Raw genomic sequence first — 57,671 nt, 5'->3', positions numbered from 1 at the left:
GCGGATCAGCTGTGGGGCAAGAGGGCTGACGCGATCGTCAATCAGCCTTCACCCAACTCGCGCATCACGGCGTACAAGGCGGACTTCGCTTCAAACCCGACACCCGGGATATCCGGCAGTCCGACGTAGCTGTTTTCCACCTTGATCCCGTCCGCGAAACCGCCGAAGGGCTGAAACACGTCCGGGTACGACTCATTCCCGCCCAGGTGCAAACCGGCGGCGATGTTCAAGGACATCTGGTGACCACCGTGTGGCACCACGCGGCGTGAGGACCAACCCATGTCTTCCATTACTTTCAGGGTGCGCATGTATTCCACCAGTCCGTAGGACAGCGCGCAATCGAACTGCAGGAAGTCGCGGTCAGGGCGCATGCCGCCATGGCGCAGCAGGTTGCGGGCGTCCTGGTGGGAGAACAGGTTTTCACCGGTGGCCATGGGCAGTTCGTAGTGATTGGCGAGCTCGGCCTGAAGCGCGTAATCCAGCGGGTCCCCGACTTCTTCATACCAGAAGAGGTTGTACGGCTTGATGGCTTCGGCATACGCAATGCCGGTTTCCAGATCGAAACGGCCGTTGGCATCGACCGCCAGACGACGCCCGTCACCCACCACCTCCAGCACCGCCTCGATGCGGCGGATGTCTTCGTCCAGTGGCACCGCGCCAATCTTCATTTTTACGACGTCATAACCGCGATCCAGATAGCTCTGCATCTCTGCCTTGAGCTTGGTCTGGTCCTTGCCGGGGTAGTAATAGCCGCCTGCCGCATAGACCCAGACTTTGTCATCGGCCACGCCGTTACGGTAGCGGTCAGCCAGCAGGCGATAGAGCGGTTTGCCATCGATTTTGGCGACTGCGTCCCACACCGCCATGTCGATGGTACCGACGGCGACCGAGCGCTCACCGTGACCGCCCGGCTTTTCGTTGGTCATCAGGGCTTTCCAGATGGCGAACGGGTCCAGGTTATTGTTTTCGTGATCGACAAGGGTGTCGGGGTCCGCTTCGGTGATGCGTGCCAGAAAGCGATCACGCATCAGCGCGCCCTGGCCGTAGCGACCGTTGGAATTAAAGCCATAGCCAATAACCGGTTTGCCGTCACGAATCACGTCGGTGATCACTGCAACGACCGAGCAGGTCATCTTGGAAAAATCGATGTAGGCGTTGGCGATGGGCGAAGCGATGGAGACAGTTTTCTCACGAATGTCGACGATGCGCATGGCGGGTTACTCTTGTTGTTCGTGGTGTTGTTCGTGGCCCAACGTTAGGCTTTGCGGCGCGACCTGCCCAATGCTATTAATGCCGCACCCTATGCACAGGAGGCATGGCCCCTTGGAACTCGTCTGGCTTGAAGACCTTTCAGCGCTGGCGGAGTACGGCAGCTTCGTCCGTGCCGCTGAAGCACGGCACGTTACCCAGCCGGCCTTTAGCCGCAGGGTTCGCTCGCTGGAGAACTGGATGGGGGTGGAGTTGTTCGTGCGTACACCCCAGGGCGCAACGCTGACGGAAGCTGGCCGGCAGATTTTGCCCAGCGCCCAGGAGGCCGCCCGGCACCTGTACCGGATGCGCAACGAGGCCCAGGAAGTGGCCGGGATGGCAGCGCGGTCACTCAAATTCGCGGCGACGCATTCGCTGTCGTTCACCTTCTTCCCCAAGTGGCTGCGAAGCTCGGAAAATGGCGCGCTCATCGAAGCCGTGCAGCTGCATTCCGACAGCATGGCCGTCTGCGAGCAGATGCTGATCCACGGTCAGGTGCAGTTCATGCTCTGCCATCGCCACCCCGACGTCCCTCCGTTGCTGGCGCCTGATCAGTTCATCAGCAAAAAAGTGGGTGAGGACGTGCTGGTGCCCCTGGCGAGCACATCGACCCGATTCGGCACCGCGCCGGCGGCGTTGCCGTATCTGGCGTACACCCATGAATCCGGGCTGGGACGTATCGTCGCGCACCGACTGCGGGGCAAGGAAGATTACCTTCACCTCAAACCGCTCTTCAGTAGCCACCTTGCCGCGGTGCTCATGTCCATGGCGCTGGAAAGCAAAGGCGTGGCGTGGCTGCCGAAAAGCCTCACCGAACAGGAAGTGCTGGAGGGGCGGTTGGTCAGAGCGCTGGATGAAAGCTGGGATATTCCGCTGGAAATTCACCTGACCCGGCCGAAGGCGCAGTTGAGTCAGGCGGCGGAAGCGTTTTGGGGCGAGGCGGGGAGCGGTGGCGGGCTGGCGTTGGGTGGACGGGCGGGTTGATGCGATCTTCTTTCGAAACCCCTAACCAAGGCTCGAAAATGGTAGCCAGACCAGGAGTAGTACTCGAAAACGTTAATTCGATGGCGTGAAAGTATTCTTACATCTGAAGGCGCCATACCAGTTTATGGTTTAACGCTCAATCTCTTCGGCAGCGAATAGTGCTTGATGCGGCAAGGATAAGCATTACCGTCGCCTTTACAGGTGCCGTCCAGGTACCGGTAATCAAAGCGCACCACTTGCCCTTTCTTAGGCCAGCTTCGGCGTGGAAGTACCGCCTTATAGTCCGACGTTTCCGGCGTAAACATGAGAGTCGTCCCTTGCTCGGGACAGATAACCGTGGCCGTCTTTACGCTTACTTTCAGGATCTCGGCCTGCAACTTGGGAAATGGGTTTGTCACGACATCAGTAATGCGCAACTGCATCCTGCAGATTTGCCACGATGATGCCAGCGCGGGTTGGCACAACAGTGAAAGCATCACAGTAAACAGCACGCAGTAGGGTGCCCGATTTTTCATGGTTGGGATTGCTCTTCAATCAATGTGTCGGGCCATTCATTACAAACTATCCGGATCCCCAAAAAACATCTGAATCCGCGACCTTAACCATCTTTCCCCAGGGTCGTTATCCTGCGAGCCGCGCCAGGCCATGTGCAGCTCAAACGTGCGCGATTCAATCGGCAACTCTTCCGAGCGCACACCACCCGCAGCCGTCAGCACGGCAGCCGCGTAATCCGGCACGGTCGCCACAATGTCGGTCCCGGCAATCAGCGTCGCCAGTCCGTTGAATTGCGGAACCGCCAGCACGACGTGGCGTTTGCGGCCGATTTTTTCCAGGTGTTCGTCGATGAACCCGCCCAGGTCGCCGGCAAAGGACACCAGGGCGTGGGGGCGGGCGCAGAAGTCGTCCAGGGTGATCGGCCCCGGCATGGTGTCGGCGCGCAGCAGTTTGGGTTTGCTGCGGCGCAGCACTTTGCGCTTGGCATTGGCGGGGAGGTCGTCAGTGTAGCTGACGCCGATGGAGATTTCGCCGGAAGACAACAGCGCAGGCATCAGGATGTAGTTGGTGCGGCGCACGACCAGCACGATGCCGGGCGACTCCGAGCGCAGGCGCTTGAGCAGCGAGGGCAGCAGGGCGAACTCGACTTCATCGGACAGGCCGATGCGGAACACTGCCGTGCTGGTGGCCGGGTCGAAGTCGGCGGCGCGGCTGACGGCGGTGGAAATGGAGTCCAGGGCAGGGGACAACAGGCCAAAGATCTCGATGGCCCGCGCCGTGGGCTCCATGCTGCGCCCGGTGCGCACGAACAGCGGATCGTCGAACAGCCCGCGCAATCGCGACAGCGCCGCACTGATCGCCGGCTGACCGAGGAACAGCTTCTCGGCAGCGCGGGTGACGCTGCGTTCGTGCATCAGTGTTTCGAAAACGATGAGCAGATTGAGGTCGACGCGACGCAGGTCGTTGCGATTCATGACGGGGGTCTCGGGGGCATTGGTCGATACATTGGCGGCCCAGACGCGCGCCACGTGTTCAGCTCAGGCAGGGATATTACGGGTAAACACCGGTTGTCTGCATCGTTGAATTTTCCTGCATCCCTGTAAATGAGCTTCCCGTCCTGCCGCCGATAGGCGTCGATGAAACCTTGACGAGTAAAAACACACCAATGCCTACATACTGGCCCTTTGTAATCCGGGGCGACGCAGCCAGCGTGGAACAAGGGATTCATCGATATTTGGCCTCCGGGTTGCAATGTCGCGGTGCGCACCCAACAATGTGCGCCCTGCAGGCCCGGGACGGCCGCTTGAGATTCAGCGCTGCCTGCACCATCAGAATCGATGGCAGGCATGTCGACTATTAATAGCCACTGATAGTGTTACCGGCGGCGCCCGGATAGAGTTCATGGCATCAAGGTTCATAAGGCGAGGTTCGAAATGTCCCGCACGATCCGTTTTCATCAGTTCGGTCCGGCCGAGGTGCTCAAAGTAGAAGAGCTGCCGGTCGCGTTGCCTGCACCCGGTGAGGTGCAAGTGCGCGTCCAGGCGATCGGCGTCACCTGGTACGACGTGCTGTGGCGACAAAATCTGGCTTCATCCCAGGCTCGCCTGCCGGCCGGTCTGGGCTCCGAAATGGCGGGCGTCATTACCGCCATTGGCGATGGCGTAACCGATCTGAAAGTCGGCGACAAGGTTGCCAGCTTCCCTTCGGCTGACGTCAATGTGTACCCGGTCTACGGCGAGTTGATCCTGTTGCCTCGCACCTCCGTGACTCATTACCCGGACGTGCTGACGCCCAATCAGGCGGCCGTTCACTACACGCCGATGCTGGTGGCGTACTTTGCTTTCGTTGAACTGGCACGGTCCAAACCCGGGCAAACGGCGCTGGTCACCGATGCCAGCCACTGCGCGGGCCCTGCGTTTCTGCAACTGGGCAAGGCGCTCGGCATCAAGGTGATTGCCGCGACCAAGACCGACGCGTGCCGCGAATACCTGCTGAAAATGGGTGCGGACAAGGTGATCGTCACCGAGGAAGAGGATCTGCTTCTGACGATCAACCGCTACACCGACAACCGCGGCGTGGACATTGTCCTCGACGGTCTGGGCGGTCCGCAGATGTCGATCCTGGGTGATGTGCTGGCGCCACGTGGCAGCCTGATTCTCTATGGCCTGCAAGGCGGCAACCAGACGCCATTCCCGGCGTGTGCAGCGTTCCAGAAGAACATTCAGTTCTTTGTCCACTGCGTTGGCAACTTCACCGGCAAGCCTGAACTGGGCATCAAGCAGGACGAAGAAGCGATCAAGCGTGCATTGCGCGACATCAACCAGATGACGGCAGATGGCATGCTGGTGCCGCAGATCACCAAGGTGTTCCCCTTCGATCAACTGGTCGAGGCGCACCGTTTGATGGACGGTTGCCCAGTGGGCGGTCGCGTAGTGGTTGAGGTTGATCCATCCTGAGTGCAGACCATCGCGCTCATTGAATGCTCGACGCTTTTGACCTGGCGTCGGGATTGAGGTGTCGGAGACCGGGTTCCAGGTATCCGCCCTGTCAGTCACGGGTCACGTTGTATCACTCAAGCCTTCCCGAATGTTCTGGAAGGCTTTTTTGTTTATTGGATGTTTAATTGAATGATCAATCCGCCAAGTGTGTGTGGTTGATAAGTCTTTTCGAGTCAATGGACTGTTCGTTTTAATAAACTCTTATTTAAACATCCTCGTTTAATGCCTGTTCGGATTTGTCGAAAAGAGAACCTTCACGTGTCGGCAGTAGCTGGCTTGTAATTGTTTCGCATGCGTCGATAATAGTTTCAATAATTACATGCTCAAGGAACGAGTCGATGCCTGTTGACCTGCCGCCCTCTGCTTTGCCTGATAACCGGCCCGCTGCACTCATGACTATCGGGACTCCCTCATGTATGGATATCAAGCCAACAATAGGGAACAGTGTTGCCGCGCTGATCAGTCGTCGGGTATTGAACCCATGAGTTCAATGCACGAACAAGCCATGAACTACGTCTATCAGCAAGTGCTGCAGCGCCTGTCGGGTTATTTGAATCGCAACGAACGAACCGCGCTTCAGTTATTGATCCAGCGTTTGATCGCCGCTGCGGGCGGCATAGACAGGATCGGCGGCTATAAAGTGCTGGTGGCATTCAGCGGCGGCAAGGACAGCGCCTATACCGTGGCCATGTTGCGTGCCGCTCAACTGAGCATCGCCGCACGGGGGCCGGCAACGTTCAGGCTGCGGGTGGCCAATATGCGCCATGCAGGTATTACTTCGGCGGTGATGGGCAACATCGACCGCTGTTATTCGGCGCTGTTTCTGCACGACGACCCGAGGGTCGAGCTGTTGGTGATCGATCACCAGTACGTGCAGATTTTCGAGCCCGATTTGCCTTTTTCGACCGCGGGTCGTGAGCAGAATCGCTCCGACGTGCTGCTGGGCGGGCATCTGACGGCTGGCGATGCGCGGACTACCTTCTGCAACAGCTGCTACCTGCGCATGGCGGACTTCATGGTTCGCGCTGCTTGTTGGGGTGGCGGGGTGAATGCGGTCATCAGCGGCGACTCGCTCAAGGAGCAGAAGCAATACGCGACGTGGATCATGCGTCTGGCGCGCCATGGCGGGCAGAAAATCGAGCCCTGGCACACCTTGGGTTTCAGCGGGGCATTAAGCGTCATCGACAGTGTCGGGCGCGCCTATTACGAGGAGCTGTACGGCGAGTCGGCGGAAGCGTCGGGCTGCTGCCGGCCCCCGGTCTACCCGAATAGAACCATTGCCCCGACCTTGCTGACCGCCGCGGACCTCATCGGCTTTCGCACGGAGGAACACTGGGGGCTGCTCACTGATTTTCTGGGGTTTCGCTTTGATGACCTGGCGTTCAGCTTCAGTGAATCGGACTGCGCCAATCCACTGCTGATGGCCCATCTGCGCGGGCTCAAGGCCGAATTCATTGAAGGGCGTGCCTACAGCGATGGCATCGCTGAGTACCTGGAGCTGGCGGCGGCCATGATGCGCCGCAAACGCATGCCTGCCCGATTGATCGCCCAGGCGCTGTCCGCCTACGACAGCCCGGAAAAAATCGACGATCGCCGGCAGCTTGCCGAAGGCTACGGTCAGGAGGCTTTCGGCCTGGGCGAGACCCAATGGGTGTGCCTGCTGTTTTCACCCTTTGTGGACGCCGGCGCACGGCTCGAGGATTTCCTGCGCCGCTATCACCCCGGCATGCTGGTGGGGCTCAGTGATCTGCACAAGACCCTCGCCGGGCAACTCGTCCCGGACCTGGTGCCGCACTGGCTGGTGGAGGTCAGTGGCCTGAGCCTGAAGGGGCTGCAATCGCTCTACGCCAAGCGCCATGTGGACTTCAACGACGACCGTTCGATCATCGCCCGGGTCCGCGCCAGCGATCCCGACAAGCGCCGGGTGGCGACGGTCGATCCGCACACCGGCGCCCTGACCACGGAACTGATTTCGGGGCGTTGAACGCTGCGAGGTGAACTGACGCGACGTGCTGCGTTGAGCCTCGGGTGGTCGACGGGCGCTTTCTCAATGACCCTGCGCCTGGCGCACGGAAGGGGTGCTCGATGAATAACAACAAGACTGACTTTGCCTATCAGATGGTGTACCGCTACCTGCTCAGGCTGACCAACGAACTGTCCGCCGGACCGGCCGTGCGCTTGCCCTCGTTGCGGCTCCTGGCGCGGCGGCTGCGGGTGTCGATTTCCACGGTGCAAAACGCTTATAGCCTGCTCGAAAAAGAAGGGCGCATCTGCTCCGTGCCCAAGTCCGGTTATTTCGCGCTGCCCAACCCCTGCAACGACATGCCGCTGGAAGGCGATGACGTCTTCACGCGTTTTCATGCCAGCGCCCGGCGCCCGGACATGTTCGTCTTCGGCGCCGACGAGCCGACGCTGTTGCTGTCGCTTCACGGCGCGTTGTTGAGCGTTGAGCGCGACCTCATGCGTCACTATCCCTGCCAGCCCGACCCGCGTTTTCAGCCCTTCGGTGATGTCGAGTTGCGCACGGCGCTGGCCGGCCACTACACCTCGTCCACCGAGCATTGCTGGCACCCGGACAACGTGTTCATCGGGCCGGACAAGACCGGCGTGCTGAAGACGGTGATTGAAGCGCTGCAGCTGCGCGACGGCGCCGTGCTGGTGGAGTCGCCGTGCGGCTGGAGCATCCTGCGCACGCTGCAGACGTACGGGATTCGGGTGATTGAAGTCTGCACCGACGCCCAGGGGGCAATCGACGTCGATGAGCTGAGCGCGGTGATCCAGCGGGAAGCGGTGAAGATGGCGATTGTGTCGTCGCAGATGGACCCGATTCGCGGGCAATTGATGCCTTCCGCCCAGCGGGCGCGGTTGGCGGAGGTGTTGAATCTGCATGGGTTGTGGGTGCTGGAGAACGATACCCATGGGGCCCTGTGTTTCGAGGAGGACCGTTCGCCGTTCCGGGATTTGATTGATCCGGAGCGGCTGCTGGTGGTGGGTGCGTTTGACAAGATGATCGGGTTGGAGGCGCCGTTCGGGTATTTGTTGAGCCGGCATTCGCGGGCGCTGTTGCATCAGCAGTGGGTGTTGCGTTCGTTCCGTTTGCCGCCGGTTCGGCAGAAGGCGATTGCGCGGTTGTATGCGTCGGGGCAGCTTGATCGGCACATGCGGGAGTTGCGTGGCTGTCTTGAGCAGCGGGTCGGTGAGTTGGCAAGCGGGGTGGAGGCGTATCTGGGGGATGAGGTGGCGTTTGTGCGTCCTCGGGGTGGTGCTTCCCTCTGGCTGGAGAGTGTGCATCGGGTGGATACGGCGCGGGTGTTCAATCGGTTGCTGGAGCAGCGGATTGTGGTGGCGCCGGGGGAGTTGTTCAGTGTACGGGGGTTGCATCAGCAGTGTGTGCGGATCAGCGGGACGGTGGATTGGGATCAGAATATTGAGTCGATGCTGGTGGTTGTTCGCAATGCGTTGGTCCAAGAGCGGCTTGTTTAACGGTGCGGCTTATGCAGATCAAGATCAAAATCAAGGGCGTCGGCCTAACGGCCTCGGTTTCGCCTTCGGCGAGTTACTTGGAAAAGCACCCCAAGTAACCAAGGGTGCTTGCTCCTGGTTGGGCCCCTCGTACCTCGGGGTTCCTTCACTCCGGTCTCGCTCCGTGGGCCCGCCGCCATCCGCCATCCATGGCGGGGGGCGGCTCTCGCGGCATCCATGCCGCTCGGCCCACGGAGCGAGACCTGCGTTCAGCCTGCACCAATGTCGCGATTGGTGGCGTCTGGGATCTTTGCGTATGAAGATCAAGAGCAGATCAAAAGCTTCCCTGGTAGGACCGGCTTCAGCCGGGAAGAGGCCGGTAGGTGCGCCATCACTTATGATTGTTAAAACCAGCTTCAGACTGCACCCGTTGATCGTCCCCACGCTCTGCGTGGGTATGCATCCCCTGGCGCTCTGCGCCGAAATCTGTCCGCCAATCCATTTCCGTTTGCCTCGATGGCGTTGAGCTGTTATCTGTACGTCCGTCCAGTGTTCCGATCGACGGCCAGCCTTTTCAGTGACTTCCATTTCCGCTCTTTCCCCCGATACCTGCGCAGCTCCTGTCGAGCCTGTGGCGGTGGCGGCTGGCGATCCGGAAACGGGTTACCGGGTGGCGGTGCGGGAGTTGTGTGAGTTTACGGCGAAGGCGGGGGATCTGGATTTGCGGTTTACGCCGTCGCCCACGGCGCAGGAAGGGATTGCCGGGCATCGGACGGTGGCAGCACGGCGGGGGCCGCAGTATCAGGCCGAGGTGGCGTTGAGCGGGGTGTTTCATGAGCTGAGGATTCGGGGCAGGGCGGATGGCTACGATGCCGCGCTGAACCAGCTCGAGGAGATCAAGACCTACCGCGGCGACCTGAGCAGTCTGCCCGCCAACCACCGGCAGCTGCACTGGGCCCAGGCGAAGGTGTATGGCTGGCTGCTGTGCCAGCAGTTGCAGCTGGCCGAGGTCAATCTGGCGCTGGTGTACTTCAACATCATCAGTGAGCAGGAAACCCTCATTCAGCAGCGTTTCACGGCAGCCGAGTTACAGGGGTTTTTCGAAACTCAGGCCGGCATCTTCCTGCAGTGGGCGCGGCAGGAATTGGCCCATCGCGACGCCCGCGACCATGGGCTCAGCGCTCTGAAGTTTCCCCACGCCGATTTCCGCACCGGGCAGCGGGCGTTGGCCGAGTCGGTGTACAAGGCGGTCAGCACCGGGCGCTGTTTGATGGCCCAGGCGCCCACCGGCATTGGCAAGACCATCGGCACGGTGTTCCCGATGCTCAAAGCCGCGCCGACACGCAAGCTGGACAAGGTGTTTTTCCTCACCGCCAAGACCCCGGGACGCAAACTGGCGCTGGATGCCCTGAGTGTGATTGGTCGAAGCGCGCCGGAGCTGAGCCTGCGTGTGCTGGAGATGGTCGCCCGGGACAAGGCCTGCGAATACCCGGACAAAGCATGCAACGGGGACTCATGCCCGCTCGCCAAAGGTTTTTACGACCGGCTGCCGGCGGCGCGCAGCGAGGCGATGATCAAGCCGTGGCTCGATCAGGCGGGCGTGCGTGAGGTCGCGCTGGGCCATCAGGTCTGCCCGTATTACCTGAGCCAGGAGCTGGCGCGCTGGTCGGACGTGGTGATCGCCGACTACAACTATTATTTCGACCTCAGCGGCATGCTGTTCGGGCTCAGCCAGTTCAATCAGTGGCGGGTCGCGGTGCTGGTGGACGAGGCGCACAACATGGTCGAGCGGGCACGGTCGATGTACAGCGCGACCCTCGATCAGCACAGCATGAATCAGGTGCGGCAGAGCGCGCCGGAGCCGGTGAAAAAGGCCTTGCAGCGGCTCAACCGCGACTGGAATGCCCTGCACAAGGAACAAGTCGCCCCTTACCAGGCCTACGCCGCCACGCCGGCCAAGTTTCTCAACAGCCTCAATCTGTGCATCACCGCGTTCGGTGATTATTTCAACGAGCACCCCCATGCGGCCAACGGCGAGCTGCAGAGTTTCTATTTCGAGGCGATCCAGTTCGGTCGCATTGCCGAGCTGTTCGATGAGCACTTCCTGTTCGATATCAGCAAGCGTGAACTGGGCAGCAAGTCGCTGTCCCGGCTGTGCCTGCGCAATGTCGTGCCCGCGGGTTTTGTGCGTCCGCGCCTGACCGCTGCGATCAGTGCGGTGCTGTTTTCCGCGACCCTCAATCCACGGCATTTTTACCGTGACTTGCTGGGTCTGCCCGACACCACGGCATGGGTCGACGTCGAGTCGCCGTTTCAACGCTCGCAGCTGGACGTCGAAATCGTCAGCCGCATCTCCACCCGCTACACCCATCGGCAGGCCTCGCTGGCGCCCATCGTCGAGCTGATGGCGCAGCAGTTCGAAGCGCGGCCGGGCAACTATCTGGCGTTCTTCAGCAGCTTCGATTACCTCCAGCAAGTCGCGGAGTTGATGGAGCGCAGCCACCCGGCTGTTCCTGTCTGGAAACAATCCCGGGGGATGGCCGAGGCCGAACGGCAGGCCTTTCTCGATCGCTTTACCCCGGCCAGTCAGGGCATCGGTTTTGCGGTGCTGGGCGGGGCGTTCGGCGAGGGCATCGACCTGCCGGGGGCTCGGTTGATCGGTGCGTTCATCGCCACCCTGGGCCTGGCGCAGATCAACCCGGTCAACGAGCAACTTAAACAGCGCATGAGCCTGTTGTTCGGCGCCGGTTACGACTACACCTATTTGTACCCCGGCATGCAGAAAGTGGTGCAGGCCGCCGGCCGGGTGATTCGGGGTGTTGAGGATCGCGGCGTGGTGGTGCTGATCGACGATCGCTTCGCCGAGCGCAAGATCCAGCAACTGTTACCGGCGTGGTGGCAGCTATGATGAGGGGCAGCTAATTGTCTCAAGGCGTTACGGATCGATAGCCGAGCGCCACGGTCCAACTGCCAGTAAACTGCCGCGTCACTGGCATTTCTGGCGGCGTTTCAGGGCGTTTCCCGCCTGGTCGGGACTTTTTCTTTTTGTCATTTCCCTATTTTTCATCCACGGAGGTTTCGCATGAGTATCAGTCCATTCGCGGGCAAACTGGCGCCTGCAGAATTGCTGGTCGATCTTCCTCGTCTGGTGACGGCCTATTACACCGGTCAGCCCGACGCGTCGGTGGCGACCCAGCGTGTTGCCTTCGGTACTTCCGGGCACCGCGGCAGTTCTTTCGAATTGAGCTTCAACGAGTGGCACGTGCTGGCCATCAGTCAGGCGATCTGCCTGTACCGCCAGGCCAACGGCATCGACGGCCCGCTGTTCCTCGGCGCCGACACTCACGCACTGTCGACCCCGGCGGCCGCTTCGGCGCTGGAAGTGCTGGCGGCCAACGGCGTCAACGTGATGATCTCCGAGGGTGACGAATACACCCCGACGCCGGCGATCTCCCACGCCATCATCTGCTACAACCGCGGGCGCACGACCGGTCTGGCCGACGGCATCGTCATCACGCCCTCGCACAACCCGCCGGAAAGCGGTGGCTTCAAGTACAACCCCACCAACGGCGGCCCGGCTGACTCGCACATTACCAAGTGGATCGAGAACAAAGCCAACGAATTGCTCGCCGAACGCATCGTCAACGTCCAGCGCATCACCCACGAAAAAGCCCTGCGCGCCGACACCACCCATCGCCATGACTACATCAACACGTACGTGGCTGACCTGAAAAACGTCATCGACATGGACGCCATTCGTGGCGCCAACCTGCACCTGGGCGTTGACCCGCTGGGCGGGGCGGGCGTGCGTTACTGGTCGGCCATCGGTGAGCACTACGGCCTGAATCTGGAAGTGGTAAACAAGTTCGTCGATCCGACCTTCCGCTTCATGAGCGTGGACTGGGACGGCAAGATCCGCATGGACCCGTCCTCCAATTTCGCGATGCAGAGCCTGATCGGTCTGAAGGACCGCTTCCAAGTGGCCTTCGCCTGCGACCCGGATCACGACCGTCACGGCATCGTCACGCCAACCGGCGGCCTGCTGGCGCCGAACAATTACCTGGCGGTGTCGATCGATTACCTGTTTCAGAACCGTCCTGACTGGCGCGCCGATGCGGCCGTCGGCAAGACCGTTGTCAGCAGCGGCATGATTGATCGCGTCACCCAGCGTCTGGGCCGCCGCTTGTACGAAGTGCCGGTGGGCTTCAAGTTCTTCGCCGAAGGGTTGTACGAAGGTTCGCTGGGCTTTGGCGGCGAGGAGAGTGCCGGTGCGTCGTTCCTGCGTCGCGACGGGACGGTCTGGACGACGGACAAGGATGGTTTGATCCCGGCATTGCTGGCCGCAGAAATCCGCGCGCGCAAAGGCCGTGACCCGAGCGAGATGTACAAGGCGTTGACCGATGAGTTGGGCGAACCAGTGTCGACCCGCGTCGAGGCGAAGGCCAACTTCGAGCAGAAGGCGCTGTTGAGCAAGCTGTCGCCGGAGCAGGTCACGTCGACGGAGCTGGCAGGGGAGAAGATTGAGAGCATCCTGAGCAAGGCGCCGGGCAATGATCAGGCGATTGGTGGCTTGAAGGTCATTACCGAGAACGGCTGGTTCGCTGCGCGGCCGTCGGGGACTGAGGATATCTACAAGATCTATGCGGAGAGCTTCAAAGGTGAGGAGCATCTGAAGCGTCTGGTGGCTGAGGCGCAGGTGCTTGTTGACGGCGCGATAGCGCCTTGACGCTTTTGCGTCGAGCCTGAGCTCGTGGTGCGGCTGAGAGAGTCTGCCTAACGGCAGACATTTCGCCTTCGGCGAGTTACTTGGAAAAGCACCCCAAGTAACCAAGGGTGCTTGCTCCTGGTTAGGTTCCTCCTTCGTCGGAATACCCTCACTTCGACGACACTCCGTGGGCCCGCGCCGAACGGACATCCATGTCCGCAACGGCGCTCTCGCCGCATCCATGCGGCTCGGCCCACTCCGCGTCGTCTGCGCTCGGCCTGCACCCAAGTCGCGATTTGTGCTGTCTGGACTACCGCGTAGAAGATCAACAGCAACAGCAACAGCAACAGCAAAAGCTTCCCGGCTAAAGCCGGTCCTACAGTCAGCGCCAATTCCACTGATTGCACGCGTTGCTTTTGTGGGACCGGCTTTAGCCGGGAAGCCCTTGATCTGCTCTTGATCTTCATCCACAAGAATTCCAGACGACATCAATCGCGACTTGGGTGCAGGCTGAACGCAGGTCTCGCGCAGTGGGTCGAGCCGCATGGATGCGGCGAGAGCGCCGTCAGGACATGGATGTCCGTTCGGCGCGGGCCCACGGAGCGGGACCGGAGTGAAGGAACCCCGAGGTACGAGGGGCCTAACCAAGAGCAAGCACCCTTGGTTACTTGGGGTGCTTTTCCAAGTAACTCGCCGAAGGCGAAACGTCTGCCCCCAGGCAGACGCTCTTGATCTACCGCTTCTAAGCGACATCGACCAACACGATCTCGCTGTCTTCGAGGGCCGTCACCCGCAACACACGCTCATCCTCAACCGCCACACCATCCCGCGCTTCGGCACGCAGACCGTTGACCTCAATGACGCCCGTCGCAGGCACCAGATACGCCCGACGGCCTGCATCCAGCACGTACTCCGCCGTCTCACCGGCCTTCAGATTGGCAGCCACCAACCGGGCATTGGCCCGAATCCGCAACTCGATATCATCGTCCGCCTTGCCGCTCGCCAGGGTCACAAAACCCTCGCGGTCGCCTTTCGGGAATGGCTTGGCACCCCACGAAGGCGGAGCACCGACCTCGTCCGGCATGATCCAGATCTGGAAAATCCGCGTTTCCTTCGACTCCAGATTGTATTCACTGTGCGCCACGCCCGTGCCGGCACTCATCACCTGCACATCGCCCGCTTCGGTACGGCCACGGTTGCCCAGGCTGTCCTCGTGAGTGATTGCGCCCTCACGCACATAGGTAATGATCTCCATGTCCCGGTGCGGGTGACGCGGGAAGCCGGTGCCGGCTTCGATCACGTCATCGTTCCACACCCGCAGCTGGCCCCAGTTCATCCGGCTCTCGTCGTAGTAACTGGCGAACGAGAAATGGTGATGGGCATTCAGCCAGCCGTGGTCTGCGCCGCCAAGGGATTTGAAAGGTCGAAGTTGCAGCATGATCAGTTCCTCCGTAGCAGGGCCGGGCCTGTGGCAGGGCGCCGCTGGTGATGACTTGTCAGTCGATGGAGCAATGATCTATCAACTAAATATCGATAAAAAGCGTAAGTTCTGCATGAATGCGATCGGTTAATTCGATACGTAGGCCATCATGGGGCCTAGAAACACGCGGCCCTTTATCGGCTAACTCCCTGACCGCAAAGCATTTCACTGGAGCTGAAACGCGAATGGGGCGACCATAGGCGCCCTGTCGAAAACGCTGATACCCGGAGCCCGCGTGCCGCACGATTTTTCCGCCGAGCTACCCAACGAGCCAAACCAACTGCCTCCCGACCTGAATACCCCTGAACGCTTGCCGTTCTTCAAGCGGCTCGTTGCCCGCATGATGGGCAGCGGTTTGTCGCGCATGCAGGCGCAGCACGTGCCGTCGTGGCACCAGGGCCACGCCGATGGCTACCTCAACGGTCATGCCGAGGGCATGAACGAGGGTTACGCGGAAGGTCACCTGGATGGCATTGAAGAAGGCCGTCAGGTGCTGGTGATTCGCGACACCCGGCCCCTTGAGCACCGTGGTCCGAGGGTTGACGACCACCTGTTCGACGACTGGCGCCTGCCGCTGACCAACGAGCTGAAAAAGCGCATCAAGGCCGACGTCGCCGAGAAGCTGCCCGCTCACGCGCAACCCACCACTGCCCAGTGGAAGATGATTTTCAGCGACACGCCATCGACCTACGTGATTGCCGGCGCCGGGGCGGGCAAGTCGACGTCGCTGGTGTTGCGTGTGCTGTTGCTGAACCACTACCTGGGCTTTGAGCTGGACTCGATGACCGTAGTGACCTTCACCCGCGAGTCACGCAAGGATTTCATCAACAAACTCATCGAGATTATGGCGCTGTGGGGCCATGAGCTGACACTGCGTCAGGCCCGCGAGGTGGTGCGCACTTTCCATTCGCGGATCCTGCCGCTGGTGCGCAGCCTGCCGGGTTTCGAGCAATTGCAGGCCTTCGAGAACCTCAGCAGCCAGTCCGGCCAGCTGTTCGACGACAGCGCCGACAGCAACCCCTTCGACTTGCGCATCAATGACGCCCAGCGCCAACAGCTGAACCTGTGCTACCGGGATTTGTACGCCGCCAATCCGCGTTTTCGCGAGGTCATGGCGCCCCTGTACCGGCAGTCGCTGCAACTCAAGGAACTGGACCGCGATCACCCGGACGTGCAGAAGCGCATCACCGTGATGGGCCTGTCGTCCAAGCGCGACGAAGAGCTGTGCGACGTCATCGAAGACCTGTGGATTCGCGCTGGCGCGTGGCCGATTCAGGGCGTCGAGCCGATGCGCCAGACCGTCGAAGTCAGCGGCCTGACCTTCCACGTCCACGGTTATGCGGCCGAGCTGGATGCCTGGATTGTCCTGGGTTTCGACCCGAGCGAAGACCAGCACCTGCGCCGTCCGGACGCCAAGTTGCCGGTGTGGGCCGAGTGGGTGATCAAGCGCACCTTGTTTCAGGCGTTTTGCCGCAAGCCGGTCATCTGGCTGGAAAACTACCAGGCCTCGCGCGGCATGATGCAGTCGTTGTCCGGCGCGGCCGTGGCGGGGCCGGGGTTCGATTACAAAGTCAAAGGCGAGCTGAGCGCGGCGCCGTTGCTGGACTGTTTCGTCGCGGCCGCCAGCTTCATCGAAAACCTCGGGCTGGATGTGCCGGACGCCGTGGCGCAGATGAGCTTTTCGGATCAGGACCCCGACCGGTTTTTCTTCGAAGCGCTGAGCCTGTTCTGGAAGGCCTTCGAGAACCACCTGCTGGATCAATCACCGCCGGTGATGACCTACAACCGGATGTTTTCGCTGTTCGGTGAAAACTCGCCGGAAAACCTCAAGCTGGTCAGCGATGCCGGCCTGCGTCCGCTTTCGCATCTGATGATCGATGAGTTTCAGGATGTCTCGCCGCAAATCGTCTCGTGGATCCGCGCCAGTCTGCGGGAAATCCGCAGTCGCGGCCCGGCGCTGCATGTGGGCCGCGGTGCCCAGCGTTCATCGCTGCTGTGCGTCGGCGATGACTGGCAGTCGATCTACGGCTGGCGCGGCAGTTCGCCGAAATTCTTCATGGAGTTTCCCAAGGAGTTTTCCTCGCCCGCGACCACCAAGGTCATGCTCAGCGACAACTTCCGCAGCCATCAGCACATCATCGACGCCGCCGAGCACATCGTGCGTGCCGCGCCGGCGATCAGCGGCAAGAAGGCCCGCGCCAGCGGCCCGGTGCAGGAGCTGCTGCCGGTGACCGTGCTGGACCGCGACGATGAACGCTTGCTGGCCAGCCTGACCGAGCACTACCACGCCGGTGACTCGGTGCTGCTCTTGTACCGCAAAGGCAGCGAACGCAGCCGCTTGCCGGAAGCCTTGCAGGACCTTGCCGATGCCGATTACAGGCTGCCGCCTCAGGAACGTCGTCTGAAGCAACTGACCTATCACAGCGCCAAGGGCCTACAGGCCGACGCCGTGTTTCTGCTCGGGGATTGTCAGCATCTGACGCAGTCGCCGTACAAGAATCAGGTCTATCAGCTGGCCGGTCTGGGGCGGGAAGGGGATCTGGAAGCGTTCGACAACGCGCAGAAAGATGAGGTGTTACGCCTGGCCTATGTGGCGATCACCCGCGCCGTTCGCCACTGCTACTGGTTCATCGACGTTGCGGGCAATGACGACGGGAACATGCCGCGCGCCTCGGCACGGGTTGCAGGCGACAAGGCATTTTTCGACGATCGCCGAGGGGCTGCGGCACTCGCCACTCCACTCGGCGCATCCGTCGAACAGGGGCAGTACGCCCAGGTGGTCAGGCCCGATTGAGGTACAGAGAGCGCCTTGGAATGAAGGTCTCGACCTCCAGTTCAATGGCCTCGATGATGCGCTCCACGTCCGTCGCGTTCATCACGGTGGCGCAGGGAATGGCGGCGATGGCAATCACGGTCTCGCCGCTGGCCCGGTCAAAAAGACGGGCCACCATACTGCCGGGCGCGTCCATGTTGGCTTCGAAGCCCACCGGATGAAAATGCCAGCGCATCAGCTGGCAGGCGTTCGGGAATGTCACTTTGTTCATGGACCCACCTCGTTCAATCGAGCACTTCACAAGCTCCGCAGGGTAGGAAAACGGCAGGTCTGTTCAGGCCTCGGCAGCGATCGACACGTCGCGTGAGGAAGCCTGGCCCGCAGACCACGAGTCAGGTAAAGGTAGCACCGAGTTCTGACAGTGTCGGGAAATAAATCCTACACAATTGAGAATTTCATGTTTCGTTGATCTTTATCATGAATCGCTTATATGCGGATGCATGCTTGAACCAGCGCTGAATCGTTATAGCGATCTGAAAGCATCGTTAACGAGTTAGGTGGAAGAAATATATATCTCCAAATGCTCAAGGCGCCCGCATGAAAGTTGATGGGCGGCCGATAGCAGGGCGAGCGTCAATTAAAAGAATCGACGCAGCATCAGCCTTCCAGAGAGATCATCCATGTCGATAAGAAACATGAATATTGCGCCTCGCGCATTCCTGGGATTCGCGTTCATTGCCGCACTGGTCATTGGCTTGAGCGTTTTCTCGGTTCACAGGATGGCGCAGATACGCCAGACCGCCATCGACATGGAGTCCAATCAACTGCCGAGTATTGGTCATTTAAGTGGGATGCTGGAGAACAGCCTGCGCTTGCGCATCACCTCGTTTCGCACGCTGGTAAACCGAGAACCGACATCGCTACGCGAAACCGATGCGCGGATCGCCGAACTGATTGGTAAGTTGCAGACAGCCAAAAAAGCCTACGCCTCGCTCCCGGCCGAGGCTGATGAGCTGACCGTGTACAACCAGTTTGAAGCGACGCTGGCAACGTTCCTCGACATTCAGGCCAAAGTGCTGGACTTGTCGCATCAAGATAAGGTTGAGGACATGCGCGCATTGATCAATACCCGCATGAAAGAAGCCACTGACCTCATGGGTGTGCAGATCAACCAGTTGATCGCCCTGAACACGAAGAGCGCCACTGAAGCGGGAGAGATTTCCAGAGCGGAATATGAAAGCGCCAACCTGAGCATGATTGCTGTTTCAGTGGTTGCCGTCCTGCTCACCATCATGTTGGCGTGGTTGCTCACCCGAAGTATCGTCAACCCGATGACCCGAGCAGTTCGCGCCGCAGAAGAGATCTCATCGGGCGATCTGACCCGCCCCATCGAGGTCGACGGCAAGGACGAAGCGACTCAGTTGTTGCGCGCTCTGGCAACGATGCAGCGCAATCTGCGCCAGACCATCGAGCTGATTTCTGGCTCGTCCACCCAGCTGGCGTCGGCGGCTGAAGAGCTGAGCGCGGTGACAGAAGAGTCCTCGCGCGGTTTGCAGCAGCAGAACAACGAGATCGAGCAGGCGGCAACGGCAGTCAACGAGATGACTGCCGCCGTTGAGGAGGTCGCGCGCAACGCGGTGTCGACGTCCGAAGCGTCACAGCAGTCCAATCAGGCCGCACGTCAGGGGCGTGATCGGGTGGTCGAGACGGTGAAGTCGATTCAGGACATGACCCAGCAGATCCAGGCCACTTCCGGGTTGGTCGAAGGCCTGGCGGCCCAGGGCCGTGATATTGGCAAGGTGCTCGACGTGATTCGTTCGATCGCCGAGCAGACCAACCTGTTGGCGCTCAACGCCGCCATCGAGGCTGCGCGTGCGGGGGAGGCGGGTCGCGGGTTTGCCGTGGTTGCCGACGAAGTTCGCGCGCTGGCCCATCGCACCGCGCAGTCGACCACAGAAATTGAACAGATGGTTGCTGGCATTCAGACGCGTACCGGCGAGGCGGTGCACTCCATGTCGCGCAACACCGACAGCACCCGCACCACGCTGAGCCTGGCCAGCTCGGCGGGTGATGCACTGGAGTTGATCACTGAGGCCATTGCGCAGATCAACGAGCGCAACCTGGTGATCGCCAGTGCATCGGAGGAACAGGCGCAGGTGTCGAGGGAGGTGGACCGCAATCTGGTCAACATCCGCGACCTCGCCGCGCAGACGGCAGCGGGCGCGAACCAGACCAGCGCGGCCAGCCATGAGCTGTCGCGACTGGCGGTTGATCTGAAAGCAATGGTGGCTAAGTTTGTGATTTGACGAGTTAAGTCCGGGGTGCGCAAGTTTGAGGGGCTAACCCGATCCTGTGGGAGCCGAGCTTGCTCGCGAAGAGGCCAGTGAATCTGCTGGATTTCTGCGCGTAGAAATACCGCCTTCGTGAGCAAGCTCACTCCCACAAGTCCTGCGGCGTGCCCGAAATCTTGAGTTCACCTCAATTCTGTGGGAGCGAGCTTGCTCGCGAAGAGGCCAGTGAATCTGCTGAATTTCTGCGCGTAGAAATACCGCTTTCGCGAGCAAGCTCACTCCTACACGTCCTGCGGCGTGCCCAAGATCCTGAGTTCACCCCGGTCACCCCCCAGAGGTCCTGCGAGCTGGCTGATATCGCAAGCATTCCCATATCCCACAGAGTATCTATCAGCCATTCCACGCAGCGGGATTGACCAGATCCTTCGGTCGCTCGCCCGCCAGGGCCGCCAGCAGATTGTCCACGGCACAGCGGGCCATGGCCTCGCGGGTCTCGTGGGTCGCCGAGCCCATGTGCGGGGTCGCCACCACGTTGTCCATCTGCAACAGCGGCGAGTCCGGATTCACGGGCTCCTGCTCAAAGACATCCAGACCGGCCGCGCGAATCTGGCCGTTCTGCAGCGCGGCAATCAGCGCCTGCTCGTCCACCACCTTGCCGCGGGCGATGTTGATGAAGATCGTCTCCGGCCGCATCTGCGCAAACTGCTCGGCACCGATCAGCCCCTCGGTTTCGGCGGTCAGCGGCACGGTCAGGCACACAAAATCCGCTTCGCGCAGCAGGTCTTCCAGGCTGCGATAGCGGGCATCAAAGCGCGCTTCCACCGCCGGCTTGGGTGAGTGACTGTGGTAAATCACCGGCATCCCGAACCCGAAATGCCCCCGTTGCGCCACCGCTTCGCCAATCCGGCCCATGCCGATGATGCCCAGCGTCTTGCCATGCACGTCGGAACCAAAGTGCTGCGGCCCGATGTTCTGCTTCCACTGGCCGTCGCGGACCATGTTCGCCAGCTCCACTACCCTACGTGCCGTGGCCATGATCAGCGCGAAACCGGTGTCGGCGGTGGTTTCGGTGAGCACATCCGGGGTGTTGGTCAGCAGAATGCCGCGCCGCGTCAGGTACTCGATGTCGTAGTTATCGACCCCCACCGAGACGCTGGACACCGCTTTCAGCTTTGGCGCCAGGTCCAGCAATTCGGCGTCCAGCTTCACGCTCGCGCCGAGCAAGGCATCGGCGTGGGGCAGGGCGTCGCGCAAGCGTGCCAGGCCGTTGCTGGATTTCGGATCATCGATCAGCGTGACCTCGGCCTGGGCTTGCAGGCGTTGCATCAACGGGCCCGAGAGTTTTTTGTAGAGCACAACATGGTGAGTCATCTAAAGAGTTCCTGATCAGGAGTGGGCAGGCGCAGGACCAACGCCAGGCTTGTCGCTCAGCGGCCGGGCCTTGCTGTCCGGCTTGAGCAGCAGCGTCAGCACCACCGAGACCAGCAGCGCGCCGCTCATGAACAGGTACGACGCGCTCAAGGTGCCGGTGACGCCATTCAGGTAGCCGACGAGGTAGGAACCGGCGAACGAACCGAGCGCACCGAGGCTGTTGATCAGTGCCATGGCGCCGCCCGCGACGTTGGCCGGAAGGATTTCCGGGACGATCGCGAAGAACGGACCGTAAGGCGCGTACATGCAGGCGCCGGCGATGACCAGCAGCGAGTAGGACCACCAGAAATGTTCGGTACCCAGCGCGTAGGAGCCGTAGAACGCAACGGCGGCCAGCAGCAGCGGCGGCCAGACGAAGGCTTTGCGCTTCTGGGTTTTATCCGACGCCCAAGACACCAGCACCATGCCGATCACCGCAGCCAGATACGGCAGGGCCGAGAGCCAGCCGGCTTCGACCATGTCCATCTGCATGCCTTTCTTGATGATGGTCGGCAGCCACAGCACGAAGCCGTACACGCCGATGCTCCAGCAGAAGTACTGCGCGGCCAGCAACAGCACGCGCGGAGAGCGGAACGCCTCGGCGTAGTTTTTCACCGGCTTGATGCCGACCTGTTCGGCGTCGAGGCGCGCTTGCAGTTCGGTCTTTTCTTCAGCGGTCAGCCACTTGGCCTGGGCCGGACGCTCGTCCACCAGACGCCACCAGATAAACGCCCAGATCACCGCCGGCAGGCCTTCGACGATGAACATCCAGCGCCAGCTGAAGTGTGCGACCAGATAACCGGACACCACCGACATCCACAGCATCGTCACCGGGTTGCCGAGGATCAGCACGGTGTTGGCGCGGGAGCGTTCGGCCTTGGTGAACCAGTAGCAGAGGTACACCAGCATGGCCGGCATCACCGCCGCTTCGACCACCCCGAGCATGAAGCGGATGCCGATCAGCATGTAAGCGTTGGAAACGATGCCGGTCAGGGTGGCCAGGCCGCCCCACAGGATCAGGCTGACGAAGATGAGTTTCTTGACGCTTTTCTTCTGCGCGTAGATGGCGCCGGGCACTTGGAAGAAGAAGTAACCGAGGAAGAACAACGCCCCCAGCAACGACGACATGCCCGGGGTGATGTGCAGGTCTTCGGCCATCCCCGACGCGGCGGCGAAGCCATAGTTGGCGCGGTCCAGGTACGCCAGGCTGTAGGTGATGAAGACGATGGGCATGATCAACAGCCAGCGACGTTTGAGGCCGGCGTGTTTCACGGATTCGAGCAGCTTTTCCATTTCAGGCTCCCTGAGCATGTTGTTTTTGTCGCAGCAGGTGATGGAGGTTCGGTGTGTGTGAAAGCAAGGGTTCAGGCGCTCTGTCGTCGGGCGCCTGCCGAGACGTTGGCGGCATCGAGTGCGGCGCGGGTGGGCAGGCCTTCCATGTCGCCACGGCTTTGCACGACCTGGCTGCCGACCCAGTTGCCCCGGGCAGTGGCTTGCTCGAACCCGAGGTTTTCCAGCAGCGCACTGATCACCCCGACGGCGAAGCCATCGCCTGCGCCCACGGTGTCGACCACATTGGCCACCGGCACGCCGGGCAAGAACGCCTCATTGAGCTGAGTGCGGTAATACGCGCCCTTGGCGCCGAGTTTGATGATCACCGCCTCGACGCCCATGTCCAGGTAGAAACGGGCGATGTCAGCCGGCGTGTCGAAACCGGTGAGCAATTCACCCTCGGCCAGACCCGGCATGACCCAGTGGGCGTGGCTGGCGAGATGGTTCACTTCGCGGATCATCGTCGCCTGGCTCGACCACAGCGAAGGCCGCAGATTGGGGTCGAACGACACGCTGCGGCCGGCCTCGCGCATTTGCGTCATCAGCACGTGGGAAAGCTCCCGGCAGGTGTCGGACAGCGCCGCCGGAATGCCGGTGGCGTGCAGATGCCGCGCTTTCAGCAGCTCGGGAACGATGTCGTTGACCGACAGGTGACTGGCCGCCGAGCCGCGACGGAAATACTCGACCACCGGATCTGCGCCTTCCAGCTCCAGGGATTTGAACTGAAAACCGGTGGGGTGCGCGGCGTCCACGGTGACGTGAGCGCAGTCCACGCCTTCCTGTTGCAGGCTGTCGGTGACGAAGCGGCCCATGGAGTCGTTGCCGACCCGGCTCAGCCACGCCACCTTGAAGCCCAGCCGCGAGAGCCCGATCGCCACATTGCTGTCGGCACCGGCGATGCGTTTCTCGAAGTGGCGCACCTGCGCCAGATCTCCGGTTTGCTCGGCCACCAGCATGGTCATGGTTTCGCCGAAGGAGAGAATATCGATCTCAGACATGGCTCAGCGCCTCCGTTTCCGTTGCGTTGGAGTGAGTGGGTCGCGACTGGCCAAGGCGGGCGAGCAGGGCAACCTGTTCGCGGGTCACCTCCAGCAAGTCGTCGCCTTGCAGCGGGTACTCGATGGCGCGGGGCAGGTTTACCGGCATGTGCTGGATGAGCAATTCCCACTGTTGCAGGTCGATTGAAGCAGGCGGCACGGCGATGAGCTTGCCTGACGCGCTCCGGGAGATTGCCTTGCAGTGCAGGTATTCGACGTAACGGCCCAGCTGCTGGGCGGCGTCGCGGGCGGACTGCTCCTGCCAGCGCCAGTTGCCGATGTCGAAGGTCATGCCAATGGGCATTTGCAGCGCGGTGATCTGCGCGAAGAACTCCACGAAGGGCTCAATGCGGCCGCCCTGTTCGGTCTGATCGTTTTCCACCAGCAAGTGAACGTCGTAGGGCGCCAGGCGATCAGCCAGCGCGGCGACGTCGCAGTGCTCGCCAAAATGCCCCAGCGACACTTTGAGCCAGAACGCACCGCACGCGGTGGCGCGCTCCAGGGTCGATTTCAATTCGGGGTTCGGTTGCGTGTCGCCTTCGAGCCACAACTCAAGGGGCGCCGAGTACAGGCACTCCAGGCCTTGAGCCTGAATGGCGCGGGCAAGGGCAGGGAAGTCTTGGTCATGAACGCCGGGGCTGAACAGCTCTTCGCGCAGCTCGATACGCTTGACGCCGGCATCAACGAGTAGCGGGATGAAACTGGCCTGGCCTTGGGTACGTACACGATCGGCACCGAAGGCGCCGAGGCTAATGGCAACGGATGGTAGGGTCATTATTATTGTCCTCTGAAACCGGTTACATTTTTGTTCGAACGAGCGAACCGGGTAAAAGTTCGTGTCGGCGTGCAGGGTCTGACCTGCGGTATCTGTGTGGGATGTCAGGTCTGTCGTCGGGTCGAGCCCCGCGCGATCAACTGCGCGGGGAAGTCGTACAGCCGCACCGGCTCCTGATCCCCACGCAGTCGATTGAGCAGGCATTCGAAAGCGGTGATGCCCATCTCATGGGTAGGTTGGGCCAGCGACGTGATGCCGCTGCCGACCAGCGGGTACCAGTCCAGCTCGTCGAGGGCGATCAAGCCGATGTCGTTGAACAAGTGACAGCCCAGCTCATGCAATTGGCGGGTGGTGATCAGGGTTGCGACGCCGTTGGCGGTGAACAGCGCTTTGGGGCCGGGGCCTTCTTGCGCGAGGAAGTGGCGCAACCGATCGCGTAATGATTCGCCGGTTTCGCAGACCTGCCCATGCATGTCGGTTCGCTCGGCGATCTGTTTCTTGAAGGCGTCCATCCGCTCGATCCGCGAACTGGTGCCGTCCTGGGGTTCGGTGACCATGAGTACATCGCGATAGCCGGCGTCATGCAGATGATCCAGCGCCTGCCGGACTGCCGTGACGTTGTCGAGACCGACGAGGTCGCTGTGCAGTTCATCGACCTTGCGGTCCACCAGCACCATCGGCAGTTCGCGGTGCAGTTCGCGCAGTTCGTCGAGGTGATGGCCGAGGGTGTTAACGATCAGGCCTTCGATGTTGTAGGAGCGCAGGGCGGCGAGGTGCAGGCGTTCCTGTTCATCGTCGCGGTCGGTGTTGCAGACGACGAGGCTGTAGCCGTGTTTGCGGCAGGCCGTTTCGACGCCGTGCATGACGGCGATGGAGTAGGGGTTGCGGATGTCGGCGACGAGCATGCCGATCAGGCGGGTGCGGCCGCGTTTGAGGCCGCGGGCCATTTGGTTGGGGCGATAGCCGAGGGTGTCGATGGCCTGTTCGATGCGTTTGGCGATGGCATCGGACAGCAGTTGCCGGTCATCGCCGATGAAGCGCGAGACACTGGCCTTGGAGACGCCGGCGAGGTCGGCGACGTCGTTCATGGTGACGCGGGTGCGCGTCGGGGTGGAGATGCTGTTCACGGCCTGGACCTTATTGGATTTATCAGCAGGCTTATGGGGGAGAGCGGTAGGGCTCTGAAACCGGTTTCAGGAGACACCAGATTGTGGGGTGGCGTCAATATGGCTTTAAGAGCATCTGCCTAACGGCAGATATTTCGCCTTCGGCGTTTTTCAGATCAAGGGCGTCTGCCTGGGGGCAGACTGTTTCGCCTTCGGCGAGTTACTTGGAAAAGCACCCCAAGTAACCAAGGGTGCTTGCTCTCGGTTTGGCCCTTCGTTCCTCAGGGTTCCTTCACTCCGGTCTCGCTCCGTGGGCCCGCGCCGAACGGACATCCATGTCCTGACGGCGCTCTCGCCGCATCCATGCGGCTCGGCCCACGGAGCGAGACCTGCGTTCAGCCTGCACCCAAGTCGCGATGGGTGTCGTCTGGGCTTTTTGCGTAGGAAGATCAAAAGCAGATCAAAGGCGGAGCAAAGCAGATCAAAGGCTTCCCGGCTGAAGCCGGTCCTACAGTTGGAGGCGATTCCACAGGGTGTACGCGGTGCCTTTAGTGGGACCGGCTTTAGCCGGGAAGAGGCCGGCTCAGGCGCCGGCATTTTTTGCTGATAGCACGCCCCTACCTGTGGGAGCGAGCTTGCTCGCGAATGCTTTATCTCAAACACCAGATATCCGTTGAATGTACCGACCCCTTCGTGAGCAAGCTCACTCCCACAAGTCCTTACCGCATGACCCGCTGTTGATCTGCTTTTGATCTTCGTACACAAAAAGTCCGGTCACCGCGAAACGCGACTTTGGTGCAGGCCGAACGCAGACGACGCGGAGTGGGCCGAGCGGCATGGATGCCGCGAGAGCGCCGTCAGGACATGGATGTCCGTTCGGCGCGGGCCCACGGAGCGTCGTCGGAGTGAGGGTATTCCGACGAAGGAGGAACCCAACCAGGAGCAAGCACCCTTGGTTACTTGGGGTGCTTTTCCAAGTAACTCGCCGAAGGCGAAACAGTTTGCCGTTAGGCAAACGCTTTTGATCTTAGCCTTTGAAAGTATCCCGCCAGGCCAAAAACCGCCGTTCCAGCATCGCCAACACCCCATCGGTCAACTTGCCCAACACCGCCAGCACAATGATCGCCGCCAGCACAATGTCGGGCCTCGACGTCTCGCGTCCGTCACTGAGCAAATAACCCAGCCCCTTCGTCGCAGCGATCAACTCCGCTGCCACCAGAAACATCCACGCCAGACTCAACCCCGAGCGCAAGCCGGTAAACAGACCGGGCAGGGCGGCGGGCAAAAACATATGCACAATCATCTGCCGCTGACTGAAGCGAAATATCTGCCCGACCTCCACCAGCTTGCGATCGATGTTGCGAATCGCCGCCACGCCGTTCAGGTACACCGGAAAAAACGCGCCGATGGCAATCAGCACAATCTTGGAAGTCTCGCCAATACCCAGCCACAGCAACAACAGCGGCACCCAGGCCAGGCTCGGGATTGAGCGCAGGCCGGCGAACGTCGGCTCCAGATACGCTTCCGCCTCGCGACTGAGCCCGACCCATGCCGCGAACACCAGCGCCAGACCCGCACCGATCACGAACCCCGACAGCACCCGCGTCAAACTGGCGCCGATGTGTTTCCACAGCGCGCCGTCGGCCAGGTCCGTCAGCGTCGTGGAGATTTCGCTGGGCGCCGGCATCTGGTAGGACTGCACCCAGCCCACGCGGACGGCAATTTCCAACAACAGCAAAAGGGCCACCGGCACGGCAAGCCCCTTCAGGCGGGTTTGCCCATTCCCACGTGCACGCCGCACAACCGGTTGCGCGTCCAACGCCTCGTCCTTCAACACCTGAGCCCTGGGGCTGACGCTGCTTCCGATACCGCCGCCACTGACTTCGCTGCCCCGCGCGTTGCTCATGGCTTGGCGACGACCGCGTTGCCGAAGCTCGGGTCGATCAACTGGTCGATGACCTGATCGACGTTCGTCCCTTTGCGCACCAGCGCTTCGGAAACCAGAATCGGCGCGGCGGCCTTCGACGCGGTCACGTCTTTGTCGGTCAGCAGCGGGCTGCCGAGGTCAGTGCGGGTCAACTGCAATTTGGCGACATCCAGCGGCAGGCCTGACTCGGAGGCGAGCAATTGGGCCAGCTCGTCCGGATTTTTCAGCGACCATTCCCGGGCTTTTTCGTACGCGCCAAGGACGGTTTTGATCGCTTCAGGGTGTTCCTTCGCATAACGCTCGGTCACGCTGACCACGCCGAAGCTGTTGAAGTCCTTGTTGCGATACAACAAGCGCGAGCCGGCCTGTATTTCGCTCGCGGCCATGTGCGGATCGAGCCCGGCCCAGGCGTCGACGTCGCCTTTCTCCAGCGCAATACGGCCGTCCGGGTGTTGCAGATGCAAGAGTTCGACGTCGTCCTTGGTCAGCTTCGCCTGCTGCAAGGCGCGCAGGGTAAACAGGTAAGGGTCGGTGCCTTTGGTAGCGGCGATTTTCTTGCCCTTCAGATCGGCAACGCTCTGCAGGGTCGAATCCTTGCGCACCACCAGCGCGGTCCACTCGGCGCGGCTGTAGACATAAACCGATTTGATCGGGCTGCCGTTGGCCCGCGCCAGCACCGCCGAGAGACTGGCGGAGGAGGCGAAGTCGACGCCGCCGCTGTTGAGGTATTCCAGCGAGCGGTTGCTGCCCTGGCTGAACACCCAGCTGACTTTGCTGTATGGCAGGGCTTTTTCCAGCCAGCCAAAGTGCTTGAGCACCAGACTGACCGGCGAGTAGTAGGCGTAATCCAGGTGCACCTCGGCCGGTGGCGCCTCGGCAGCCTGGACCAGCGGCTGTAACGTCAGTGCAAGCGCGCCGGCGAGTAGTTTGAAGGACGTCGGCAGACGGGAAAGTGCGGTCATGGGTGAGTGTCCAGTCAAGGGGCGGAAGCTGCGCACGGCTGCTTATGACGAAATCAGCAGTCGGAGCGAATCGATCTGCTTGATTGGAATATTGCAGGCTTTGTGCCATTGGCGAGGCGCCGCCCAGGTCCCCTGATTGCGGGGCCGGGCAAGTGGGAAAGTGCTACCGATGCAACAGTCTGCTGATCGACTGTTGCTGGGCAAACAGCGGCAATCTCCGCCGTCCGAAGACTCAGCACGCTGCGCTGCGCTGCGGGTTGTCAGCCGACGCGCAGAACCGCATGCTGGCGCTCCACCGTTGCAACAGGGCCTCTCCGAGCATGTCCGCCGTCACTGCCCGTTCCGCCGATTCCGCATCGCGCCGTTCTGCGATCATTCTCAGCTTGTGCCTGCCCAGCGACGTGCTTCTGTATCTGTTGCTGCCGATGAACGCCGGGGCCTTCGGCATCAGCCTCGCCCAAGCAGGGATCCTGCTGGCGGCCAACCGGCTGGTCCGGATTTTCGGCTACAGCTATGTCGTACGTTTCTACGCCGCGCGGGGCGATCGCGCGGCCTTGACGCTGGCGGCCCTGGTATCGGCGGTCTGCGCGTTTGGCAACAGCTTCATCAGCGGGTTCTGGTGGTTGCTGATCCTGCGACTGGGCTGGGGCCTGAGTTACGCGGCGCTGAACCTGTCGACCCAGGCATTGGCGACCTCGGAGCCAGGTGGAGCGGCACGTCGGGCGGGTCGATCCCGCGCGATGATCGCCATCGGCCCTATGCTGGCACTGCCCATCGGCGCGCTGATCAGCCTGCATTACGATCCGCGGCTTATCTTTTTCATCCTCGCGCTGTGTTCCCTTGGAGCGGTGTGGTTTGCGCGTGGGCTGCCCGCTGCGCCGCATCCCTTGCCCACTTCCGCCGGGCGCCGTTTCAAGCGGCCGGACAGTGTGGCGCTGTGGTCGTTCGTCGAGGGCGTGGCGCTGGACGGGCTGTTCATCTTCGGGTTGTCGCTTCAGGCGCAGACGGTGCTCGGCGGCAATGCGGTCTTTATCGCCGGTGTGTTGCTGGCCCTGCGCTACGCCTCGGAGATGCTTCTCAGCCCGTTGGGCGGGCGCGCGGCTGACAGCTTCGGCGCTGTGCGCATGCTGGTGGTGCTTTCCGCCTCGACCGCACTGGCGTTGACGGCCTTCGGCTTTCACTGGCTGATCGTCGGCGCCGGCGCGATTCTGATCCTGCGGGCGTTGCAATTGCCATTGGTGACGACCCTGGTCGCCGAACGCAATCCGGGGCCGGGCAGGGTTCAGGCGCTGGCGGGCAATGCGGTGTGGCGCGACGTCGGTGCAGGCGTCGGACCGCTGCTCGCCGGGGTGTTGCTGCCGTGGGCTTCCCCTGCATGGATTTACACCACAGCGGGGGTCGCCGTGCTGCTCAGCGCGGTGGTCTGCAGTCGATACAAACCGGTGCCCCAAAACAACACACTCTGACCGTTCGGCGATTAATTCGGCAAATCAGGCGCTTGCGTGCAACCTCTTGAGCGTTTTCTGATCTGATGGGCATTCGTTATACGGAAATATTTGCTTGCCATACTGCACCGAGCCGCACGCTGACAAGGACGTTGCATCGGGCGTCACGCCCATCACGAGCCATCAGAACTCCATGCCGATATGAGCCTTTCAACACCTCCTCTGTGGTCCCGCGCGATGCAGCGCATGACCTATTTTCTGTTTCCGACCCTCCTCATCGCTTCCGCCATTTTCTGGTTCGCCGCCGGTAAGGGGGTTCATGCCGAGGCCAAGAACGGCACCCAGACCCTGGTGTTTCTGCGCCACGCCGAGAAGCCCGAAACCGGCCTGGGTCAGCTGAACTGCCAGGGCCTCAATCGGGCCATCGACCTGTCCACGGTGCTGCCGAATACCTTCGGCAAAGCCGATTTCATCTTCGCGGCCAACCCGAGCCGTCATGTGGAAGAGGGCGAGCACGATCATTCCTACAGCTACCTTCGCCCCCTGATGACCGTCGGCCCAAGTGCCATAAAGCTGGGCCTGCCGGTCAATATCGATTTCGCCGCCAACGACACCGGTGATCTGGCCGATGAGCTGATGCGCGACAAATACCACGACGCCACCATCTACACCGCCTGGTCCCACGGCTACTTGCCGGAGCTGATCAACAAGGTCGCCGAGGAAGCGTCTGGCGAGAAGGTCAAACTGGTCAACGACTGGGTCGCCGAGGACTTCGATTCCGTGCTGGTGCTGACGCTCAAATGGAACGACGGCAAAGCCACGCTGCAGTATGAAAACTACAAGCAGAATCTTGACGGCGGTGCTGTGGGCTGCCCGAGCTGACAGAGATGCACGGGATCCGTCGTAGAACACGATCCCTGTAGGACCGGCTTCAGCCGGGAAGAGGCCAGTGCGATCACCCTCATTCTTGCGTTGTGATCCCTGACGCTTTCCCGGCTAAAGCCAGTCCTACAGTTAGAACGCGATTCCATGTGGGACCGGCTTCAGCCGGGAAGAGGCTAGTGTGATAACCCTCACTATGCGTTCCCGCCCGAAAAGTTTGTGCGCCTCCATCGATTACGCTAGCGTCAGCCGACCCTGACTGCCGGCAGTTCCCCCATGCTTCAACCTCTCCAGCCCCACGCCTCGCGCCTGATACCCTTTCACCCACCGTTTGACTGGCAGCGCATGCTCGATTTCTTCGCGGCGCGGATGACGGCGGGCGTGGAGGCGGTGGTCGATGGGGTGTACCTGCGCAACATCGATTTCAAGGGCAGCCTCGGTGCTTTGTCGGTCGCACTGGCGCCGGACGGGCAACATCTGCTGGCGACCGCCCACGGCGAGGTGAGCCAGCACATTGATGAGCTGATCGTGCCGGTGTCTCACATGTTCGATCTGTACGCCGAACCTCACATCATTGACCACGCCCTGTCGCAAGACCCGTGGCTGGCATCGCTGGTGCAGCGTCGTCCGGGGCTGCGTGTGCCGGGATCGTTTTCCGGGTTCGAGCTGGCGGTGCGCACGGTCGTCGGGCAGCAGGTCAGCGTCAAGGGTGCAACCACGATTGTCGGTCGTCTGGTGCAGCGCGCCGGGGTTCAGGTCAGCGAGGGTCTGCATGAACAGCTGGGGTGGCGATTCCCGACGCCGGATGCCCTGGCGCAGGCCAACCTGGACAAGATCGGCATGCCCGGCAAGCGCGTCGATACCCTGCAGCGTCTCGCCGCAGCGGTGGCCAGTGGCGAGCTGTCCCTTGACGTGCGCCATGGCGACCTCGGCGATGTGCGGCGACAGTTGCTGGCCATGCCCGGCATTGGCCCCTGGACCGTGGAATACATCGCCATGCGCGCCTGGCGTGACCCGGACGCCTGGCCCGCCGCCGATCTGGTGCTGATGAATCTCATGACCCTGCAGGAGCCGAGCCTGCTGCGCCTGCCACAGCACAAGGCGCGGGCCGACGCCTGGAAACCCTGGCGCGCCTACGCCGCCATGCACATCTGGAATTCCGCGGCGGATGCGGCGGGCAAGCAGAAGGGCGGCTGACCGGCGAGTTCGAGCGCAAGAACCGGGTGGTTCGGGAAGGGCGCGCGAGTAGTATGTCGACGTACGGACGATTCCAGTTAATCCCGGCGCGCCCGTATCGAGAGTAAAAACCAGCGCAGGAGCCAGACGATGACCTTCACCTACCGTTTCATCGATTCCCCGGTTGGGCAGCTGAAACTGATCGCCAAGGGCCCGCGTCTGGCCGCCGTGCTGTGGGAAAACGACCGCCCGAACCGCGTGCTGCTCGGAGCCATGAGCGAAGATGACGGCAGCGATATTCTTGACCGGACCGAACGCCAGCTCGCCGAATACTTTGCAGGTCGCCGTCAGCGCTTCGAGCTTGAACTCGAATTCCATGGGACGGATTTTCAGCAGAAAGTCTGGCAGGCCTTGCTGAATATTCCCTTCGGCGAAACCCGCAGTTATCTAGACATTGCCCTGCAGATCGGCAACCCCGCCGCCGTGCGCGCGGTCGGAGCCGCCAACGGCAAAAACCCCATCTCGATCATCGCCCCCTGTCATCGGGTGATCGGCAGCTCCGGTGCGCTGACCGGTTTTGCGGGTGGCCTCGATGCCAAGCACCTGCTGCTGACCCTGGAGGGGTATCAGCCGGTACAGCGGGGAAGGCGCGTCATGGCAGTGGCTTCGACCCAGGCGTCACTGTTCTGAATCAATCGCTTCACGGTTTACGCAAAGCTTCACGCAACACGCCGCTTGAAAACGTACGCAACGGCCGACCCTTAAATCAATGGAGATGATCATGCCCGGTTCCGCTCAGACGTTTCGCTCACTGCACCACCAATCCACCGTTTTGCGTCTGCCCAATGCCTGGGACGCGGGCAGCGCGCGGCTGTTCGAAAGCCTCGGCGCCACGGCCATTGCGACCACCAGCGCCGGGGTCGCCTGGGCCCAGGGCTATGCCGATGGCCGGGTGTTTCCGGTCGGCATTGCGGTCAGCGTCGCGGCCAGCATCGCGCGATTGATCAAGGTGCCGCTGTCGGTGGACATGGAAAACGGCTATTCGGACGACCCGCAAACCGTTGCGGAGAACGTCAAGCGGGTGCTGGACGTCGGGGCGATCGGCATCAATATCGAGGACGGTTCCGACGCGCCGGATCTGCTGGCCCGCAAGATCGAGGCGATCAAAAGCATGGCGGCCCGTAACGGGCTGGACGTCTTTATCAATGCCCGCACGGACGTTTACCTGGCGAGTCTGGTCCCTGATGAGCTGCGCCTGGAGGAAACCCTGAAGCGAGGCCAGCTTTACAGGGAGGCGGGTGCGGACGGCCTGTTCGTCGCGGCCCTGGTGGATGTCGAGCAGATCAAAGCCGTCGTTGCAGGCATCGGTCTGCCCCTCAATCTGCTGGCGCGACAGGGACTGCCCGCCGCCGATGCGTTGGCCGCATTGGGCGTTCGCCGGTTGAGCGCCGGATCCAGCATCGCCCAGACCCTGTGGGGACAGGCCGAGCAACTGGCACGGGGCTTTCTGGAGGAAGGGCGCTCGGAAACGGTCATCGAGACCAGCCTCGCGTATCCGCAGATTCAAGCGCTGTTTGAGCGCTAAAGAAAGGGCTTTTGAGCAGGGTGGTGATTCCCCGTATTCGCCGCTCTGTTACAAAAATTGCAGCCGGATCGACAAGAGGCGCTAGTCAGGTTTAGTCGAGAAGAGTACAAATGTGCTCCATGACGACCCTATCCCCAAAACGCGCTGCCATCCTCACGTTCATTCGAGATCGCATCGCCCAAAATGGCCAGCCTCCCAGCCTGGCTGAAATTTCCGAAGCCTTCGGATTTGCTTCCCGCAGTGTCGCGCGCAAGCACATCGTGGCGCTCACCGATGCCGGTTTGATCGAAGTCACCGCCAATCAGGCCCGCGGCATCCGGCTGGTGGACACCCGTCCGCGGCCGCAGATGCTCGACATTCCCGTCCTCGGGCGGGTAGCCGCCGGTGCGCCCATCGGCCCCGACCTCGATAACCACGACACCTTCACGCTGGACAGCCGCACCTTCATGCGCGTCCCGGATTACCTGCTGCGGGTGAGCGGGGACTCTATGATCGACGACGGCATCTTCGATGGCGATCTGGTGGGCATCCTGCAAAGCGCCGACGCCCGCGACGGGCAGATCATCGTGGCCCGGCTGGACGGCGAAGTGACCATCAAGCGCCTTGAGCGCGGCGATGATCAGCTGCGCTTGCTGCCGCGCAACCCTGCGTATAAACCCATCATTGTTCGGCCCGACCAGGACTTCGCCATCGAAGGTGTGTTCTGTGGCCTGGTGCGCCGGGAATGATGGGCGCGGTGGTCAGCCTGGACGCGCTGCTGGACGAGCGGCGCGTCTGGAAGGGGCGTCAGCAGGTTGCCTCCGTGGCCGCGCAGCCCACCGGCCATGCGGCCCTCGACGCGGCGTTGCCCATGGGGGGCTGGCCCCCTGCGGCGATGACCGAAGTGCTGGTCGCAGCCAACGGCAGTGGCGAGTTGCGGCTGATGTGGCCAACCCTGGCGCGGCTTGCTGACAGCGGCGAACGCATCGTGCTGGTCGCGCCTCCCTATCTCCCCTATGCCCAGGCCTGGCAGATGGCGGGCATCGACCTGAGGCAGTTGTCGATCATCCACGCCAACGAGCGCGATGCCCTATGGGCAGTTGAGCAATGCCTGCGCTCGGGCAGTTGCGGCGCGGTGTTGTGCTGGCCGACCAAGGTCGACGACCGCGCCCTGCGTCGGTTGCAGGTGGCCGCCGAAACCGGTGAAACCCTGGCCTTTGCCTGTCGCGGGCATGAGGCGGCCGCCAATCCGTCACCGGCCGCGCTGCGTATTGCCATCGACGCGCGCCCCAGTCAGTTGCGGGTGCTCAAGTGTCGCGGCGGGCTGCCGCCTGCTTCCCCCGTTCCGTTCACTGCTGACGCTTGAGGTTGCCATGCTCTGGGCTTGTGTCCTCCTGCCGCAGCTGGCGCTGGACGGCGTCATACGTCGTCGCGAAAACCCTGAAGAACCGCTGGCGCTGATCAGCGGCACGGCGCAGCGCCGGGTGCTGCAGACGGTCAACCCGGCGGCCCGGGCAATGGGCCTGCGTGCCGGCCAGTCGTTGACCGCAGCCCATGCCATGACCCGTGAATTCGCCACCGTCGAATACGACCCCGACGAAACCGAGCGCTGGCATCGTTTGCTGGCGGCCTGGGCCTACCGTTTCAGTTCCCATGTCAGCCTCAAGTACCCGCGCGTGCTGTTGATGGAGGTTGAATCCAGCTTTGGCCTGTTCGGGCCGTGGCCGGTCTTCGAAGCGCGTCTGCGTCAGGAACTGACCGAGCTGGGCTTCACCCACCGCATCGTCGCGGCACCCAATCCGCTGGCGGCCCGCATGCTTGCCAACGCCCATGATGGTCTCGCCGTGACCGATGGCGACACGCTGCATGAGGTGCTGGCACAGATGCCGGTCAACCGCATCGGCCTGCCAACCGAGGTGGCCACGGCCCTGGCGCGCATGGGCCTGCATCGCGTGCGACAGGTTCAGGCGTTGCCCCGTGACACCCTGGCCCGGCGTTTCCCGGCGGCGGTCCTGCAACACCTCGACACGCTGTTCGGGCGCCGGCCCATGGGGCTGGAGTGTTATGTGCCGCCGGACCGTTTCGATACCCGTATCGAGCTGAATTTCGACGTCGAATCCCATCAGGCGCTGCTGTTCCCGCTCAAGCGCATGATTGCCGATCTGGCGGTGTTTCTGGCCGGGCGCGACAGCGGCGTGCAACGTTTCGTGATTCATCTGGAACACGTGCCAAGCGTCGGCAGCGTGGCCCCGGACACACAGATTCCCGTCGGCCTGCTCAGTGCCGAGCGCGAAGCCAACATGCTGTTCGAGCTGGCGCGGGGCCGTCTGGAGCAAGTCGAAGTGCCGTCGCCGGTGCGCGCGTTGCGATTGCAGGCCAAGGATCTGCCGGCCTTCGTGCCCACCCACCGCGAGCTGTTCGACGACCGTCCGCAGCAGACCATGCCCTGGGAGCAACTGCGCGAGCGTTTGCGCGCACGGCTTGGGGATGAAGCGGTCGCTGGCCTGGGCTTCAATGCCGACCATCGTCCGGAACACGCCTCGCTGCCCGCTTGCCCGAACAAGCCGCTGGTGCTGACCCATAAAGTGCCGCGCCCCGGCTGGCTGTTGCCTGAGCCCGAGTTACTGACCGAGCCGGGCGTGCGCGTGCTGGCCGGGCCGGAGCGCATCGAGTCGGGCTGGTGGGACGGCGGCGACGTGCGCCGCGACTATTACCTCGTCGAAACCCGCAACGGCCAGCGCGGCTGGGCGTACCGCAGCGTCGGCGACAGCAGCCTGTTGCTGCACGGCTGGTTCGCATGAGCGGGGCATACGCCGAGCTGCATTGCCTGTCGAACTTCAGCTTCCAGCGTGGGGCGTCGAGTGCGAAGGAGCTGTTCGAGCGGGCCAAACTGCATGGCTATCAAGCGCTGGCGATCACCGATGAATGCACCCTGGCGGGCATTGTGCGGGCGTGGCAGGCGGCGAAGGAATGTGAACTGCCGCTGATCATCGGCAGCGAAATCACCGTCGAGAACGGGCCGAAAATCGTCTTGCTGGTGGAGAACCTCGCCGGTTACCAGGCCTTGTGTCGCTTGATCACCCAGGGTCGGCGTCGTAGCAAGAAAGGCGAATACCGCTTGCTGCGCGAGGACTTCCAGCCGCCGCTCTCGGGGCTTTTGGCGCTGTGGCTGCCGGATCTTGAACAGGACGTCCCGACCCGGCGGAAACAAGGTGAATGGCTGCGTGGGATTTTTCAGCAGAATCTGTGGCTGAGTGTCGAGTTGCATTGCGGTCCGGATGATCGAAAGCGTCTGAACACCTTGCTCGGCATGGCACGGGCCATGGCGATTCCTGCCGTTGCCAGTGGCGACGTGCACATGCACGCCCGCGGTCGTCGGGCCTTGCAGGACACCATGAGCGCCGTTCGCCATCACACCACCGTGGCGGAGGCAGGGCATCGGCTGTTTGCCAACGGCGAGCGGCATTTGCGACCGCTGTCGGTGCTGGGCGAGCTGTATCCGTCGAGCCTGCTGATTGAAACCGTGAACATTGCCCGGCGCTGCACCTTCGACCTCAGTGAGTTGCGCTACGAATACCCCCATGAGCTGGTGCCGCCTGACCAGTCCCCCAGCAGTTGGCTGCGGCACCTGACCGAGCAGGGCGCCAGCCGTCGCTGGCCTCAGGGCGTGCCGGAGGTCGCCCGCAGCAACATCGAAAAAGAGCTGAAAGTGATCGCGGCCAAGCGTTACGAGAGTTACTTCCTCACGGTGCACGACATCGTCAGCTTCGCCCGCGAGCAGCATATCCTCTGCCAGGGTCGGGGCTCGGCGGCCAACTCCACGGTGTGTTTTGCCCTGGGCATCACCGAGCTGGACCCGTCAAAAAGCAATCTGCTGTTCGAGCGTTTCATCTCCGAAGAGCGCGACGAGCCCCCGGACATCGACGTGGATTTCGAGCACGAACGGCGCGAGGAAGTGCTGCAATACGTGTTCCGTCGATACGGCCGGGGCAGGGCGGCGCTCACCGCCGTTGCCAGTACCTACCACGGTGCGGGGGCCGTACGGGATGTGGCGCGGGTCCTCGGTTTGCCGCCCGACCAGATCAACGCCCTGGCGGACTGCTTCAGCCGCTGGAGCGACAGCATGCCGCCCGCCGAACGCCTGCGCGAATCCGGTTTCGAACCCGACAGCCCGATCCTGCGGCGGGTACTGACGCTGACCGGCGAACTCATCGGCTTCCCCCGGCATCTGTCCCAGCACCCCGGCGGCTTTGTGATTTCCGAGCATCCGCTGGAAACCCTGGTGCCCGTGGAAAACGCCGCCATGGCGGACCGCACCATCATTCAGTGGGACAAGGACGACCTCGATCTGGTCGGCCTGCTCAAAGTCGATATCCTCGCCTTGGGCATGCTCAGCGCCCTGCGCCGGACCTTCGATCTGGTCAGGGGTTATCGCGGTTACGACCTGACCCTCGCGACCATCCCCGCCGAGGACAAGCCGACCTACGACATGATCACCCGCGCCGACACCATCGGCGTGTTCCAGATCGAGTCGCGGGCGCAGATGTCCATGCTGCCGCGCTTGAAACCCAACACCTTCTATGACCTGGTGATCGAAGTCGCCATCGTCCGCCCCGGTCCGATTCAGGGCGGAATGGTCCATCCGTACCTGCGCCGCAAGAACGGCGAAGAAGAGGTAACGTACCCGTCCGATGAACTGAAAGTGGTGTTCGAGCGCACATTGGGCGTGCCCCTGTTTCAGGAACAGGTCATGCAACTGGCGATCGTCGCTGCTGATTATTCCCCCGGCGAGGCGGATCAACTGCGCCGTTCCATGGCCGCCTGGAAACGCCATGGTGGTCTCGAGCCCCATCGGATCCGCTTGAGCGAGCGCATGAAGGAAAAGGGTTACCCGGACGAGTTCATCCAGCGCATTTTCGAGCAGATCAAGGGCTTCGGCAGCTACGGCTTTCCGGAATCCCACGCCGCCAGTTTCGCCCTGCTGACCTACGCCAGTTGCTGGCTCAAGTGCCACGAGCCGGCAGCCTTTACCTGCGCGCTGATCAACAGCTGGCCCATGGGTTTTTACAGCCCCGATCAATTGCTGCAGGACGCCCGCCGCCAGCAGATCGACGTGCACCCGGTGGACGTGCGTTACAGCGACTGGGACTGTTCGCTCGAGCCGGTTGCCGGCCGCGAATACAATCAGAACCTGGCCATTCGCATGGGCCTGCGCATGATTAAGGGGTTCCGCCAGGAGGACGCCACGCGCATCGAACAGGCCCGTGGTGTCCGAGATTTCAAGGACGTGGCCGACCTGTGCATTCGCGCCGAACTGGACAACCGGGCCCGTGCTGCCCTGGCGGATTCCGGTGCCCTGCGCGGGCTGGTGGGGCATCGGCATCGGGCGCGCTGGGAGATCGCCGGCGTCGAGATGCAACGGCCGTTGTTCGGCGACGACTGTTTTGGCGAAGAGGCCCAAGTCGCGCTGCCGCTGCCGAGTGTCGCCCAGGACCTTGCTGCCGATTACGACTCCCTCGGCACCACACTCGGCCCGCACCCGCTGGCCTTGCTGCGCCCTAAACTGGCAGCGAAGCGTTTTCGCAGTTCCAAGGATTTGCTGGATGAAGAACATGGCCGAAGCTTCAGCGTCGCCGGGCTTGTCGTCGGTCGACAACGGCCCGGCACCGCCAGTGGCGTGACCTTTGTGACGCTGGAAGACGAACACGGAATGATCAACGTCGTGGTCTGGCGTGATCTGGCCGAGCGTCAACGCAAGGTGCTGGTGGGGTCGCAGTTGATGCAGGTGTTCGGCAAGTTCGAATTCCAGAAGGGCGTGCGTCACGTCATCGCCCAGCGATTGTTCGACCTCACGCCGATGCTCACCGGGCTCGACGTGCGCAGCCGGGATTTCAAGTGATGCGCAGGGAAACGTCGAACATGACGTGATTGCCGAGATGCCGGGGATAAACATTGTGGGAGCGAGCTTGCTCGCGAAAAGGGCCGTCCATCCACAGAATCTTTGGCGGCTGGAATGCTGTCTTCGTGAGCAAGCTCACTCCCACATGGACCGCATCTGCTGCGCGATACCGTGGCGTCTTGACGACGGGCAATCCCCCAGAAAATGTTCACCTGCCCGATCCTGATTTCGGGCGACGCGTTTCTCCGCGACTCAGATCTCCACCTTCACCGCCCGCCCGGTCTTGATCGATTCGATGGCACAGTTGGCCAGATGCAAGGCTCTCAAGCCGTCGCGGGCATTGGTGGGCAAGGTTTCGTTGCCCCGCACCGCGTCGATGAACTGGTTGAGCTCGATGCGATACGAAGCGGCATAACGCTCGAGAAAGAAATTCTCCAGCGGCTCACGCACTTCGGTCTGCGTGGCGCTGTAGCTGCGCACGGTGCTCGGGCGATGGTTGTCGTTGAGGATCATCCCCTTGGAGCCGAACACTTCCAGGCGCTGGTCATAGCCGTACACGGCTTCGCGGCAGCAATTGATGTGGCACTGTTTGCCGGACGCGGTGCGCAGCAGCACCATCACGCTGTCGTAGTCGTCGATTTGCGCCAGTGCGGGCTCCACCAGTCGGCTGGCGATGGCGATGACTTCGGTGGGTTCTTCGCCGAGCAGCGTGCGCGCGGTGTCGAAATCATGGATGGTCATGTCGCGGAAGATGCCGCCGGAGTGGGTCAGGTATTCCACCGGCGCCAGACCCGGATCCCGGCTGGTGATGACCACCTGGCGCACCTCGCCGATGTCCCCGCGGGCAATGGACTTGCGCATCTGCAGGGTGTCGGGGTCGAAGCGGCGGTTGAAACCGAGCATCACTTTGCCGTTCAGGCGCTCGATCTCTTCCACCGCGCGGGCGGCTTTGGCGAAATCCAGATCAATGGGTTTCTCGCACAGTACGGGTTTGCCTAGCTTGACCGCCCGCAGCATCAGGTCGATGTGGGTGTCGGTGGGCGTGCCGATGACAATCGCACCCACGTCGTCACGGGCAATGGCTTCGGCGCAGTCATAGGCCGCGGCGCAGCCCAGCTTTCCGGCGAGGGCGTCAACCCCTTCGCGCCAGGGGTCAGCGATCACCGTGAGTTGCACGTTGGGATTGGCGGCCACGTTGGCTGCGTGAATGTTGGCGATACGGCCTGCGCCGAGGACAGCAATGCGTAGCATGGGGGGATCTCCGGGATTGTTGTTATGGGGTGATCGGCGTAACGGGTGCGGCTGCACATCAGTGCGTCAGGTTGAACGGCGTGACCACCTGCACGTGGGAAACGGGAATCGGCACCGCCTTCCACAGGCGATGAAACTGCAGGATGTGCAGAAACGCGTTGCGGGCGTCGACCTGCAGGTTGTGATCGATGATCGCGGCAATCTTTTCTTCCGCCAGCAGTTGGCGGTTTTCCTGATCGAGGTCGTGGCCGATGAACACCTCAAGGGGGCGATCCAGTGCGGCGAAGGCATCGACGATCGCGCGGTTGCCGCCGCCGACGCTGTAAATGGCCTTGATCGACGGATTGTCCTGCAGCGCTCGAGTCACTTTCTCGAAAGTCGGCTCATGCACCCCGAACCCTCCGGTGACGTCGACGACGCGCAAATGCGCCGCACGGCTGCGCAGCCAGGTGCGGAAACCCATTTCTCGCTCTTCCTCGCCACGAAACAGCTCACTGCTGATCACCACGGCCACGTCCTGGGCGGCATCGTCCAGCCAGCGCGACATCAGGTACGCCGCGGTCTGCCCGGCAGTGCGATTGTCCATGCCGATGTAACCGATGCGCTCACTCTGGGGCAGATCGGAAACAAAGGTCACCACCGGCACACCCGCCGCCGTGGCCTGATTCACCGCTTCGTTGATCGGCAATTCATCCGCCGCCTTGATGATCAGGCCCTGACTGCCTTTTTCGACGCAGCGCAGAATCAGGTCGTGCATCTGCTGTGTGCCGATGGCCTGATACAGGTGAAAGCGCGGAAAGATCCGAAACGGCGCCAGACTGCCGAGCTGGGCGAGAATCGCCTCCTGCACCGCGTCGCTGAAGCGCTTGGGCGTGTGCAGGATGACGTCGATATGAAAGGTGCGGCCCACCGCAGGCCCGGATTTTTCCTGGGCTTCGAGTTCTTCGAGGGCTTGATGAATGCGGCGGTGGGTCTGGTAATGCACGCTGCCGCGCTGATGCAGGACGCGATCGACCGTCGCCTTGCTCACGCCGGCCTGGGTTGCGATCTGCTTGATGGAAAAACGTCTGGCGCGGTCGAGCATGTGAATCCCCTGAAGCCTCTCGATGAGGTCTTGTTGAGGTCGATTCGGGGCCTCGGTGAGGCTGTCGCAATGCTAGCCGCAGTTCTATTGCTTGTACAGATGGAAATTAAATTCCAAATCAGGGACGTTCGTTAATCTCTGAAAGCCCTTGGCACGGGCCGTGCTTTGCTCAAATCCTTTAGAAGTCAATCACTCGCCAGGAGCACCCATGTTCAAAGACTATCCCGCTGCTTATCAGGTCAGCAAAGGCTCGGCTCTGCAGGTCGACACGGCGTTTTATCAACGCATCCGTGAGGCGCAGGACAGCCGCTCCCTGGTCGAGCAGTTCGAAGTGCCGATCCGCACCGGGCGGGCGTGGAAGGTCAAGGCCGGGCAGGTGTTCCGCGTGACCACCCCGGTGGGCCCGCAAGTGGGCGACTTCAATGTCTGGAGCGCCGACGACCCGCGCGAACGCATGTGGGCCGCGCGCACCCGGCAATTGCAGGGCGCCCATGTCACAACCCATGACCGGTTGTGGTCGAACCTGCCGTTCCTGCGGCCGATGGTCACCATCACCGACGACAGCCTCGCCAGCTATGGCATCGACGAACATGGCGGTCGGCTGCATGACCTGCTCGGCACCCGCTGCGATCCCTACGTCAACAAGATGCTCACCGGCGAAGACTTTCACCATCACTGCCATTCGAACCTGACCCGCGCCGTGTTGCCCCACGGCCTGACCGAATTCGACGTGCACGACGTGCTGAACATCTTTCAGTGCACCGGCTTGAATCACGACGATCTTTATTTCATGAAAGCCTGCCCGGCCAAACAGGGCGATTACCTTGAGTTCTTCGCCGAAATCGACCTGCTCTGCGCGTTGTCGACGTGCCCCGGCGGCGACCTTTCATTGCCAATGTGGGGCCCGGATGCTCAGGACCCGCTGACCGTGTGCCGGCCGTTGGGCGTCGAGATCTATGACATTGATGCGGCGTTGCTCCAGGGCTGGGAGCAGCCTAAACGCGCGGCCTACAACGGTCTGCACGGGTTGAAGATCGACAATGCTGACTGGGAGAAGTAAGGCGGTTGGGATGCTGGTTTTCCAGTGACAGACCCTGCGGGCCAGTCACCGCGTTCAGGCATCCCGCAACAAGTCGTGGGCGTTGAGCAGGCGCCAGGCGATTTCGGGGTTCTTTTCGAGGCCCCGGCGAATTGCCGCAGGGATCGCGGCGCGGGTCTTGCGGCACATGCCGGGCAATTCGGCAATGTCGATGACCATGCCGCGCATGCTGCGCACTTCATTGAAGCCGGGAGCGATATCCAGGCGGATGCCGAGCTGGTCAAACATCCGCTGTTGCAGGCGCTGCAGATCTTCCAGCGTGGCGATATTCTCCAGACGCTCAAGAAGACGTTTTTCTTCCTGCCGGGTCAGGCGAAGGATGCGCACGTCAGCACCCTCCAGCTCCAACAGTCGGTCGCGGTCGCATTGACAGGCGCCGGGCGGGCAGGGCGAGCGGATCGGCAATGGGGAATTCATGGGCTCCGATCATAACCATGGGTGGAGGGGATTTATAGCTGTGGCACGGGCAATCGCGCCGAAAACTTGAAGGGCTAATTTGGTAAGACCAATAGCTTAATTATCTAATTGGTCTTGCCAATGGTCGGGCGGCTGTGTAGTTTTTTCCTGCAGCGCCGCACTTGTCATCGCCCAAGCCACTGCAACTGCGGTCCGCGCTTCCGGAATTCATCAGCCACCTCACAACAACAAGATCACTGCCCGGTAACCTGCGGCTCTGGCCGTTTCAGCGACGCCGGCGTCCCTTGTCTGGAGAGAGAAGATGCTCACCGTCGTCTGCGAAAAACCCGGTTCCCTGCTGGCCCTCGACCGTCCGAAACCCGAACGCGCACCCGGCGAGACGCTGGTTCGCATCAAGCGGGTCGGGGTTTGCGGTACTGATTTGCACATCTTCAACGGCAACCAGCCGTTCCTTGAATACCCCCGGGTCATGGGCCACGAGTTCTCCGGCATCGTCGAGCAAAGCGAGGCGGGCAGTGGCCTTGAGCCCGGCGACGTGGTCTATGTGATGCCGTACCTGTCCTGTGGCGACTGCATCGCCTGTCGCCAGGGCAAGACCAATTGCTGCGTGCGCATTCAAGTGCTGGGCGTCCACCGCGATGGCGCGTTCACCGAATACCTGAGCCTGCCCCATGGCTTCGTGCTCAAGGCCGACGGTGTCACGCTGGATCAGGCGGCCATGATCGAGTTTCTGTCCATTGGCGCCCACGCGGTGCGTCGTTCGGACGTGCAATCCGGCCAGCGAGCGCTGGTGGTCGGCACTGGCCCGATCGGCATGGCGGTGGCGATTTTCTCCCGCCTGCGTGGGGCGAAAGTCACTGTGCTCGACACCCGCGAGGACCGCCTGACGTTCTGCAAGCAGCATCTGCAGATCGACTCGGCCGTGCTGATCGGCGCAGACGACAAGGAGCAACTGGAGCAATTGACCCAGGGCGAGTTTTTCGATGTGGTGTACGACGCCACCGGCAACGCCAAGGCCATGGAGCGCGGTTTCGAGTTCATTGCCCACGGCGGCAAGTACGTGCTGGTGTCCATCGTTCGCGACACCATCAGCTTCTCCGACCCTGAATTTCACAAGCGCGAAGCGACCCTGATGGGCAGTCGCAACGCTACCGTCGAAGACTTCCGCTACGTCGAGCAGTGCCTGCGCGACGGCCTGATCCCCGACGCAGCGCTCAACACTCACCGCATGGCCCTGAGCGAAGTGACCGAACGCTTCACCACGCTGCTCGACCCTGCCCAGCGGGTCGTCAAAGCCATTGTCGAATGCTAGGAGGCGCGGGCATGCACGCGACCCCGTTCACCCCCATTCTGCAGTTCGGCACCAGCCGTTTTCTTCAGGCCCATGCTGACCTGTTCATTTCCCAGGCCCTGGAGAAGGGCGAAGCGCTGGGCAGAATCACCGTCGTGCAAACCACCGGCAGCGCCGACAGCGCCCAGCGAGTTGCGGCGTTGGCCGGTGGCACGGGGTATCCGGTGCGCATTCAGGGCGCGGAAAGCGGTCGCACGGTGGATGAGGAGTATTGGTCCACATCGATTGCCGGCGCGCTGCAAGCCGGTCCCGACTGGACGTTGATTCGTCAGGCGATACGGCACGACGTGCAGGTGGTGATCTCCAACACGGGCGACAAAGGCTACGTGCTGGACGCGGCGGACACGGCGTCTTGCCTGGCCGCCGAGGCGCCGACGCCCCAGAGTTTTCCGGCGAAACTGCTGGTGTTGCTCCATGACCGCTGGCAGGCGAACCCTGATGCGCCGCTCTCTCTGTTCCCCTGTGAACTGGTGTCGCGCAACGGCGACGTGCTGCGCGATCTGATCATTGCGCTGGCGGCGGAGTGGGGCATCGATAGCGGGTTTGCCCACTATCTGCGCGACACCTGTCGCTGGGCGAATTCGTTAGTTGATCGCATCGTCTCGCAGCCCATTCAGCCGGTGGGTGCCATTGCCGAGCCGTACGCGATCTGGGCGATTGAGCGTCAGCCGGGGCTGGTGCTGCCGTGTACGCACCCTTGCGTAGTAGTGACGGATCAACTGGAGCAGTACGAGCAGTTCAAATTGTTCATGCTCAACCTCGGGCACACCTGGCTGGCCGAGCGGTGGTTGAAGGATGGCAGGCCGTCCGACGAAATCGTGTTTCAGGCGATGAACGACCCGCTGCTGCGCGAGAGCCTGGAGGATCTGTGGGAGCGGGAGGTGCTGCCGGTGTTTGCCGCGAAGGGCCAAGGGGATCAGGCGCGGGATTATCTGGCGAGTGTCCGTGACCGCTTTCTCAACCCGTTCTTGCAGCACCGCATTGCCGACATCGCGCAGAACCACGAAGAGAAGAAACGCCGCCGGTTCTTGCCGGTGGTGGAGATGGGGCGGGGGATCGCCGGGTTGGAGCAGCCGAAGCTCAAGGGGGCGTTGGCGGATTGATTCCCGGCTAAAGCCGGTCCTACTAAATGGGATGCATCCATTGATGATCGTCCCCACGCTCCGCGTGGGAATGCCGCCCGGGACGCTCCGCGTCCCCTCGTGTGACGCAGAGCGTCAGGGGATGTGTTCCCACGCGGAGCGTGGGGAACAATCATAAATTAAGGTTGTTCACCGCCCGCAAGGCCACCTGACAAGGCGCCCCAACGCCTGTGATATCCTCCGGCGCATCTTGATGGAACGTGATTGATGACCGCGCCAAGCCCAGCCCCCGAACGCCGCCTTTACCAGATCACCGCCGACCGATTGCGCGAGCACATTCGCAAGCATGGCATCGCCCCCGGCGCGCGGCTGCCGCCTGAACGTGATCTGGCGCAGTTGCTCGGGGTCTCTCGGCCGTCCTTGCGCGAAGCCCTGATTGCCCTGGAAATCGAAGGCAGCGTCGAGATTCGCATGGGTTCCGGCATCTACGTCTGTGAGCACCTGCTGGGCGTCAAAGGCAAAACCCGCACCCTGGGCGAGAGCCCGTCAGAGCTGATGCAGGCCCGGGCGTTGATCGAAGGCGAGAGCGTGATGCTGGCCTGTCTGCACGGCAGCAAAGCTGATTTCCGCTACCTGCAGGGGTGCATCGACAAGATGCGCGAGGGTGCGCTCAAAGGCGTGCCGGCTCTGGACGACGACCGCAAATTCCATCAGCGCCTGGCGAAAATGAGCGGCAACTCGACCCTGGTGCGCATCATCACGTCCCTGTTCGAAGAGCGGTACAGCCCGCTTACCGCCCACGTCAGCGAACACTCCGAAACCCGCGAAACCTGGGCCATGGCGGTGGCCGAGCACGAAGCCATCCTGCACGCCGTGCAGACCCGCGACCTGATCGGCGCCCAGACCGCCATGCGCGAACACCTGCGCCGGTCCGAAGCGCGCTGGCTGGACGGGATGGACGCGGAGTTGCGTTAACAGTCGCCCGCCGCAAGGCGGTGCTGTTCAAAGGTCCTCAGCCTCACGCCATGGTCTTGCGAATCCCTTCCCACAAGCCATTCAGGTACACCGCGCCCAGCGCCCGGTCGTACAGGCCGTAGCCCGGTTTGCCGGTTTCACCCCAGATCATGCGGCCGTGGTCGGGGCGGTAATAACCCTCAAAGCCGGTCTCGACGTAGGCCTTGACGATCTCCGCCATGTCCAGCGAGCCGTCTTCCGAGCGGTGGGCGGTCTCGTAGAAATCACCGGCTTCGTTGACCTTCACATTGCGCAGATGGGCGAAGTGAATGCGTCCCTGACCGCCGAATTCCCGGACCAGCGACGGGATGTCGTTACCCAGATCGGCGCCGAGGGAGCCTGAACACAGCGTCAGGCCATTGGCCGGGTCATCGACCATCGCCAGAATGTGCGCCAGGTCCTCGCGGTTCTTCACCACCCGTGGCATGCCGAACATCGAGCGCGGCGGGTCGTCCGGGTGCAGGGCCATCTTGATGCCCGCATCTTTCGCCACCGGAATGATTCGCTCCAGAAAATACGCCAGTCGCTCGCGCAAAGTGGCCTCGTCGACCTGAGCGTATTCGTTGATCAGCGCGCGCAGGACTTCCGGCTCGTAGCTGACGTCCCAGCCGGGCAGGCTGATGCCGTTGTCGAGATTCGCCTGCTCGATTACCGCCACGTCGAACGCCAGGGTGGTCGAACCGTCCGGCAGCTCCATGGCCAGGGTCGAGCGGGTCCAGTCGAACACCGGCATGAAGTTGTAGCAGACCACCTTGATTCCGCAGGCGGCCAGGTTGCGCAGGGTCTGGCCGTAGTTGTCGATCAACTGATCGCGGGAAGGCAGGCCGCGCTTGATGTCTTCGTGGACCGGCACGCTCTCGATGACCTCCAGCTCAAGGCCGTGGGCATTCACCGTGGCTTTCAGGGCGGCGATTTTCTCCAGTGGCCAGACCTCGCCCACCGGGATGTCGTAGATGGCGGAGACCACGCCGGTCATGCCGGGGATCTGACGAATATAGGGCAGGGTGACGGGATCGCTGTCGCCGTACCAACGGAAGGTCATTTTCATTGCGCAGTCCTTGTTGTTATGGGGAGCGGGCCGCTCAAGACCGCCTGTGCTTCATTGAAGCCGGCCGGAGCGTGGCGTGCGCAGCAGCATAGATTGGTCAGGCCAAATTATGCAAATCCCGACCGTCGAGCCATAAATCGGCAAATAAATCGCCTTTTCGATTTCCATAACCCGGATTGCGGGTCTAGTATCGGCTGCATTCGGATATTTGGTCAGGCCAATTCTGCGGTTCCCGAAGGATGCTTTATCCCTCGGTAAACAGCGTGTGAATCAGGGCCCGGACGCTATACGAAGCTCTAACGACGTCTTACTCATAAAAATAATTAGGAGGACTCGCCATGCAGAAAGGGCGCTGGTTGGTAATTTTTCTGTGCTTCCTCGCGGTGGCCATCAACTACATCGACAGGGCTAACCTCGCGGTTGCCGCCCCCTATATCCAGAAAGAACTCGGTTTGGGCTCAGGGCAAATGGGCCTGCTGCTCAGCGGTTTCTTCTGGACCTACGCACTCATGCAAATGCCGTTTGGCTGGTTCGTCGACAAGGTCGGCGCGCGCATCGCGCTGCCCCTCGCAGTGGCCTGGTGGTCGCTGTTCACGGCGGCCACGGCGGCGGCCGGCAGCCTGGCGGCGATGTTCGGTTGCCGCCTGATGCTCGGCGTGGGGGAGGCGGGGGCGTATCCGTCCTGCGCGAAAATCGTCAGCCAGTGGTTCGACGTCAAGGAGCGCGGCTTTGCCACCAGCATTTTCGACAGCGGCTCGCGGGTCGGCTCGGCGTTGTCCATTCCCCTGGTGGCGCTGATCATCGAGCTGTGGGGCTGGCGCGCGTCGTTCATCATCACCGGCGCAGTGGGTTTGATCTGGGTCGTGGGCTGGTTCCTGGTCTACAAAGAGCCTCAGGCGGTTGCGGCCATCGAGCAGCATGAGGCGGGCAAGGCGGCGACCCACGCCGCACGGCCGAAAGTGAAATGGGCGTCGCTGTTTCGTCACCGCACCCTGTGGGGGATGATGCTGGGCTTCTTCTGCCTGAACTTCGTGATCTATTTCTTCATCACCTGGTTCCCCACCTACCTGGTCACCGAACGCGGTTTCTCGCTGAAATCCCTCGGAACGCTCGGCACCATTCCGGCGATCGCGTCCATCGTCGGCGGCTGGATCGGCGGACTCACCTCCGACGCGCTGTACCGTCGTGGCTGGAGCCTGACCGCTGCGCGCAAGACCTGCATCGTCGGCGGCATGCTGATGTCGTCGAGCATTTCCCTGTCGGTGTTCGTCGATGGCACCTACGCGATGCTCGGCTTTTTCAGCCTGGCGTACGCCAGCCTGGCGTTTGCCGGCGCGAGCATCTGGTGCCTGCCTGCTGACGTTGCGCCGACCCCGGCCCATGTGGCGTCGATTGGCGGCATTCAGAACTTCGCGTCGAACACCGCCGGCATCTTCATCACCACCTTCACCGGCTTCATGCTGGTGATCGGCAACGGCTCGTTCACCGCGCCGCTGCTCACCGCCGGGGCGTTTGCGCTGTTAGGGGCGTTCAGCTATCTGTTCATTGTCGGCAAGATCGAGCCGTTCTCCACGACGCCGGAGGATGCCGCGCCGCTGGATGCATCGGCAGTCGCCCAGCGCACCTGAGTGTTGAAATGGATGCGGGCCTCACTTCTGTGGTGTACCCACTGACGCTTTCCCGGCTAAAGCCGGTCCCAGAAGTCGTCGTTCCAGCCAGTCCCATTGAATGCACGCGGATGGTTTAGTGGGACTGGCTTTAGCCGGGAAGAGGCCAGTGCAGGCACCGCCACCTTTGCGGTGTAACCACCGACGCGTTCCCGGCCGCATCCGCTTCACACCCCTTCGGCTTTCACCGCCGCGCGAATCGCCTCCAGCAGCATCTGGCACGCCGGGTTGTCGTTGTCCGAGCGCCAGACCAGGTGCAGCTCGCTCTGCACCCCCTCGCCGAGATCGATGTCGCGGAACGTCACACCCTTGAACACCACATTGGCGGCGCAGCGGGGCACCAGCGCCAGGCCCATGCCGGCATTCACCAGCGCCAGAATCGTCAGCGACGAACCCAGCCACTGCACGTACTCCGGCGCCACTTGCGCCGAGCGAAACATGCCGGTGAGCAGTTCGTTGAACGGTGGGTAAGCCGAGTGGGAGTACATCAGGAAGGGCTGGGCGTCGAGGTCCTGCACGCCGATGTTCCGGGTGTTGGCCAGCGGATGACTGCTGGGCACCGCCAGCACAAATGGCTCGCGGACCAGGCATTCGGTTTCATAACCGGGTTGCAGCAGCGGCGCGCGCACGATGCCCAGATCGATGCGCCGGGCGCGCAGGGCTTCATGTTGCTGATAGGTATTGAGTTCGGTCAGGGAGATTTTCACGTGGGGCTGGTTCTGCCGCGCTTCGGCGATCACCCGTGGCAGAAACTCGTACACCGCGCTGCCGACGAAGCTGATGGTCACCGAGCCGATGTCGCCCTCGGCAAAGCGCCGCGCGGCGATGGCCGCCTGATGCGCACGTTCCAGCAGCGTCTGGGCTTCGATGAAAAACGCCCGGCCCGCCGCGGTCAAGGCGACGCTGCGGGTGTTGCGGTTGAACAGCTGAACCCCCAGGGAATGCTCAAGCAGCTGGATCTGCCGGCTCAGCGGTGGCTGGGTCATGTTCAGCCGTTCGGCAGCCCGGCGGAAGTTGAGTTCGGTGGCGACGGTGGTGAAGCAGCGTAGCTGGGCAAGCTCGAACATTGATCTCTTCCGGGTATCAATCAACAGTCAATCTAGATTAGACGGGAACAATGCGGCGGTCCATGATCGGCCCATCACCTGCATTCCCCACGCTCATCCCAAAAAAAATACAAAGACCGGGAGTCGCACCTTGAACCGCACCGTTCCCACGCCTGAACCCATCAGCAGCGCCGATCCCACTGTTCTGGCCCGCGCGGCTGCGAAAGTGAAGCGTCATGTGTTGCCGTTGTTCGTGATCATGTTCATCGTCAACTACATCGACCGGGTCAACATCGGCTTCGTCCGCAGCCACATGGAAACCGACCTGGGCATCGGCGCCGCTGCCTACGGGCTCGGCGCCGGGCTGTTTTTCGTCGGCTACGCGCTGTTCGAAGTCCCGTCGAACATGCTTCTGCAACGCTTCGGCGCCCGCGCCTGGCTGACGCGCATCATGTTCACCTGGGGCGCAGCGGCGATGGCCATGGCCTTCGTGCGCGGCGAAACCAGTTTCTATGTGCTGCGCTTCATCCTCGGCGCGGCGGAAGCGGGGTTCTTCCCCGGCATTATTTATTACTTCACCCAGTGGCTGCCTTCCAGCGAACGCGGCAAGGCCATGGCCATCTTCCTCAGCGGCTCGGCTATTGCGTCGGTGATTTCCGGGCCGGTGTCCGGGGCGTTGCTCGGCGTCAGCGGCATGAACCTGCACGGCTGGCAGTGGATGTTCATCATCGAAGGCTTCGCCTCCATCGCCCTGTGCGGTTTTGTCTGGTTCTGGCTGCAGTCCCATCCCCGGGATGCCAAATGGTTGAGCGAAGAAGAGAAGGGCGCGCTGATCAGTGCCATCGACGCCGAACAGCGCGCCCGTGAAGCGGCGCAAGTGATCAAGCCGTCGATCTTCAAGCTGCTCGCCGACCGGCAGATCATGCTGTTTTGCTTCATCTACTTTTCCGTGGCCCTGACCATCTACGGCGCGACCTTCTGGCTGCCGAGCATGATCAAGAAGATGGGCAGCCTCAGCGATTTCGAAGTCGGCCTGTTCAACTCGATTCCGTGGATCATCTCGATCATCGCCATGTACGGCTTCGCCGCGCTGGCGGCTCGCTTCAAGCATCAACAGGCGTGGGTTGCGGTCACCCTGGTGATTGCCGCGTGCGGGATGTTCATGTCCACCGTCGGCGGGCCGATCTTCGCCTTCGTCGCCATCTGCTTCGCGGCCATCGGTTTCAAAGCGGCGTCCGCGCTGTTCTGGCCGATTCCCCAAGGCTATCTGGACGCGCGCATCGCAGCGGCGGTGATCGCGCTGATCAACTCGATCGGCAACCTCGGCGGCTTCGTGGCGCCCACCGCGTTCGGCTTTCTGGAGCAGAAAACCGGCTCCATTCAAGGCGGCATGTACGGCCTGGCACTCACCTCATTGGTGGCGGCCGTGGTGATCTTTTTCGCCCGTACCACACCGAAAGGCGACCCACACCGCCCAAAGCTTGAGGACGCTGCGCCACTGCGAGCAGCCGCGTCGCTCAGCTCATCGTCAAGCGTCAAACCCTAGCCTCACACCCTGATTGACCGGGAGAAGTCATTTGAAAATCACACGCGTCACCGTCACACCGATTGCCTTCCGCGATCCGCCGTTGCTCAACGCCAGCGGCATCCACGAGCCGTTTGCCCTGCGCTCGATCATTGAAGTCGAAACCGACAACGGCTACCTCGGCCTGGGAGAAAGCTACGGCGATGCCCCGGCCCTGGCGATTCAGCAGCAGTTGCAGAGCCAGTTGATCGGCATGGACCCGTTCAACCTCAACCACTTGCGGGCGGTGGTCAAAGCCACGGTGGCGGCGAACAAACCCACTTCGGTAGCGGGTGCCGAACTGGCGCCGGGTTCCCATGCCAGCAAAGCGGTGAGCAATGCCTATTCGGCATTTGAAGTGGCGTTTCTGGATGTGCAGGCACGTTCCATGAACCTGCCATTGGTTGACCTGCTGGGCGGTGCCGTTCGCGACCGCGTGCCGTTCAGTGCGTACCTGTTCTTCAAATACGCCCAACACGCCGATTCGCCCTACGCGCCCGACAGCTGGGGAGAAGCGCTGAGCGAAGAGCAGATCGTCGCCCAGGCGCGGCGGATGATCGAAGCGTACGGTTTCAAAAGCATCAAACTCAAAGCCGGCGCCCTGGACCCCGAGCACGAAGTGTCGTGCATCAAAGCGCTGAAAAAGGCCTTCCCGGGCTATCCGCTGCGTATCGACCCGAACGGCAACTGGTCGCTGGAAACCTCTATCCGCATGGCCGAACTGCTCGGCGATGACCTGCAATACTACGAAGACCCGACGCCGGGGCTGGAAGGCATGGCCGAACTGCACACACGCACCGGCCTGCCGCTGGCGACCAACATGGTCGTCACCGACTTCGACGAATTCCGCCGCAGCGTCGCGCTGAACAGCGTGCAGATCGTCCTCGCCGACCACCATTACTGGGGCGGCCTGCGCGAAACCCAGGCGCTGGCAAAAATGTGCGACACCTTCGGCCTCGGCGTCTCCATGCACTCCAACTCCCACCTGGGCATCAGCCTCATGGCCATGACCCACGTCGCCGCCGCCGTCCCCAACCTCGACTTCGCCTGCGACACCCACTACCCGTGGCAAGAACCGGACGAAGAAGTCATCAAAGGCGGCAAACTCCCCATCATCGACGGCTGCGTCCACCTCACCCGCGAACCTGGGTTGGGGCTTGAACTGGACTATGACCAGTTGGGCAAACTCAATGACCAATTCCTGACGTGCGGGATTCGCCAGCGGGATGATGTGCGGCAAATGCAGAAATACAAACCGGAGTGGAAGGCGGTGAAGCCGAGGTATTGAGGTTGGGGGTTATTACTTCTGCAGGATGATCGGTGTTTGGGATATCGCATTCGCGAGCAAGCTCGCTCCCACAAACACCATTCAGGCCGAAGATCCTTCAGCGCCTGAACTGGCCTCTTCCCGGCTAAAGCCAGTCCTACGAGACCGCGTCAAGCCAGTGAGGGACGCGTGACCTCACTGTAGGACCGGCTTCAGCCGGGAAGCCTTTGATCTGCTCTTGATCTTCATACCCAAAAGGCTCAAACACCGCCAAACGCGACTTGGGTGCAGGCTGAACGCAGGTCTCGCGCAGTGGGCCGAGCCGCATGGATGCGGCGAGAGCGCCGTCAGGGCATGGATGCCCGTTCGGCGCGGGCCCACGGAGCGAGACCGGAGTGAAGGAACCCTGACGAAGGAAGGGCCCAACCAGGAGCAGGCACCCTTGGTTACTTGGGGTGCTTTTCCAAGCAACTCGCCGAAGGCGAAACATTCTGCCCCCAGGCAGACGCTCTTGATCCTGGCGCCCTCAGCCTCAACACCTTAGCCCCGTCAAACGGATCAACCAACCAATGCCCCCGCACCCCAAAAACCTCACCCAATAGCTCCGGCGACAACACATCAAAGGGCGAACCCAACGCCACCAACCGCCCGCCGTCCATCACCGCCAGACGATCACACCCCAGCGCCTGATTCAAATCATGCAACGCCACCACCGTCGTCACCGGCAAATCCTGCACCAACCGCAAAATCGACAACTGCTGCTGAATATCCAGATGATTCGTCGGCTCATCCAGCAACAACACCTGCGGGCGCTGCGCCAAAGCCCGCGCAATATGCCCCCGCTGCTGCTCCCCACCCGACAACGTATGCCACGCCCGATGCCCCAAGTGCTGCAAACTCACATCCGCCAGCGCCTGCGCCACAATCCGGTCATCGTCCGCGCCCCACGGCGCCAGCGCCGACAGCCACGGCGTACGGCCCAACTCAACCGCCTGCAACAGACTGATCGAATCACCCGTCTGCGCGTGCTGCTCCACCACCGCCACCTGCCGCGCAATGTCCCGCCGACTCAGCGACGACAATCGCTGCCCGCCCAGGCGAACATCGCCCTGAGACGGCGACTGAATCCCCGCCAGCAACTTCAGCAGCGTCGACTTCCCCGAGCCATTGGGCCCGACAATCCCCAGGTTCTCCCCCGGCCGAATCGCCAGGCTCACCCCACTGAGCAGCGACGCGCCCTTGACCGAATAACTCAGGTCACTCCCTTCCAGCATGGTGCCGGGCACCTCCTGACGGGCGTTCATCGAGGACGATTCCCGCGGACCAGAATCATGGCAAAAACCGGCGCGCCCACCAGCGCCGTGATGACCCCGATCGGCAACACCTGACCCTTGATCAAGGTGCGCGACAGCACATCGGCGGCAATCATGAACAGCGCGCCAATCAGGGCGCTCAAGGGCAACAACCGGGCATGACGCACCCCGGCCATCAGGCGCACCGCGTGGGGAATCACCAGCCCGACGAAGCCGATGGAGCCGACGATCGACACCATCACCGCCGTCATCAGCGCGGCGGTGAGAATCAGCACGGCCTGCACCCGGCGTACCGGAATGCCCAGGGACGCCGCTGAATCGCTGCCAAAGGTGAACGCATCCAGCGCGCGCCGATGCCACAGGCACACCAGCAAGCCGAGCACCACGACCGGCACCGACAGCGCCACCGACGACCAGCGCACGCCGCTGAGATTGCCCAGCAACCAGAACATGATCCCGCGGGCCTGCTCGGCATTGGCCGACTTGGTGATCAGGAAGGAGGTCAGGGCATTGAAGAGCTGGGACCCGGCAATGCCCGCCAGGATGATCTGGCCGGCAGCGGTCTGGCCCCGAGAGGAGCGGGCGAGCAGGGCGACCAGCGCGAAGGCAGCAATCGCCCCGGCAAACGCGCCGGTGGACAGGGAGATCGTCCCGGCACCGATGCCGATGATCGCCACCAGCACCGCGCCGGTCGAAGCCCCGGCGGAAATGCCCAGCAAGTAGGGATCGGCCAGCGGGTTGCGCAGCAGCGATTGCAAGACCACGCCCGACACGGCGAGCCCTGCGCCGCAGGTGGCGGCCACGATGGCCCGGGTCAGGCGGTAATTCCAGACGATGCCCTCATCGATGGGGTCGAGGGGATAGCCTGTGGCCCACAGCTTGTTCGCCAGCACCTGAACGATCACCGGCAGGCTGATCGACGTCTCGCCGATCGCCACGCCCGCCAGCACCGCCAACGCCAGCAACGCGGTCGCCCAGGCGCCGTGGCCGAACATTCGGACGATGCTTGAGCGAGGAGTACGGAGCGAGGTCATTGGGGGTGAATGGCCTGGGCCAGTTGCTCGATGCCGTCGAACAGCCTGACGCTGGACTCCATGGCGCTGGCGTCCATGATCACGATGCGATTGTTTTTCACCGCATCCATATTCCGTGTGACCGGGTCCGAGCGGAGGAAGGCCAGCTTCTTCTCGTGATCGTCCGCCGGGAAGCGGCGGCGGTCCATGCGCGCGATGACCAGCACGGTCGGGTTGGCCTTGGCGATGGTTTCCCAGCCCACGGTCGGCCATTCCTCGTCAGAGTCGATGACGTTACGCATGCCGAGGGTGTCGAGCATGAAGTTGGGAATGCCCTTGCGTCCGGCCACGTACGGATCGACGTTGATGTCCGGGCTGGAAAACCAGAAGACCGCCGAGACGGGCGGGTTGGCATGGGCGTTCGCCTGCGCCACAGCCCGAGCCATTCGCGCCTGGTAATCCGCGATCAACTGCTCGCCACGGTCCTGCACGTCGAAAATCTGCGCCAGCTGCCGCAGGCTTTTGTACAGCGTGTCGATGCGGAAGGCTTCGAGGCGCGTGCCGTCGGCGCCGACCCGGTTGTTCTTGCCCTCGCAATCGGACGGCAGGATGTAGGTGGGGATGCCCAGGTCGCGGAACTGCTCGCGGGTGCCAACGGCGCCCTGTGGCCCGACCATCCACTCAAACTGCACCGGGACGAAATCCGGGCGTTTGCCGATCACCGATTCAAAACTCGGCGCGTTGTCGGCCAGACGCTCGATGCCGTCGTTGAGGGTTTGGTACTGCGGTAGAACGGGATTGAACCACAGCGACGTACCCACGACGTTCGGGCCCAGGCCGAGCGCATACAGCATCTCGGTGGCGGCCTGGCCAATGGTCACGGTTTTCTGCGGGACGTGGGTGAAGGTCAGCGCTTGGCCGCAGTTGTCCACGGTCAAGGGGTAAATCGTCGACGCTGCGAGGGCGGCAGTGGGCAAGGTCAGGGTGACGAGCAGGGCGGCGAGGCGGCGCAGCGGCATGAACAGCGATCTCCAGATAGCCTGAATGCTTGGCGAAGCAGGCGCTGGAAAGTCCATCCCGACAGACGCCCCGGAAAAAAGGGCGAGCTCATGGTGCGCGCACGGCACGCGAACGGGAGTCCTTCCCCGGACACCCCGCCGGTGAATGAATATGCTGGCCGGCAGGTCTCCTGACTGGCGCTTCATCGCCGTGCTTCGGCCTTCCCGGGGTGACCCAGTGGCAAACAGGAAGCAGGGCTCAGCGCCTACAGTTGCGGGGACAGTTCCCTTTCAGCGCGCAGCACGCGCCTGGGGATTCCCTATTAATTCCGAGCGGAAACCGGCGGCGGGGATACTAAACGATTCGGTGGGGAGAGGCGAATGCAGCGACAGTGTGCCGGAGATGTATTGACACCTCGCAGTAACTGGACGGACGCAACACCTGTGGGAGTGAGCTTGCTCACGAAGAGGCCAGCACATCCGCTAAATCTTCTGCGGCTGGAATGCAGTCTTCGCGAGCGAGCTCGCTTGTATGGTTAGACTTGAAGGGGTGGTGGGACGAACAGTTCGCATCTGACTGCTGTAACAGTACAGACCGTGGGAGACCTCGCCCCACCCCTTCCACCAAAAGCGCCGATAAAGAATGCTTCGTTCAAGCGACGATAGAAACAAGCCTGCGCCTCTGGGTGAAACCCCTCCAAGCCGTAAAACCTTAACGTGGAGAAGTGTCCATGGCAATGCACGTTTCGAAGTCAATCGTGGGCATGGATGTCGCCAAAGTTGAACTCGTTATTTACGAGCCAGATCAGGATTTGCTCACCTCGATAACCAACGACAAGCCCGCCATAAAGCGCTGGCTTAAAACGTTGCCGAGGCCCACCGCGATTGCAGTTGAAGCAACAAATGTTTATCACATCGACCTGGTCGAGCTGGCTTATGAGGCGGGTCTCGACGTTTACATCATTGATGGCTATCAGCTGAGTAATTACCGTAAAAGTGTTGGCGT

45 protein-coding genes, 1 pseudogene and 1 riboswitch are annotated in these 57,671 nt (G+C 62.1%); of the genes and pseudogenes, 25 read left to right on the top strand and 21 right to left on the bottom strand.

Annotation, left to right across the window (positions count from 1 at the left end; all coding sequences use genetic code 11):
• Positions 1-41: 41 nt before the first annotated feature.
• On the bottom strand, positions 42-1,211 hold the full coding sequence (locus IFT47_RS18685) for a mandelate racemase/muconate lactonizing enzyme family protein (RefSeq protein WP_192173638.1): 1,170 nt from the start codon (positions 1,209-1,211) through the stop codon (positions 42-44).
• Between the two features lie 112 nt (positions 1,212-1,323).
• Between IFT47_RS18685 and IFT47_RS18680 the strand changes: the two genes are divergently transcribed.
• Complete coding sequence (locus tag IFT47_RS18680; protein WP_192173639.1) at positions 1,324-2,232, top strand: LysR family transcriptional regulator; 909 nt, start codon at positions 1,324-1,326, stop codon at positions 2,230-2,232.
• Between the two features lie 122 nt (positions 2,233-2,354).
• Here the strand turns inward: IFT47_RS18680 and IFT47_RS18675 are convergent, their stop codons facing one another.
• Complete coding sequence (locus IFT47_RS18675) at positions 2,355-2,747, bottom strand: hypothetical protein (RefSeq protein ID WP_192173640.1); 393 nt, start codon at positions 2,745-2,747, stop codon at positions 2,355-2,357.
• 39 nt (positions 2,748-2,786) lie between these two features.
• On the bottom strand, positions 2,787-3,701 hold the full coding sequence (locus IFT47_RS18670; protein ID WP_192173641.1) for a LysR family transcriptional regulator: 915 nt from the start codon (positions 3,699-3,701) through the stop codon (positions 2,787-2,789).
• A 459-nt stretch (positions 3,702-4,160) separates the two neighbouring features.
• Here IFT47_RS18670 and IFT47_RS18665 point away from each other — a divergent pair, with 459 nt between their 5' ends.
• Positions 4,161-5,183 carry a zinc-dependent alcohol dehydrogenase family protein gene (locus tag IFT47_RS18665; protein WP_192173642.1) on the top strand — a complete coding sequence of 341 codons (1,023 nt, stop codon included), beginning with the start codon at positions 4,161-4,163 and terminating at the stop codon, positions 5,181-5,183.
• Positions 5,184-5,430: 247 nt separating this feature from the next.
• Here the strand turns inward: IFT47_RS18665 and IFT47_RS18660 are convergent, their stop codons facing one another.
• Entirely contained in the window at positions 5,431-5,619 is a 189-nt protein-coding gene (locus tag IFT47_RS18660; RefSeq protein WP_192173643.1) for a hypothetical protein, read from the bottom strand.
• A gap of 87 nt (positions 5,620-5,706) precedes the next feature.
• Between IFT47_RS18660 and IFT47_RS18655 the strand changes: the two genes are divergently transcribed.
• From IFT47_RS18655 to pgm, 4 genes are all read left to right on the top strand, one after another.
• Entirely contained in the window at positions 5,707-7,209 is a 1,503-nt protein-coding gene (locus IFT47_RS18655; protein ID WP_192173644.1) for a hypothetical protein, read from the top strand.
• A gap of 101 nt (positions 7,210-7,310) precedes the next feature.
• Entirely contained in the window at positions 7,311-8,708 is a 1,398-nt protein-coding gene (locus IFT47_RS18650; protein WP_192173645.1) for an aminotransferase-like domain-containing protein, read from the top strand.
• Between the two features lie 616 nt (positions 8,709-9,324).
• Entirely contained in the window at positions 9,325-11,595 is a 2,271-nt protein-coding gene (locus tag IFT47_RS18645; RefSeq protein WP_407073246.1) for an ATP-dependent DNA helicase, read from the top strand.
• 174 nt (positions 11,596-11,769) lie between these two features.
• On the top strand, positions 11,770-13,413 hold the full coding sequence (pgm, locus tag IFT47_RS18640) for a phosphoglucomutase (alpha-D-glucose-1,6-bisphosphate-dependent) (RefSeq protein ID WP_192173646.1): 1,644 nt from the start codon (positions 11,770-11,772) through the stop codon (positions 13,411-13,413).
• A 721-nt stretch (positions 13,414-14,134) separates the two neighbouring features.
• On the opposite strand, the gene IFT47_RS18635 is transcribed toward pgm, so the two are convergent.
• Positions 14,135-14,830, bottom strand: a complete 696-nt coding sequence (locus IFT47_RS18635; RefSeq protein WP_192173647.1) for a pirin family protein — start codon at positions 14,828-14,830, stop codon at positions 14,135-14,137.
• A 382-nt stretch (positions 14,831-15,212) separates the two neighbouring features.
• Here IFT47_RS18635 and IFT47_RS18630 point away from each other — a divergent pair, with 382 nt between their 5' ends.
• On the top strand, positions 15,213-17,666 hold the full coding sequence (locus tag IFT47_RS18630) for a UvrD-helicase domain-containing protein (protein WP_244655987.1): 2,454 nt from the start codon (positions 15,213-15,215) through the stop codon (positions 17,664-17,666).
• Here the strand turns inward: IFT47_RS18630 and IFT47_RS18625 are convergent.
• Entirely contained in the window at positions 17,653-17,916 is a 264-nt protein-coding gene (locus tag IFT47_RS18625) for a DUF1652 domain-containing protein (RefSeq protein ID WP_197983975.1), read from the bottom strand. The two genes, IFT47_RS18630 and IFT47_RS18625, sit on opposite strands and share 14 nt — an antisense overlap.
• A gap of 409 nt (positions 17,917-18,325) precedes the next feature.
• On the opposite strand from IFT47_RS18625, the gene IFT47_RS18620 reads away from it, so the two are divergent.
• The gene (locus IFT47_RS18620; RefSeq protein ID WP_192173649.1) at positions 18,326-19,951 is read left to right on the top strand and encodes a methyl-accepting chemotaxis protein; all 1,626 of its coding nucleotides are present in this window, start codon (positions 18,326-18,328) and stop codon (positions 19,949-19,951) included.
• A 375-nt stretch (positions 19,952-20,326) separates the two neighbouring features.
• Here the strand turns inward: IFT47_RS18620 and IFT47_RS18615 are convergent, their stop codons facing one another.
• From IFT47_RS18615 to IFT47_RS18585, 7 genes are all read right to left on the bottom strand, one after another.
• Positions 20,327-21,307 (bottom strand): 2-hydroxyacid dehydrogenase, encoded by a 981-nt coding sequence (locus IFT47_RS18615; RefSeq protein ID WP_192173650.1) that lies wholly within the window; start codon positions 21,305-21,307, stop codon positions 20,327-20,329.
• Positions 21,308-21,322: 15 nt separating this feature from the next.
• Positions 21,323-22,639, bottom strand: a complete 1,317-nt coding sequence (locus IFT47_RS18610; protein ID WP_192173651.1) for an MFS transporter — start codon at positions 22,637-22,639, stop codon at positions 21,323-21,325.
• 71 nt (positions 22,640-22,710) lie between these two features.
• Positions 22,711-23,676, bottom strand: a complete 966-nt coding sequence (locus IFT47_RS18605; RefSeq protein WP_192173652.1) for a sugar kinase — start codon at positions 23,674-23,676, stop codon at positions 22,711-22,713.
• Positions 23,669-24,490: a sugar phosphate isomerase/epimerase family protein gene (locus IFT47_RS18600; RefSeq protein WP_192173653.1), complete on the bottom strand. Its 822-nt coding sequence runs from the start codon at positions 24,488-24,490 to the stop codon at positions 23,669-23,671. The genes IFT47_RS18605 and IFT47_RS18600 overlap by 8 nt, the downstream gene beginning before the upstream one ends.
• A gap of 104 nt (positions 24,491-24,594) precedes the next feature.
• A complete protein-coding gene (locus IFT47_RS18595) occupies positions 24,595-25,578 on the bottom strand; it encodes a LacI family DNA-binding transcriptional regulator (protein ID WP_192173691.1) in 984 nt (327 codons plus the stop codon).
• 1,045 nt (positions 25,579-26,623) lie between these two features.
• The gene (locus IFT47_RS18590; protein WP_192173654.1) at positions 26,624-27,502 is read right to left on the bottom strand and encodes an ABC transporter permease; all 879 of its coding nucleotides are present in this window, start codon (positions 27,500-27,502) and stop codon (positions 26,624-26,626) included.
• A complete protein-coding gene (locus IFT47_RS18585) occupies positions 27,499-28,485 on the bottom strand; it encodes an aliphatic sulfonate ABC transporter substrate-binding protein (protein WP_192173655.1) in 987 nt (328 codons plus the stop codon). The genes IFT47_RS18590 and IFT47_RS18585 overlap by 4 nt, the downstream gene beginning before the upstream one ends.
• Before the next feature lie 320 nt (positions 28,486-28,805).
• Between IFT47_RS18585 and IFT47_RS18580 the strand changes: the two genes are divergently transcribed.
• The 9 genes from IFT47_RS18580 to IFT47_RS18540 all read left to right on the top strand — a co-directional run bounded on the left by IFT47_RS18580 (position 28,806) and on the right by IFT47_RS18540 (position 39,451).
• Positions 28,806-29,951: an MFS transporter gene (locus IFT47_RS18580; protein WP_192173656.1), complete on the top strand. Its 1,146-nt coding sequence runs from the start codon at positions 28,806-28,808 to the stop codon at positions 29,949-29,951.
• Between the two features lie 180 nt (positions 29,952-30,131).
• Positions 30,132-30,812: a hypothetical protein gene (locus IFT47_RS18575; protein WP_192173657.1), complete on the top strand. Its 681-nt coding sequence runs from the start codon at positions 30,132-30,134 to the stop codon at positions 30,810-30,812.
• 276 nt (positions 30,813-31,088) lie between these two features.
• Entirely contained in the window at positions 31,089-32,009 is a 921-nt protein-coding gene (locus IFT47_RS18570) for a DNA-3-methyladenine glycosylase family protein (protein ID WP_192173658.1), read from the top strand.
• Positions 32,010-32,138: 129 nt separating this feature from the next.
• Complete coding sequence (locus IFT47_RS18565; protein WP_192173659.1) at positions 32,139-32,678, top strand: methylated-DNA--[protein]-cysteine S-methyltransferase; 540 nt, start codon at positions 32,139-32,141, stop codon at positions 32,676-32,678.
• A 91-nt stretch (positions 32,679-32,769) separates the two neighbouring features.
• Entirely contained in the window at positions 32,770-33,573 is an 804-nt protein-coding gene (locus IFT47_RS18560; protein ID WP_192173660.1) for an isocitrate lyase/PEP mutase family protein, read from the top strand.
• A gap of 110 nt (positions 33,574-33,683) precedes the next feature.
• A complete protein-coding gene (gene lexA, locus IFT47_RS18555) occupies positions 33,684-34,301 on the top strand; it encodes a transcriptional repressor LexA (protein WP_192173661.1) in 618 nt (205 codons plus the stop codon).
• Positions 34,301-34,918, top strand: coding sequence for a translesion DNA synthesis-associated protein ImuA (imuA, locus tag IFT47_RS18550; protein ID WP_192173692.1), 618 nt, complete (start codon positions 34,301-34,303; stop codon positions 34,916-34,918). Before lexA ends, imuA begins: the two co-directional genes overlap by 1 nt.
• A 7-nt stretch (positions 34,919-34,925) precedes the next feature.
• Positions 34,926-36,353 (top strand): Y-family DNA polymerase, encoded by a 1,428-nt coding sequence (locus IFT47_RS18545; protein WP_192173662.1) that lies wholly within the window; start codon positions 34,926-34,928, stop codon positions 36,351-36,353.
• On the top strand, positions 36,350-39,451 hold the full coding sequence (locus IFT47_RS18540; RefSeq protein WP_192173663.1) for an error-prone DNA polymerase: 3,102 nt from the start codon (positions 36,350-36,352) through the stop codon (positions 39,449-39,451). The genes IFT47_RS18545 and IFT47_RS18540 overlap by 4 nt, the downstream gene beginning before the upstream one ends.
• A gap of 252 nt (positions 39,452-39,703) precedes the next feature.
• Here IFT47_RS18540 and iolG read toward each other — a convergent pair whose 3' ends face one another.
• A complete protein-coding gene (iolG, locus tag IFT47_RS18535) occupies positions 39,704-40,702 on the bottom strand; it encodes an inositol 2-dehydrogenase (RefSeq protein ID WP_192173664.1) in 999 nt (332 codons plus the stop codon).
• Positions 40,703-40,760: 58 nt separating this feature from the next.
• On the bottom strand, positions 40,761-41,786 hold the full coding sequence (locus IFT47_RS18530) for a substrate-binding domain-containing protein (protein ID WP_192173665.1): 1,026 nt from the start codon (positions 41,784-41,786) through the stop codon (positions 40,761-40,763).
• Between the two features lie 208 nt (positions 41,787-41,994).
• Between IFT47_RS18530 and IFT47_RS18525 the strand changes: the two genes are divergently transcribed.
• Complete coding sequence (locus tag IFT47_RS18525; protein ID WP_192173666.1) at positions 41,995-42,846, top strand: urea carboxylase-associated family protein; 852 nt, start codon at positions 41,995-41,997, stop codon at positions 42,844-42,846.
• A 54-nt stretch (positions 42,847-42,900) separates the two neighbouring features.
• On the opposite strand, the gene IFT47_RS18520 is transcribed toward IFT47_RS18525, so the two are convergent.
• The gene (locus IFT47_RS18520) at positions 42,901-43,302 is read right to left on the bottom strand and encodes a hypothetical protein (RefSeq protein ID WP_192173667.1); all 402 of its coding nucleotides are present in this window, start codon (positions 43,300-43,302) and stop codon (positions 42,901-42,903) included.
• 301 nt (positions 43,303-43,603) lie between these two features.
• Between IFT47_RS18520 and IFT47_RS18515 the strand changes: the two genes are divergently transcribed.
• The 3 genes from IFT47_RS18515 (at position 43,604) to IFT47_RS18505 (ending at position 46,710) form a co-directional block, all read left to right on the top strand.
• Positions 43,604-44,614, top strand: coding sequence for a zinc-binding alcohol dehydrogenase family protein (locus IFT47_RS18515; protein WP_192173668.1), 1,011 nt, complete (start codon positions 43,604-43,606; stop codon positions 44,612-44,614).
• An 11-nt stretch (positions 44,615-44,625) separates the two neighbouring features.
• Positions 44,626-45,756, top strand: a complete 1,131-nt coding sequence (locus IFT47_RS18510; RefSeq protein WP_192173669.1) for a mannitol dehydrogenase family protein — start codon at positions 44,626-44,628, stop codon at positions 45,754-45,756.
• Positions 45,757-46,002: 246 nt separating this feature from the next.
• Positions 46,003-46,710 carry a FadR/GntR family transcriptional regulator gene (locus IFT47_RS18505; RefSeq protein ID WP_192173670.1) on the top strand — a complete coding sequence of 236 codons (708 nt, stop codon included), beginning with the start codon at positions 46,003-46,005 and terminating at the stop codon, positions 46,708-46,710.
• Positions 46,711-46,753: 43 nt separating this feature from the next.
• Here the strand turns inward: IFT47_RS18505 and uxuA are convergent, their stop codons facing one another.
• Positions 46,754-47,797, bottom strand: a complete 1,044-nt coding sequence (gene uxuA, locus IFT47_RS18500; RefSeq protein ID WP_192173671.1) for a mannonate dehydratase — start codon at positions 47,795-47,797, stop codon at positions 46,754-46,756.
• Between the two features lie 338 nt (positions 47,798-48,135).
• On the opposite strand from uxuA, the gene IFT47_RS18495 reads away from it, so the two are divergent.
• Positions 48,136-49,425, top strand: a complete 1,290-nt coding sequence (locus IFT47_RS18495; RefSeq protein ID WP_192173672.1) for an MFS transporter — start codon at positions 48,136-48,138, stop codon at positions 49,423-49,425.
• Positions 49,426-49,631: 206 nt separating this feature from the next.
• On the opposite strand, the gene IFT47_RS18490 is transcribed toward IFT47_RS18495, so the two are convergent.
• A complete protein-coding gene (locus IFT47_RS18490) occupies positions 49,632-50,531 on the bottom strand; it encodes a LysR substrate-binding domain-containing protein (RefSeq protein ID WP_192173673.1) in 900 nt (299 codons plus the stop codon).
• Between the two features lie 238 nt (positions 50,532-50,769).
• Between IFT47_RS18490 and IFT47_RS18485 the strand changes: the two genes are divergently transcribed.
• Positions 50,770-52,056: an MFS transporter gene (locus IFT47_RS18485; protein WP_197984002.1), complete on the top strand. Its 1,287-nt coding sequence runs from the start codon at positions 50,770-50,772 to the stop codon at positions 52,054-52,056.
• A 31-nt stretch (positions 52,057-52,087) separates the two neighbouring features.
• The gene (locus IFT47_RS18480) at positions 52,088-53,362 is read left to right on the top strand and encodes a glucarate dehydratase family protein (protein WP_192173674.1); all 1,275 of its coding nucleotides are present in this window, start codon (positions 52,088-52,090) and stop codon (positions 53,360-53,362) included.
• 500 nt (positions 53,363-53,862) lie between these two features.
• On the opposite strand, the pseudogene IFT47_RS18475 reads toward IFT47_RS18480, so the two are convergent.
• From IFT47_RS18475 to IFT47_RS18465, 3 genes and pseudogenes are all read right to left on the bottom strand, one after another.
• A pseudogene (locus IFT47_RS18475) lies at positions 53,863-54,645 on the bottom strand (ABC transporter ATP-binding protein); the annotation flags it as partial.
• Positions 54,642-55,649, bottom strand: a complete 1,008-nt coding sequence (locus IFT47_RS18470; protein WP_192173676.1) for a FecCD family ABC transporter permease — start codon at positions 55,647-55,649, stop codon at positions 54,642-54,644. The gene IFT47_RS18470 and the pseudogene IFT47_RS18475, both read right to left, overlap by 4 nt.
• A gap of 35 nt (positions 55,650-55,684) precedes the next feature.
• A complete protein-coding gene (locus tag IFT47_RS18465) occupies positions 55,685-56,686 on the bottom strand; it encodes an ABC transporter substrate-binding protein (protein ID WP_192173677.1) in 1,002 nt (333 codons plus the stop codon).
• A 143-nt stretch (positions 56,687-56,829) separates the two neighbouring features.
• Positions 56,830-57,025, bottom strand: a riboswitch (cobalamin riboswitch).
• A 371-nt stretch (positions 57,026-57,396) separates the two neighbouring features.
• On the opposite strand from IFT47_RS18465, the gene IFT47_RS18460 reads away from it, so the two are divergent.
• Positions 57,397-57,671, top strand: a 275-nt coding sequence (locus tag IFT47_RS18460; RefSeq protein ID WP_192176536.1) for an IS110 family transposase, incomplete at its 3' end; no start/stop codon positions are given.

This window comes from Pseudomonas sp. CFBP 13711 (genome assembly GCF_014842265.1).
Taxonomy (GTDB): domain Bacteria; phylum Pseudomonadota; class Gammaproteobacteria; order Pseudomonadales; family Pseudomonadaceae; genus Aquipseudomonas.
Note: the sequence above shows the minus strand (reverse complement) of the source record. Positions and strands in the feature narration are given on the sequence as shown.

Coding starts and splice junctions, on each gene's coding strand:
- IFT47_RS18685 (WP_192173638.1), bottom strand. CDS start 1,211: ATGCGCATCGTCGACATTCGTGAGAAAACTGTCTCCATCGCTTCGCCC.
- IFT47_RS18675 (WP_192173640.1), bottom strand. CDS start 2,747: ATGAAAAATCGGGCACCCTACTGCGTGCTGTTTACTGTGATGCTTTCA.
- IFT47_RS18670 (WP_192173641.1), bottom strand. CDS start 3,701: ATGAATCGCAACGACCTGCGTCGCGTCGACCTCAATCTGCTCATCGTT.
- IFT47_RS18665 (WP_192173642.1), top strand. CDS start 4,161: ATGTCCCGCACGATCCGTTTTCATCAGTTCGGTCCGGCCGAGGTGCTC.
- IFT47_RS18660 (WP_192173643.1), bottom strand. CDS start 5,619: ATGAGTGCAGCGGGCCGGTTATCAGGCAAAGCAGAGGGCGGCAGGTCA.
- IFT47_RS18655 (WP_192173644.1), top strand. CDS start 5,707: ATGAGTTCAATGCACGAACAAGCCATGAACTACGTCTATCAGCAAGTG.
- IFT47_RS18650 (WP_192173645.1), top strand. CDS start 7,311: ATGAATAACAACAAGACTGACTTTGCCTATCAGATGGTGTACCGCTAC.
- pgm (WP_192173646.1), top strand. CDS start 11,770: ATGAGTATCAGTCCATTCGCGGGCAAACTGGCGCCTGCAGAATTGCTG.
- IFT47_RS18635 (WP_192173647.1), bottom strand. CDS start 14,830: ATGCTGCAACTTCGACCTTTCAAATCCCTTGGCGGCGCAGACCACGGC.
- IFT47_RS18630 (WP_244655987.1), top strand. CDS start 15,213: ATGATGGGCAGCGGTTTGTCGCGCATGCAGGCGCAGCACGTGCCGTCG.
- IFT47_RS18625 (WP_197983975.1), bottom strand. CDS start 17,916: ATGAACAAAGTGACATTCCCGAACGCCTGCCAGCTGATGCGCTGGCAT.
- IFT47_RS18620 (WP_192173649.1), top strand. CDS start 18,326: ATGTCGATAAGAAACATGAATATTGCGCCTCGCGCATTCCTGGGATTC.
- IFT47_RS18615 (WP_192173650.1), bottom strand. CDS start 21,307: ATGACTCACCATGTTGTGCTCTACAAAAAACTCTCGGGCCCGTTGATG.
- IFT47_RS18610 (WP_192173651.1), bottom strand. CDS start 22,639: ATGGAAAAGCTGCTCGAATCCGTGAAACACGCCGGCCTCAAACGTCGC.
- IFT47_RS18605 (WP_192173652.1), bottom strand. CDS start 23,676: ATGTCTGAGATCGATATTCTCTCCTTCGGCGAAACCATGACCATGCTG.
- IFT47_RS18600 (WP_192173653.1), bottom strand. CDS start 24,490: ATGACCCTACCATCCGTTGCCATTAGCCTCGGCGCCTTCGGTGCCGAT.
- IFT47_RS18595 (WP_192173691.1), bottom strand. CDS start 25,578: ATGAACGACGTCGCCGACCTCGCCGGCGTCTCCAAGGCCAGTGTCTCG.
- IFT47_RS18590 (WP_192173654.1), bottom strand. CDS start 27,502: ATGAGCAACGCGCGGGGCAGCGAAGTCAGTGGCGGCGGTATCGGAAGC.
- IFT47_RS18585 (WP_192173655.1), bottom strand. CDS start 28,485: ATGACCGCACTTTCCCGTCTGCCGACGTCCTTCAAACTACTCGCCGGC.
- IFT47_RS18580 (WP_192173656.1), top strand. CDS start 28,806: ATGTCCGCCGTCACTGCCCGTTCCGCCGATTCCGCATCGCGCCGTTCT.
- IFT47_RS18575 (WP_192173657.1), top strand. CDS start 30,132: ATGAGCCTTTCAACACCTCCTCTGTGGTCCCGCGCGATGCAGCGCATG.
- IFT47_RS18570 (WP_192173658.1), top strand. CDS start 31,089: ATGCTTCAACCTCTCCAGCCCCACGCCTCGCGCCTGATACCCTTTCAC.
- IFT47_RS18565 (WP_192173659.1), top strand. CDS start 32,139: ATGACCTTCACCTACCGTTTCATCGATTCCCCGGTTGGGCAGCTGAAA.
- IFT47_RS18560 (WP_192173660.1), top strand. CDS start 32,770: ATGCCCGGTTCCGCTCAGACGTTTCGCTCACTGCACCACCAATCCACC.
- lexA (WP_192173661.1), top strand. CDS start 33,684: ATGTGCTCCATGACGACCCTATCCCCAAAACGCGCTGCCATCCTCACG.
- imuA (WP_192173692.1), top strand. CDS start 34,301: ATGGGCGCGGTGGTCAGCCTGGACGCGCTGCTGGACGAGCGGCGCGTC.
- IFT47_RS18545 (WP_192173662.1), top strand. CDS start 34,926: ATGCTCTGGGCTTGTGTCCTCCTGCCGCAGCTGGCGCTGGACGGCGTC.
- IFT47_RS18540 (WP_192173663.1), top strand. CDS start 36,350: ATGAGCGGGGCATACGCCGAGCTGCATTGCCTGTCGAACTTCAGCTTC.
- iolG (WP_192173664.1), bottom strand. CDS start 40,702: ATGCTACGCATTGCTGTCCTCGGCGCAGGCCGTATCGCCAACATTCAC.
- IFT47_RS18530 (WP_192173665.1), bottom strand. CDS start 41,786: ATGCTCGACCGCGCCAGACGTTTTTCCATCAAGCAGATCGCAACCCAG.
- IFT47_RS18525 (WP_192173666.1), top strand. CDS start 41,995: ATGTTCAAAGACTATCCCGCTGCTTATCAGGTCAGCAAAGGCTCGGCT.
- IFT47_RS18520 (WP_192173667.1), bottom strand. CDS start 43,302: ATGAATTCCCCATTGCCGATCCGCTCGCCCTGCCCGCCCGGCGCCTGT.
- IFT47_RS18515 (WP_192173668.1), top strand. CDS start 43,604: ATGCTCACCGTCGTCTGCGAAAAACCCGGTTCCCTGCTGGCCCTCGAC.
- IFT47_RS18510 (WP_192173669.1), top strand. CDS start 44,626: ATGCACGCGACCCCGTTCACCCCCATTCTGCAGTTCGGCACCAGCCGT.
- IFT47_RS18505 (WP_192173670.1), top strand. CDS start 46,003: ATGACCGCGCCAAGCCCAGCCCCCGAACGCCGCCTTTACCAGATCACC.
- uxuA (WP_192173671.1), bottom strand. CDS start 47,797: ATGAAAATGACCTTCCGTTGGTACGGCGACAGCGATCCCGTCACCCTG.
- IFT47_RS18495 (WP_192173672.1), top strand. CDS start 48,136: ATGCAGAAAGGGCGCTGGTTGGTAATTTTTCTGTGCTTCCTCGCGGTG.
- IFT47_RS18490 (WP_192173673.1), bottom strand. CDS start 50,531: ATGTTCGAGCTTGCCCAGCTACGCTGCTTCACCACCGTCGCCACCGAA.
- IFT47_RS18485 (WP_197984002.1), top strand. CDS start 50,770: ATGTTCATCGTCAACTACATCGACCGGGTCAACATCGGCTTCGTCCGC.
- IFT47_RS18470 (WP_192173676.1), bottom strand. CDS start 55,649: ATGTTCGGCCACGGCGCCTGGGCGACCGCGTTGCTGGCGTTGGCGGTG.
- IFT47_RS18465 (WP_192173677.1), bottom strand. CDS start 56,686: ATGCCGCTGCGCCGCCTCGCCGCCCTGCTCGTCACCCTGACCTTGCCC.